We start from the raw sequence: 42,547 nt of genomic DNA on the forward strand, positions 1-42,547 counted from the left end.
AGACAGTTCGGTCTCTATCTATTGCGGGCGTTGAATTTTGCGTGGAGTTGAATCTAGTACGAGAGGACCGAGTTGAACAAACCTCTGGTGTATCAGTTGTGCCGCCAGGTTCACCGCTGAGTAGCTAAGTTTGGAAGAGATAAGCACTGAAAGCATATAAGTGCGAAACTCGCCACAAGATAAGAATTCGTTAAAGGGTCGTGGGAGAACACCACGTTGATAGGCTACAGGTGTAAAGACAGTGATGTCATAGCCGAGTAGTACTAATTACCCGGAGATTTCGTCCAAAATAATAATAAAATAGGTAAATATTGGCCGTAAGAGTTTAATAAAATTTTATATAAAATCCCATTAAGATATTTAGGGTGGTTATAGCGGTAGGGCTCACCTGTTCCCATTTCGAACACAGAAGTTAAGCCTACTTGCGCTGATGGTACTGCAAACGCGGGAGAGTAGGTAGCCGCCGGTTTTTTAAAAAGAGAGCCTTGTATAATTATATACAAGGCTTTTTTTATGAATAAAAAATACAAAATCTACCCAAAATCATTCCATCATAATCCCCCCTCTTACTCCTATTTATTTAACATATATTAAAATCTTAAGCCTATTGTTTTTTTTAATTTTTACTATTTTTTACACTTATTTAGTTATTGAATGCTTATAAATATAGTACATTTCAATCTGAATTAGATAATATTAATAAAAATCAACATATTTATGTTAATTAATTATATTTAATAATATAATTAATTAGTTTTATACAAATTTCAAATATTTGCTAATAATAATTATTTTATTAGTAAGCTTGAAATTTTCAATTATGGAATAAATTTGATAAACTTTTTAATAATAAATTATTTTATTTTTAAGATTATTGTATAGATTTCTATTTGATTTTAGGATTTTTTAGTATTTTTGATTTTATTAAATCAATTACCATCTTGTTATTAATTGATTTTCAACTAATTATACTTTAAAATAAATAATACTACGATTTTTAGTAAAGAATATGAATAACAATATCCAAAAAAATATAGAACTCACTCTTGATGAAATTCATAATTTTCGCGGTAAATATCCAAAACAATTAATATATCTATTTTTAATAGAGATGTGGGAACGTTTCTGTTTTTATGGAATGAGAGGAGTTCTAACTATTTTTATGGTAGGGCAATTAGGAGTTACCGATAAAGAATCTAATTTAAAATATGGCGCAATTCAAGCATTTATTTATGCATTTACTTTTATAGGAGGAATACTTGCCGACAAAATATTAGGATTTAGAAAGTCACTTTTTATAGGAGGCATTACTATGGTTTTGGGTAATTTAATTATAGCCTATTCTCCTCACGATTTTTTTTATTTTGGAATAACGCTTTCAATAATAGGTACAGGATTTTTTAAACCTAATATATCCACTATGGTTGGAGAATTATATAGTGAAAAAGATCCGCGAAGAGATGCCGGCTTCGGACTCTTCTATTCAGGAATAAATTTAGGTGCTTTATTTGGAGGCATATTATGTGTATATTTAGGAAAATATCATTCTTGGAATTTATGCTTTTTAGCTGCGGCTATAGTCATGTTAATAGGAATTATAATCTTTTTAATCACAAAAAAATATTTAGGGCCAATAGGAGATTCTCCACTACGTAATATGAAAGCTTCATCAAGAAGACTACGTGAAATAGTTGTATATGTGGGAGTACTATTATGTTTACCAATTATTTATGCCATGATACATAATACAAGATACACAGATTACTTTATGTATACAATCGGTCCATTGGCAATATTATTATTCGTAATTGAATTAATAAAAATTAAAAGTATCCAAATTCGAAAAAAACTGATGGCTGCAATGATTTTAATTGTATTTTCAGTGTTGTTTTTTGCATTTTTTGAACAGAGTGGAGGAGCATTAGCAATTTTTGCTGAAAGTAATCTAAGTCATAAGTTACTATTTTTTACTATTGATCCGAATATAGTTAACAATAGTTCAAATGCATTATTCGTAATAGTTCTTAGTCCTTTATTTGGTTTATTATGGTTATGGTTAGCTAAGTTTAAACTGGAACCAAATACAGTAATAAAATTCGGACTTGGATTTTTATTTCTTTCAGCATCATTTTATGTTTTATATAGTACAAGATATTTTGCTGATAATAATGGAATAGCCTCTTTAAACATTTTTACAATAGCATATTTAGTGATGACATTTGCAGAACTTTGCTTATCACCAGTAGGATTGTCCATTGTAACGAAATTATCACCTAAAAATTTATCAGGGATGATGATGGGATTATGGTTTTTAGCTAGTTCGTATGCTCAATATGTGGCAGGATTATTAGGAGCGGGAATGTCATCATCCTATGAAAACGCTTCTTTAACTGATAAACTATATTCGTATACATCAGGATTTGAACAATTAGCAAATTACGCATTAATCGCAGGATTAATTATAATCTTATTCTCACCTCTTATTCGAAAATTAATGCAAGGAATTAAATAATAAAGAAAGTAAAAACTAAGAATAATTATTATGACAGAAACTCAAGTCAAGAAAGGACATCCTAAAGGATTATACTTACTGTTTTTAACAGAAATGTGGGAACGTTTTTCCTATTATGGGATGCGGGGAATATTAATGCTTTATCTTACCAAATCTTATTTAGAAGGAGGGCTAGGTATTGATGCTGAAACAGCTAGTTTAATCTATGGTTACTTTACGGGGTTTGTATACTTTACGCCGTTGATAGGCGGATGGTTGGCAGATAGATATTTAGGTCAACGACATTCCATAACAATTGGAGGAATTATAATGATGTTCGGACAACTTGCCTTGTTTTCATTGAATACCCATATCGGTCTATGTGTAGGACTATTTCTATTGATAATAGGAAATGGCTTTTTTAAGCCTAATATTTCAACATTAGTGGGAGGATTATATTCAGATGGAGATCCAAAAAGAGATTCGGCATTCTCCATTTTTTATATGGGAATCAATCTCGGCGCTTTGATTGCACCCATAATTATAGGAATATTAACCGATGATATTTTTTCGACTAAAGATGCTGCTGGAAAAATTATTTCCTATGGATATAAATATGGATTCCTGGCAGCAGCAGCAGGGATGTTCTTAGGGCAGATCAGTTATAATATGTTAGCAAAAAAATATTTAGGAGATTTAGGTTTGAAACCGCAAGGTAAAATAGATAAAAACGATATGAAAAATGAAACAAATACTAATGCTCCATTAACAAAAAATGAGAAACAAAGAGTTACGGTAATATTTATCTATTTCTTTTTTGCCATTTTCTTTTTCGCAGGCTTTGAACAGGCAGGTTCATCATTAACATTGTACACAGATAAATTTATCGATAGGAATGTAAATTTACCTTCAATTGGAGGATATGTCATTCCCACCTCATTATTTCAATCGATAAATCCATTTTTTATAGTATTGTTGGCACCGATTTTTGCGTATTTCTGGAATACAAAGCTAGGACAAAAACTAACAACTCCTTTGAAAATGGGATTAGGTATGGTAATTTTAGGAGTTGGTTTTTTCTTTATGTTGGGAGCTGTAGCTGAAAGAGGTGGCGATATATCAGATGTTACTATTAAAGCCAGTATTTGGTGGGTAATTTTAACCTATTTAGTTCACACGATAGGAGAATTATGCTTATCGCCTGTAGGATTATCTGTAGTAACCAAGTTAGCTCCACCTAAATTAGCATCTCTTCTTATGGGGGTATGGCTTATGGCATCTTTTTTTGCAAATATTTTAGGTGGATATTTAGCTTTTATAATTCAAACACTCGGAGCAGGAAAAATATTTTTATACATTTCTATATTTGTAATTATTTGTGGAATACTAATGATTGCACTTAATAAAGTATTAGTTAGAATGATGCAAGGTGTAAGATAAATACTGAATAATTATATACAAGATATTTTAAAGCATATTCTTTTTGTGAAAAAATTAAAGAATATGCTTTAATTATTTATCATTAAGGAACTTTACATGAAATTAAGTATAAATAAAAACAAAGTCTAAAAATAGGCTTTCTCTTTTTTAAAAATTTATTTTTTTAATGTAATCTTAATGAACTATGGCTACTATATTTAAATACAATCAAATCATTCTATAAAATTCATATAATTAGCTAACCCAAAAGAGAGTGTAATAATTACAAGAATTTATGAATAATTAATACTAATATATAAATCATAAGTTAAGAAAAATGAGCACACCCATACAAACCTTCCAATTTCCCGGATTACAGACTGAGCAAATTCTCCATATAAAAAGAGAAGATATGATACATCCTGTTATTTCGGGTAATAAATTCTGGAAATTAAAATATAATCTTATAAAGGCTAAAGATTTAGGGAAACAAATATTGGTAACCTTTGGAGGGGCTATGTCTAATCATATCGTAGCCTGTGCTGCTGCCGCTCAAGCTAACGGTTTTCAATCAATAGGAATAATTAGAGGTGAGGAAATCGTTGAAAAATGGAAGGAAAATATAACTTTAACCGAAGCATCGGAATATGGAATGAAATTTTTTTTTGTACCCAGGCAAGAATATAGATTAAAAGAAAAGTCAAAGTATATACAAAATATACTTGATAAAATACCTAATTATTATTTAGTACCCGAAGGAGGAACCAATACCTTAGCAGTGAAAGGAGCCTCCGAAATATTATCGGAAGAAACTTACAACTATGATATCATTACTTCAGCAATGGGCACTGGCGGAACCTTAGCAGGATTATCGGTAGGTGCAAAAGCATACCAGTTAGTGATAGGTTTCCCAGTTTTGAAAAATGCTCATTTTTTAGTTAAAGAATTATTAAAATATACTCATAAAAAAAATTTTATAGTAAATTTGGAGTATCACTTCGGAGGATACGCTAAAATTACGACAGAATTAATTGATTTTATTAACGAATTTTATTATCTCAATAATATACCTCTTGATCCAGTTTACACAGGAAAAATGATGTTTGGACTCAGAGATATGATAAAAAAAGGACAAATAGATAAAGATAAAAAAATTTTAGCGGTACATACAGGAGGTTTACAGGGCATTAAAGAAATGAATAAGTACTTAAGTAAGAAAAGCAAACCTATTATTGTAACATGAAAAAATTAGGCATATTTCTATTATCGATAGTTTTAGGAAGTTTCATACAAGCACAAAATACTCTCAAAAAAGATGATTTATATATACAAGACTATGCTAAAATAGCTGTGGAAGAAATGGAAATGTATCAAATTCCTGCTAGTATTACCTTGGCGCAAGGTATCTTAGAGACAGGAAATGGACAAAGTATATTAGCGAAAGAAGGCAATAATCATTTTGGGATAAAGTGTAAAAATGATTGGACGGGGGGAAGAATGTATCATGATGACGATGCCAAAGGAGAATGTTTTAGAAAATATAACTCAGCAAAAGAATCCTATAGAGATCATTCTTTATTTTTAGCTGAAAGGCCTTACTATAAAAAATTATTTCAATTAGATAGGAAGGATTACAAAGCGTGGGCGCATGGATTAAAAAAAGCAGGGTATGCTACAAACCCTAAATATGCCTATATGTTGATTGATCTAATAGAGAGATATAAATTGTATCTGTTCGATTCATTAACTTCTGATGAAGTGGATGTAAAACTTGCAGAGTTGTATCCCGGTTCGTATAAATCCAATATTTCAGATGAACAGCCTATCTTAGTAGCTGATATTAATACTAAGGATCGTGAAATCAAAGATAAAAAGAATCAAAGTTCTATAAAGAATCCAGCTAAGAAGAAAATTGAAAATGTAAAGAAAATAGTTGTAACAAAGGTTAATAATTTTCAATTTCCCAGTTCGAGAATCAAAATTCATCCTAATGGACATGTAAAATATATTGTATTTAAAGATGGAGATACCTTGGAAGACATATCAAAAGCGTATCATATTTCTCTAAATCAATTAAAAGCATACAATGATTTGGTTTTTCAGGATAATATTGAGGTCAATCAAAAAATATTTTTAGAACCAAAAAAGAAAAAAGGACTAAGCAAGGAACATGTGGTAAAAGAAGGAGAAAGGATGTATCATATAGCCCAGGAAAATGGAATTTCTTTAATCCAATTATATAAAATAAATTTAATGTTTCCAGGCGATGAACCCAAAAAAGGAGATAGAATTTTGTTAAAAGGAAGAAAAAGTTAAATAATAAAATTTTAGATGATATTTAAAAGAAGCAGAGCTTTATTTGAAGAGGCCCGTAAATATATACCTGGAGGAGTAAATTCACCTGTTAGAGCATTTAAATCAGTAGGAGGAACTCCGATTTTTATAAAATCAGCGAAGGGAGCTTATCTTACCGATGAAGATGGAAATAAATATATAGATTATATCAATTCATGGGGGCCTATGATTCTTGGGCATAATCATACAGAAGTGGTAGAGGCAGTCAGAAAACAAATGCAAAATGGATTTTCTTTTGGAACTCCTACAGAATTGGAAACTGAAATTGCAAAATTAATTACCTCCTTTGTTCCAAATATTGACAAAATTAGAATGGTGAATTCAGGTACAGAAGCCTGTATGTCGGCAATTCGGTTAGCAAGAGGGTATACCTCTAGAAATAAGATTATTAAGTTTGAAGGATGCTATCATGGACATTCAGATTCTTTTCTTATAAAGGCAGGAAGTGGTGCGGCAACATTTGGAAATCCTAATAGTCCCGGAGTAACAAATGGCACAGCAAAGGATACTTTATTGGCGAGATATAATGACATTGACTCGGTGCAATCACTTTTTGAAAATAATAAAAATGAAATAGCGGCAGTTATTTTAGAGCCAATAGCAGGAAATATGGGATGCGTTCCCCCGAAAAAAGATTTTCTTAAACAATTAAAACTTCTATGTAAAGACAATCAATCATTACTCATTTTTGACGAAGTTATGACCGGTTTTCGCGCAAAATTAGGCGGTGCGCAAGATTTTTTTAATGTACAAGCAGATATAGTAACCTATGGCAAAATAATAGGAGGAGGCATGCCTGTAGGGGCATTTGCTGCAAGAAAGGAAATTATGGATTTTTTATCTCCTGAAGGAAAAGTCTACCAAGCAGGTACATTATCCGGGAATCCGATTGCCATGTGTGCAGGGTATACGACTTTATCCATTCTTAAAAGCGATTTGGATATTTATGATCGAATTACCCAAACCACAAAAATATTATCTACGGAATTAAAGGCTATTTTTGAAAGTGCAGGAATTCAAATATGTATTAATCAATGTACTTCCATGTTGACCCTATTTTTTGGAATTTCTGAAGTTTCAAATTTTGATGATGCTTCCAAAGCCGATCATGATATGTTTAATAAATATTTTCATTTTTTACTTGAAAACGGCATTTATTTACCTCCTTCCGGTTATGAAACATGGTTTATATCCGATTGCATAAAAGAAGATGAGATTGATAAAACACTTACTATCAGTAAAAAGTTCATTTCATCAATTTAAAAATATTATAAAATTTAGAAGATACCGTGGCAGTTTTACTTATATTTTCTTCCAAATTTAGTTTGCTTTGAAAAAGAAGTATTGAATTAGAAATCAAAACTATCTATAAGTTCCAGTTCAGTTTTAAAAGATAATATTTTTGTTCCAAATGTATTAACAAGTAATTGAGAAAATTTATCGGAATAATTTCTGTAATAATCTTCTAAATCATTTTTACTTTTGGCATAATATTGTAGAGAATAGGTACATCCCGATTCATCGGAATGAGATGTTACTTTTGAAAATATGATTTTTGTAAATTTTTGTGTTTTTTTCATTTCCGGAATTAGGATATTTTTAACCCAAAGTAACCAATCTTTTTCCGAAGGATATTCCACGTGAAAGCTCTCTGAATATATAATCATTTTTTATAAGTAAGTGTTATTAATTATTTGCAAAATCCATAGTGTAGCCGAACATGCCCTTTTCTTTAATCATATCTGCAACTTCTTTAGGCATTTTATTTTCCCATCCCGATTTTCCTGAAGCTATTTGAGAAAGAATTTGTTTGCCATATATTTTAAGATAAGAGTCATTGTAATCGTTAATATCTACAATTCTTTTATTTTTCTTAAAATATTTGTATAAATCTTTTAAAGATTCATTTACTTTTAAATTATCAGAATTAAGAAGCTCTCCTGTTTCCTGATTAATATAAGGATAAAGATAAATTCTCATCTGTTGTTTAAATAACTTACCAAAGGCTTCCATAATTCCACCACTAAGTCCAGTATAGTAACTTTCCTCAAAAATATCTAATAAATTATTTACTCCCATCGTAATGCCAATTCGTTCAGAGGTAAATCTGCTAAAATAATCCACTAATCTATAATATTCGGAAAAATTAGAAATTAAAACGGTATATCCCAACTTTCCCAAGACATCGGCACGATCTAAAAAATCTTGCTCATTAATTTCCCCGGAAGAAAGTAAATTAGATAAGGTTATTTCAAACAAAACCTTAGTATTTTGATGGTCAACATTTTTTTCTTTCATAAACATTTTAAGTCCCTGATAACACATGTCTATGTTTACATGGGTAACTGGGCGAAAACTTCCTCTTAACGCAAGAATGTTTTTGTTATATAACTCATCCGCCGGGAGTACATTTTTACCATTAGGTCTAAAAACAGCGGCATCAGACATTCCGTTTTTAACTAATTGTAAACTCAATAAACGATTATCTACAGAATGATATCTCGGTCCGCTAAAATTAATCATATCGATCTCTATTTTATCGATACTTAATTCATCATATAGAGAATTAATAATTTTTTTTGGATTATCACTGTAGAAAAAAGCGCCGTAAATTAAATTTACTCCTAATATTCCTAAGGTTTCTTGTTGTAATTTCGCCTCATTTTCATGGAAACGTACATGCAAAATAATTTCATTATAAGCTTCCGATTCCTGTAACTGAAATCGAATGCCTACCCACCCGTGTCCTTTGAAAGTTTTATTAAAGTTGATAGTGGTTACCGTATTGGCATAAGTGAAAAATATTCTGCCAGAGTTATTATTTCTATCAATTCGATCTTCAATAAGCTTAATTTCATGGTCTAGCATTTTTAGTAACCTAGCCTGAGAAACATATCTATTATCAGGTTCTTTTCCATAAATAGAGTCGCTGACTTCCTTATCGTAAGCGGATATTGCTTTCGCTATGGTCTTAGAGGCAGCTCCGGCTCTAAAAAAGTAACGTACGGTTTCCTGACCCGCACCAATTTCTGAAAAAGTTCCATAAATATTCTTGTTTAAATTAATCTGAAGAGCTTTTTGTCTAGGCGTAAGTACTTGTTTATGAGAGAGCATTGTTTAAACTTTTGTTCGTAAATTTACAAAAATTATGGTACTACAAAAAAGTAATATAACATTCTTAGGAACTGGTACTTCTCAAGGAATTCCGGTTATTGGCTCAAACGATCCAGTCTGTAAATCTATGGACACTAAAGATAAAAGATTACGAACCTCTGCATTAATTCATTATAAAGGGGTGGATATTTTAATAGATTGCGGTCCTGATTTTCGACAGCAAATGTTAAGAGAAAACAAATCTAATGTAGATGTAGTATTAATTACTCATGAACATACGGATCATACTGGCGGATTAGATGATTTACGACCTATAAATTTTCTAAAAGGGCAAGATATTCCTATATATGGAAAAGAAAGAGTATTGGAAGATATAAAAAGAAGATATGCCTATGCCTTTGCAGAAGAAAAATATCCGGGAGCTCCGGGGTTTGAATTACATTCTGTACAGGGTATTATAACCTTACCTAATGTTTCCATACTTCCTATAAATGTATTGCACGGTAAATTACCTATTTTAGGTTTTAAGATTGGCGGATTGTCTTATATTACTGATGCATCCTATGTTTCTGAAGAGGAAATCGAAAAAATAAAACATACGGATATTTTGGTCATTAATGCCTTGAGAAAAGATGCTCACGCTTCACATTTTAACTTGACTCAAGCCTTAGAGTTTATTGATAAGGTTAAGCCCCAAAAGGCGTATTTAACACATATCAGTTATCAATTGGGATTTCATGAAGAAATAGAAAAAATGCTGCCTCCTAATGTTTTTCCGGCTTACGATGGATTAAAAGTTGAGTTCTGAGGATAGACCAATCTTATTTTGGTTATAAACAAAAATATCTAAAGATTATTTAGCATTATTTAGATATAGTTTAATTTGAGAATTAAATTATAAGTATATCTTCCAATTTTGTACTTTTGTAAAACTTTCAATTATATTATTACTAAATAAATGAACAACAGATCAGTATATGTGGCGGCTACTTGTCCTTACAGTGGGAAATCTTTGATTAGCCTGGGGATATTGCAAATGGTCATGAGGAGAACACCTAATATAGGTTATTTTCGTCCTATTATCGATGATTTGGATGATGGGATAAAAGATAACCATATTGAAACTATGATTTCTTTTTTTAATTTGAATCAAAGTTATGAAGATGCCTACGCTTTTACTAAAAGCGAAATTATTGACCTTCAAAATAGTGGGAGATTAAATGATGCTTATGATAGTATAATACAAAAGTATAAGGCTTTAGAAGATAAATTTGATTTCGTTTTGATTGATGGAACTGATTTATCAGCCGGAAGTACTTCTTTAGAGTATGATTTAAATGTAATTATAGCTAAATCTTTAAATATACCAGTAGTCTTGGTTGTTAAGGATTCCTTTAAAAACTCTCATGATTTAGCTAAAAATATTAGTCTTGAATTAAATAATTTTTTAAAGAAAGATAATAAGGTTATTGCAGTAATTGTTAATAAATGTGATAAGAATATAGAGGAGGTAATTACCAAAAGCAAGAAAAGAATTGGGGATTCTGTATTGTTATCAATAATTCCTAACGACAAACCTTTGAGCTTCCCGACTCTTAAAGAAGTAGCAGATGTTTTAGGAGCTAAAGTGCTACATGGAAGTGAAAATCTTAATAGATCAATTAATAAATTTATGATAGGAGGTATGCTCTTATCACAATTTATAAACTATGTAGATGATGATTGTGTAGTAATCCTTCCAGGTGACAGATCTGATTTAATCATAGGAACATTACTTTCCAACTTATCTAATTTCAAAAGGATATCTGGGATAATATTAACGGCAGGGATCAGTCCTGACGCATCAATAATGAAAATGGTTGATGGTTCCAGTGTAAATATGCCTATCTTACTTGTAGATATTGGCACATTCGAGGCAGCTACCGCTATAGATAATATTAAATCAACCATATATCCGGAGAATAGCGCTAAAATAAAACGTAATATTGATCTTTTCGAACAATATGTAGATGTACCGGAGCTTGATAAACGAATATCTTCCTTTAAAATTGAAGGAATTACTCCAAGAATGTTCCAGTATAATTTATTGAAAGAAGCTAAAGCAGCTCATAAACATATAGTATTACCGGAAGGTGGAGATGAAAGAATTATACGAGCAGCCTCTATGTTGGCGGATGATGAAATAGTAAAAATTACTATTTTAGGAAAGCAGGAAGAAATTATACAAAAGGTAAATCAGCTTGGACTGAATTGGAATACAGATCTTATTTCCGTATTAGATAATACGGATAATGATAAACTCAATGATTATGTAGAAACCTTGTATGAGATAAGGAAAGATAAAGGTATGGAGCTTGCTCAGGCAAGAGACTTAATGCTCGATGCTTCTTATTTTGGAACGATGATGGTTTACAAAGGAGATGCAGATGGAATGGTTTCCGGAGCTCAGAATACAACTGCTCATACTATACTTCCAGCTCTACAATTTGTTAAAACAAAGCCGGGTATTAAAACTGTTTCTTCTGTATTTTTTATGCTCTTACAGGACAGGGTATTAGTATATGGAGATTGTGCGATTGTTCCTAATCCGACCTATGAACAATTGGCTGATATAGCTATATCTGCTGCAGGTACGGCTAAAAATTTTGGAATTGAACCGAAAATTGCCATGCTTTCTTATTCTTCAGGATATTCAGGAGCTGGAGTAGATGTTGATAAGGTTAGAAAGGCAACTGAGCTGGTAAAATCTTTACGTCCGGATTTGTTAATAGAAGGTCCTATACAATACGATGCAGCTGTGGTTCCAAGCGTCGGAAGCAGTAAAATGCCAGGTTCTTTAGTAGCAGGTAAAGCAAATGTTCTGATATTTCCGGATTTAAATACAGGAAATAATACTTACAAAGCTGTACAGAGAGAATCAGGCGGCTTGGCTTTAGGTCCTGTATTACAAGGCTTGAAAAAACCGATAAATGACCTAAGTAGAGGAGCAACCATTGAAGATATATATAATACTGTGGTAATTACTGCTATTCAAGCTGCAAATAATAACTAAAATTATAATATAAATAACATAGACAAACTCTATTAACAGTTACTGTTGATAGAGTTTTTTATTGCTAAACATTAGATTGTATTGTTGAAATTTTTCTAGATTGTAAGATCAAATGAATAAAAAGTTAATCGATAAATTTTAAATAAATATTGCTTATCCATTGTTACTGAAATAGGTATAGGTAAGATGAATAATAAAGATGGTCATAATTATACCGCATACAATAATATTAACACCCATACTTAAAAAATAACCTAATAAAGCACCTACAGAAGCTTTTAAAGCACCTTTTTTATCCATAAAATCATGCATCAATTCTCCAAATAAGGCTCCTAAAAAAGGACCGTATAAAAAACCGGAAGGAAGAAAAAAACCTGCAAATATTCCTAGGGAAGCACCAATTATACCATATTTAGATCCTCCAAATTTTTTGGCTGTAAGAATAGGTATAAAATAGTTTACGACAAATGCTAATAGAGTTAAAGTTGCACAAAAAGCTACCCACCACCAACTTAACGAGTCTCCAAGTGGAGATAGTTTATAAATTAATAAACCTATAAATGCAATGGGAGTTCCCGGCAATGCAGGTAAGACGGAACCTATCATACCAATAATTATAAGTATAAATATTAAAACTATCCAAATTAAATCAGGCATAAAATGTGATATATTAAATATAACCATAAAGATAGTTAATAAATAACAAACATTATACTTTATCCATAATAAAATGATATAATAGTAATGAATTAATGACTGAGATAAATATATTAAGACTTAAAAATGAAAATTCAATAATTGATAAATTAGATAGTTATATATCAAAAAATTTACCTGATGATATAGTATTAATATCACAAATTACAAGTAAAATTTTGATCGTATTAATTATATTTCTGATTTTAGATTTTTTCCAGCGAAAAGTCTTATTGAAAATCGCTTTAAAAATAGTTCCTAAAACAAAAAATATCTTGATGAATACATTTATAAAAAAAAATGTATTTACAAGCTTTTTTCGATTATTTCCTTTAGGAATATGCTATCTTTTAGTCCCCTTAATATTTTATTCTCATCCACAAAGTTTTCATATTCTTAATTTAATATTCAGTATATTTTTAATCGTATTTATTGCAAAATTTTTTATTAGTATTATTGATTCTTATAATGATGTGGAAAACAGGGATAAAAGCTATAGGACCATTGCTTTAAATACTTTTTTGGAGTTTCTTAAAATTATAATTGTATTATTATCAAGTTTTATTGTTATATCCATCGTATTTGATCTATCAAGCTCAAATTTTTTTACTTTTTTAGGGGCTATAATGGCTGTAATAATTTTGGTATTTAGAGATCCTGTATTAGGATTTGTGGCCGGAATAAATATTGCAAACTCCAAACAATTAAAATCAGGAGATGAAATTTATATATCTAAATATAATTTAGAAGGAATAATATTAGAAATAAATTTGGTAACAACTAAGATTCAAAATAAAGATAAGACTATATCTACCATACCAACTTATGACTTAATATCGACAGAAGTTATAAATTACGAACCTATGAAATTTTCTCATTCTAGAAGGATAAAAAGGTCGATAATTATTGATAGTCAATCTGTCCTATTTTTAGAAAAAAAAGAGCTTGATGAGATGAAAATTAATGAAGAATTGCATCAGTACTTTACTTCTCAAAAAACTGAAAATGATTTGATACAAACAAATTTGGGGTTATTTAGGAATTATATTAGATGGAATCTTCAAAATCATTTACTAATATCTAAGAAAGATACCCTAATGGTTAGATTGTTAGATCCTACCATTTATGGAATACCTATAGAAGTATATTGTTTTACCAATACTTCGGATTTACTTGAATTTGAAGATATACAAGCAGAAATTTTTGAGCATATAATCTCAATATCAACTTTATTCGGACTTAAAACCGTAGCGGGCGTAACCTCTTAACTTTTGGAGATGTATTTTTCAAGTTCCTTAATGCCTTTTTTAGTAGCAATAGACCGTATTAATAATTCAATGAAATATTTCTTTACAGGAATCTCACTTAAATTTACTTCTGTAAAGCTATTCTCCATTATGATCATTTTTTCAATTAGATAAAAATATTCAATGGTTAATTTTTTATTCATTTTAGCGCGGTATATACCTTCCTCAATTCCTAAAATTATATTATTTTTGATGAAAGCTTTTATGGAGTTATTATACAAAGAAAACATTTCCGAATAGATGTCAGGATAAAAGTTTTTAAGTTGAAATAAAGTTTGGTTTTCTCTGAAAAAAATAGAAGAAGTACTATTTTCAAGAATAAGAAATTTCTGGTGGATAATATTAGGATAATCCTTTATTTTATTTTCCATTTCCTGAATATAAGAAGTCAAACATTTGTTAAAGGTGTTTTTTATTAAATCTTCTTTACTGGAAAAATGCTCGTATAAAGTTTTTTTTGACATGCATAAACCTTTACTGATCATATCCATGGTAACCATTTTGACGCCGATTTGTGTAAATAATTCTATCGATTTGCTAATAATTTGATCTTTGATTATATCCATAATGAATTGCTACATAAACAAATATAATAAAAATAGAGTAAAATATTTATTATTTTACTCTATTAATTCATGCCAATTCAATAATTATAAATCATTTATTGTTTATCATCTTAAAATGTAGATAAAAAAGGATAATTCAACATTTGACCATACAATTTGTTAGATTATTTAATTATTTATGCTTTAGAAATTATAGGTAACGCCAAAATTCCAAGTTCTACCATTTCCGAAATAAACCTGATTGGCCGTATCAATTCCTTTAAACTTGACATTATCAGCGCCCTTATCTCCTGATTTCAAATTGGTCTTAGAATAGGTCATAAAAACATCATTTAATACATTGTTGACATTAGCCCTAAAACGTAGTGAGGAATTATCTAAATAAATAGTATAAGAAGCACCTACATCTAAAGTGAAATAGTCAGGAAGCTCTATTAAATCGATTTTAGTGTTACCAGCAACTCTAGTAATGTCAAAATCGGAGTATAATTTTTCATACCTATTTAAATCTGCATCAAAGGAAAAATTTTTAAAAGCTTTACATACTAATCCTACTCCATAACTAAATTGAGGAGCATTTGAAGTTTTTACTCCATCCAATAAAATATCTTGTTCGCTTATAATATTTGATAAATTATTGGAATCATAGGTGGTTGAATGTGCATTACCGTTATACTTCCAGCTTCCTAAAGATAAATGTCCTTTGATATTTAATTTTTTTAATGGTTTGGCAAGCAATTCAACTTCAATTCCCTGATGGAGTTCATCAATTCCGGATCTGTTTTCAATTTGATTAATACTTTCATTGGAAATTGTTTCTACTCTATTATTCCAACTGGTTCGATATATATTGATACTTACATCCAAGAATCTATAATGAAGTTCATAGCCAATCTCTAGCCCTATAATTTCCTCATTGTCTGCCAACGGATTTACATCATTTTTCCAATTGAGAAATAAATTGTTTTGGAACGGTTGTCTGGAATAATATCCGGCATTTGCAAAAATATTATGATTCTTGTTAATTTTAAAATTAGCTCCTCCTTTGATGTTATACCCCGTATTATTTAACGTTTTAGATTTCTGATTGGTTGGAGTATAGTTAAACCGGTCTTTTCTTGAATTATATTGTTCGGAAATAACCCCCTGTATAAATGCACTCATAAATTTATTTACATACTCAAATTGACCGAAAGCTCCAATATATTGTATGGTTTCATCATAATCAAAACCTAGTTTTTGCCCCTTACTAACATTTCTGAATAATGAGCTCCAAGGATTTATGTTATAATTTTTAGTAACTGTGTTCATTCCGTTTACGTTAGTTGAAATATTATCGGAAACCCCAGATAGTCCCATAAAATTCATGGCTTGTTGAAAGTGAGTTCCGGTATAAGCTCTCCCGTCAATTCCAACATTAAACTCGAAATGTTTTTTGAATTTGTGATTGAAATTGGAAACTAATCCGTACCATTGATGGTCATTAACAGATGATCTCATAATATAATTATCTTTACCTGTTCCTATTCCGTCTGTATTATGAGTTAAATTGTAATCAAAGATAGCATCCCAATTAATTGTTCCATTTTGTTGATTTCTACTTCCGGGTATGGCATTCGCACTCTGAGGAGTTGAAATATTTTGTGTTTCAATATATTTAGATCCGAATCCTCCAGTACCGCCTCCTCTACCCAAGGAGCCATAAATTACAGTAGATAAGGTACTACGTTCATTGATTTTCCAATCCCAGTTTAAATTGGCAACCGATTTGTGATAATAGTTGGATCTTAATAAAAGTTCTTTACCATGAAACCAACCTTGGTTTACATTGTATTTATAGCCATATCTTTTATAATCGGATATTTTTGTATAGTATTTATGATCATGGTTTTGAGGCGCTCCGAAAATTATAAAATTAAAATTATGTTTTTGGTTAGGTTGAAAACCAATGGACAAAAAATAATTTTGTCCGGATCCTTTTGTTCCTCTACTATATCCATCACCTCTCCAGGTAGAGGTTGCAAACGATACTCCCCATTTTCCTTGTAAGCCACTATTATATTCATAGGTAGTTCTCCAAAATCCATCATTTCCTGTTACAAATCTAGCAGTAGAACTTGCTTTTTTTTCTGTGGCTTTTGTAATAATATTTATCGTTCCGCCTACGGAAGATACAGCAAGTTTAGAAGAACCAAGCCCTCTTTGTACCTGAACAGTATTCGCAATATCTATCAATCCTGTCCAATTGGTCCAATACACTGTACCATCTTCCATTCCATTGACGGGTTGCCCGTTGACTAATACGGCAGTATTGGATTGATCAAAACCTCTAGTTACCATCTTAGCATCTCCATAACCGGTAGCATCATTTACATAAATAGAGGGGGTATTTTTCATAATCGCAGGAAATTCCTGGTTTCCTCCCTTATCCCTGATTTCTTGTTTTTTAATTATAGATACGGCAATAGGGGTTTCCCTTTCTTTAGCAACGTCGATAACTCCTTTCCCTATAATCAGAACGTCATCAATTACCTTTTCAGAAATTGTGGAAGAATCAGGAGGAATGTTTTGGGAAAAAAACATAGATGTAGGTGCCATAATGCTTAGAAAACAAAATAGCTCTGATGCTTTGTACTTTAGCTTCATAAAATAAATAATAATTTAATTAGTTTGTTTTGTATTCTTTTACAGTATAAATATAATAGTATTAAATAAAATAGTAAAATATATAATGATAAAATAAATGGTTATTTTATAAATTTTATAAAATTTTTTCAACTAATTTAGTATTTTAGCTAAATAATTTTTTATGGATCTTTCAAGAAATCCTTATGTATTCTATTTTTTTTCATTAGTAATAGGGGTTTTTATTTGCGAAAAAATTTCTATTTCAATCTTATACTTATGTTTTTTACAAGGAGCATTATTGTTCTTTTTAGCATATATGACCAGTAAAATTAATTATAGAAAAATATTTTCACTTCTTATTTTGGGTTCTTGGTGTTTGATTGGTATAGTAGTAGGAAAATTAAATAACGATATTGCAAATGATCATTATATAAAATATAAAGAAAAAGGACATGTCCAATACATAACAGTAATTATAAAAGAACAAAATAATTCTAATAAACAATATCGAAAATATACTGCTGAAGTAAAAACTATTTCATATAAAAATCAACGAAATCATACTTCAGGAGCTATTATGCTTTTAGTTGATAAAGAAAAATTTAATTCGGTTTTTACTCTTGGAAATGAATACGTGTTAAAGGTTACATTAAGTGATCCTATAACACTTATGAATCCACACCAGTTTAATTATGCTCAATATTTAAAAAGAAACTATATTTTACAAATAGCTAAAGTAGATAAAATAATTTCAGAATCAGCCCATTATTCTCTTGTATACATGATTAAAAATTTCAATCAAAATTTAATCACTAAGATTGAAAGCTCATCGTTGAGTGAAGACTCAAAAGAATTTTTGAAGGCATATTTATTAGGAGATCGATCGGAAATGAAAAAAGAATCTATAGATGCTTATTCAAAATCAGGAATCATGCATTTAATTGCAATATCAGGGATGCATATAGCCTTTATATTTGGGATCATTTTTTCTCTATTAAGCTGGGTGCTAAAAAGCGGGAATAGAAAAATTATAATTTTAACTTCGTTAAGCTTTGTATGGTTTTTCGGATGCTTAGTGGGATTATCTTCTTCTGTATTTCGTTCCTGCTTGATGATCACTATCTATTACCTTTTCGAGCTGTTAAAACGTACTAGTAATATTTATCATAGTATGGCCTTATCTGCGATCATTATACTTTTATGTGATCCTAATGAAATATATTCGGTCGGATTTCAATTAAGCTATATTGCAGTATTTTTCATATCATGGTTATCACCATCTATATATAAATATATGAAGGTAAAGAATAAAAGAGTTAACGAATGGATTTTAAATCCTTTAGCAGTAACTATAGCTGCGCAAATAGGGACTTTGCCATTTGTTCTTTTTTATTTCCATCAATTTTCATTGTTATCAATTCCAATTAATATACTCATTATTCCTTATACATTTGTTATAACATATTCTTCATTAGGTGAAATTTTTTTGGTTTTTTTACCTCTAGAATATCAGACCTATCCAACATTTATCTATGATTTTTTAGTTAAAATTCTCGTAGATGCAACCTATTATATTTCTTCAATGGAGAAGTTAATGTTTAAAAATATTTCATTAAACTTAATGGAATTACTATTTTTAACATCAGCTTTAATTTTTTTAAAAAATTACCTTTACCAGCTAAAAATAAAAACTATATTTCCTTTTTTTATCTGTGTTATATGTTTTCAATTGAGTATCTTGTATAATGATTTTAAATTATCATCTAAAAAAAGTTTTATTGTCTTCAATCATTCAAATACTTTACTAGGATTTAGAAATGGAAAAAAGCTATTAATAATAGGAAGCTCATCTGAAAATTGGGAAAAGGTAAAGCGGAATATCATAGATCCATATACTATCGGGGAAAGAATAAGTTCTGTTCAATATAAAACTTTACAAATGAATACAGTTTATAAATGGGAAAGAAAAAAAATTCTTGTTCTAAATAAACCGGGTAAAAATAATATGGATTCCGCTAATTACATAATTACCGACAAACTGTCGATCGTTAAAGAACTGAAGAATCCATGTACTATTATATTTACGGGTAATAAAATCCAATACGCAGATGGTCAAAACTATAAAAGCCCTTCAAATCATTGGATTACCTCAAGAAATGGAGCGTTTATATGTTCTCTTTAGTTATATTTTTGATCTAATTCGGATTTTACATTTTTTACCATTTTCAAAAATTCATCCGGTTGAATAAATCCTTTAAAAACATAGACAGATTCACCTTCTTTATTAATTAAAACCATGGAAGGATATATTAAATGACCTCCTAATATGTAATAAGCCCATGATTGTATGCCTATTTGGCCATTGCTAACATATTCAAAAACATGACCTTTAAAAGTAATGGATCCTTTAGATTCTGCATTAAATTTCACCGGAATAAAATTTTCATTAATATAAGTAGCAACCTCCTGATTTTGGAAGGTATATTTGTCTAAAAGTTTACATGGACCGCACCAATCTGCATAAATATCAACGAATAATAACCTTTCGTCACCATACATTTGTAAGCTATCGGCCTCTTGTATATTTTTCCACTGAATTAATTTATTATCTTGGGCAGATATATTTAAAAATAGTAGGAAAAATAACAGTATTATCGAATATTTCATAATAAAACTTTGCTACAAAAATATATATTAAATCAGAATTGATCAACTAAAATAAATTTTTTTTATCTAAGATTATTACTTAAAACTTTAGACTTATACCGGTTAAAAAATTAAAACCAGCTTGAGGATAATAATAAGGGGTATTATCGTTATAATATCCGTTATTTTCATATTTACAATTAAAAATATTATTTAAGGCAAGTTTAAAATTAAGGTATTTCATGGATAATAATGAGGGCGAAAATTCGAATGTCATATCTGAAACAAAGTATCCCTCTAATTTACCGTTTTTAGGCTTTTCATTTGTTAAATATTGACTGCTTACATATTGATTTATCCATTTACAATTCAGTTTTTTTATAGGTTTCCATTCTGCAATAAGATTACCGATATAGCTGGGAGAAAAAGCAATAGGCGTATTTCCAAGCTTTTCGATATATGAAGAAGTTTCTTTTTTAAAGTTTATATTTTTATTGATACTTATTGTTGAATTTGCAGATAATGATACCTTTTTAGTTAATTGATAAGAAGATGAAAGCTCGATGCCGGTTCGGTAACTTTTACCACTATTTTCTCGAATAAAACTTCCCACGTCATTAATTTTTCCGCTTAATACTAATTGATTAATATAATACATTCCATACCAATTTACCGAATATGAAAATTTATGCAAATTTTGTTGAACACCCAACTCAACATTGTGCATTAATTCTGCTTTGACATTTGATTTTTCTAATATATCATTTCTGCTAGGTTCTCTTTGAGTTAATCCATATGTGACATATATCGTCCCCTTTTCAATTTTGTAAGAAGTACCAATTTTCGGATTTATAAAATTGTAATTTTTATTAAATTTGATTGTGCCACCATTTTTAAATATACTTTCCCCCCCCGGCACATCATGACCTTTATAATAAATGGAACGGCACTGTATATCGGCAAATAATTCTAAATTTTGAGTAAGGTCATATATAGCTTTAAAAAAGCCCGAAACTTCATTTTTAATAGCTTTATTTCTATAATACTCATGATCAATATGTTCATTTGAGAAATATTTACCCCAAATAACATTTCCATAATGATATCCTTCATAACTATTTGCGCTTATACCAACTTCTAAATTCCATTTGTTGATATTCCCCGACAAACGATTTACTATACCGTAAAAATTATTATCTAACCATTGCCTTCTAATTAAATCTGATTTCGATATGGTTTCATTCCCTATAATTATATCTTTAAGTTTATAATTGGATAATTTGGAATTTTGTTTATATTCTTCGTAATATCCTTTACCATGAGTATAAAAAAATGTTGAATTAATAGTCCAAATAGGGGTTAATTTTTGTTTTATATAAAAATGATAATGATTTTGATTATAATTGTCCGTTTCATTGTTATAATAACGAACTATATTTTCGTCACTATCATAAATAGCTCCACAAGAATTAAACGTTCTTCTTTTTTTCATCATTTGGGCATCAATACCATTCCAAGATTGATACGTTTTCTCTTTACCCCCGAAGGTCATAAATCCGACAGTAGTATTGTTTTTCTCATATAAACCATGGACATAATAAGAAAATAGATCGGAAAAAGCTCTGTCAATATATCCATCCGATTTAATAAAAGAAATTTTAGCATCAATTTTTAGCGCTTCATTAAAAAGATTTCCTGTTCCTAGTCCAAAAGTATGTTTATGTGTTTTAAAAGAACCAAGAGATTGATCAGTTTGAAAATAGGGTTTGCTGGAAGGTGCTTGAGTTCTTGCGTTTATACTTGCACCGAAAGAACCCGCACCCTCAGTTGAGGTTCCAACTCCACGTTGTATGGTAAGATTGGATAAACTAGAGGCAATATCCGGCATATTAATCCAAAAAGGACCTTGAGACTCAGCGTTATTTATAGGTACACCATTTAGAGTTACATTAATTCGAGTTTGATCACTACCTCGAATTCTTAAACTAGTATAACCAACACCGGCTCCAGCATCTGAAGTTGAAACTATTGAAAGATTATTTTTTAATAAATAGGGGATGTCTTGTCCCAGATTTTTTTCTTGCAATTGTTTTGCAGTAACTCGTTCTTTACTTATAGGGGCTTTTCCGGAAACAATAATTTCTTGTATCTGAATAATTGAATCTTTTTTTTTCTGCGCATGAAGATTAACACTTAAAAGAACAATAATAAAATAAAACCAATCCCTTTTTTTCATAATTATTTAATACCAGGGATAGTTTAAATTGAACTAAAATAAATAAGATTTCAAAATACTTGAAATCTTCATCTAAGATTTCCCTTGACAACATTACTTGTCCAGGTTCTTAGGGTATAATCTCAGCCGTTTTAAACAGCACCCCTTTAATGTTTATAAATTTATTTTATACGGAAGCTTTAGCTATTTTGTCATTATTTTGAGCTTCCTCATCTGAATCTGAATTTAAAATTCTTTTACCGGTTCTGAATTTTGAGTTCCAATAAGCTTTATCAAGAGAAGAAATAGTAACGCCTTTTGATGAAGAGGCATGAATAAAAAATATTTCTCCAGAAGGGCTTACACTTTCTACAATTCCAACATGAGAAATCCTGCTTTTAGGAGTGTGTGCAAAGAAAATTAAATCTCCTTTTTTCAAATTATGTTTGGAAACATATGTTCCCTTATGTGATTGCTCGATTGATGTCCGAGGTAAAGAAATATTTAATGCGGCAAATACATGCTGAACAAAAGAGGAACAATCTATTCCACGTCTTGTTGTGCCTCCATATTTATAGGGAGTTCCTAAATAAGTTCTAGCTTCGCTCAATAAATTATATGCAGTTTTAGAAAAATTTTTTTCGGCATAAATATTGCTGTCTTCATCAAAAACTACATCTTTTTTTGTGTTGGTAGTAGTAGAATGATATTCATTACTAACTAAAACTGGATCTGAAATTTTAACATTTTTTGGATGATACGACACCAACATTTCGTTGGTAGTTGGATATTTATAAGTATCATTGCTGGCTACATAGTTAGACACACAAGAAGTAGTAGTTATTGAAAGGACATTAATAACAAAAAGTATTTTTATTATAGACTTCATAAATTCAAAATAGACTTCATAAATTCAAAGATGATACAAAAATTTTTTTGGTTATCAAAAATAATAATCATATGTATATATATATGATCACTTTAACTTTTTTTACAAATATTTAACATTTTATTTTAAAATGTTAAATAAAAGTTAAATTTATAATTAGAATAAAAAACAGATAGTTGAACATCAACTATCTGTTTTATTTATGTAGAATACGTTTATATTTTAATAAGTTACGAACTAAATATCATCAAATTCAACATTTGTATAATTTGAGATATTTGTAGGATTTGCTCCGTCTTTATTTTCTTCAGATTGCAAATGGAAATCGTCTCTATGTCTTTCAGATATAACTTTTTCTCCGGTTTCTTTAATGATGAAAGCGGTAGTTTCTTCAAAGATGTCTTTAAAATTTTTAAAATCTTCTTTATATAAGTAAATTTTAAATTTTTTGAAACCTAAAGCACCCTCTTCAGAAATGTTCTTTTTACTCTCAGTAATTGTTAAATAATAATCACCTGCTTTAGTCTCTCTTACATCGAAAAAATAAGTTCTTTTTCCTGCTCTTAATACTTTAGAGAAAATTTCGTTTTCTTTCTTCTCTACATTTTCAAAATCATTCATCATATATGTGTTTTGTTTTTTATTGCCTTAAATTATATCTTTTAAGGGATAATAAAATATTACTTTTTTTGTTTAAACAGAGCAAAAATATAAAAAATACTCTTAAAATAGCAATTGTTTTTACGATAGTTTTTGCGTAATTTGTTTTTTATACAATTCAGAATAAAAACCTTGTTTTGAAATAAGATCGGAATGAGTTCCTATCTCAATAATTTTACCTTGATCTAATACGATAACCCTGCTCGAATTTTTAGCTGAAGAAACTCTATGCGTAATTATCAGAGTAGTTTTAATGTCTATATCGTTTTCTATGTTGGATAATATTTTTTCTTCAGTTTCTGTATCAACCGCAGATAAACTGTCGTCAAACAAAAAAATAACAGGTTCTTTTATAAGAGCTCTGGAAATGGAAATGCGTTGTTTTTGACCTCCAGATAGAGTTACACCTCTTTCTCCTACTTCAGTTTGATATTTATCTTTAAATTCTATAATATTAGAATGAATTTCAGCTTTTTTAGCAAATTTTATAACATCTTCCATCTTGGCATTTTCCACTCCATAAGAAATGTTACTGAAAATTGTATCTGAAAATAAAAAACTTTCTTGAGGTACATATCCGATTTTATCTCTAATTAAACTTAAATTATGATCCGAAAGTGGTTTATCGTCAACAAAAATTTTACCAGAATCAGGCTCAATGAGTCGTTCTAATAATAAGGCAATAGTAGATTTTCCAGAACCGGTTTTCCCCATGAATACAATTGTTTCTCCGGGCAGTATTTCAAAAGAAATATTATTTAGTGCTTTAATTCCAGTATTGGGATATGTATAAGAAACATTTTCAAATCTAATTTTTCCTTTTATAGGATAAATGTTTGAATTTGTATTTTTTATTTCCTCTTTAACATTGAGAAAATCGTTTATTCTTTCCATAGAAGCTTCTGCTCTACGTGTCATTGATATTACCCATCCGAGTGCGGTAAACGGCCATATTAATACATTAAGGTAAAGGAAAAAATCAGTAATCGTTCCCACACTAATTTTACCGTTTATATATCGTTCGCCTCCAATATAAAGTATAAATAAATTGCTCAATCCTATCAGAAGAATCATTAATGGAGAAAAAAAAGCTTCTGTTGAAGAAAGAGACAATGATTCTTCTCTATATTGATTAGACTTAGTTACATATTTAGAAATAATATAGTCTTCTTTGGTAAAGGATTTTATAACTCTTATACCTGAAAAAGAATCTTGTACAAAAGATGATAGTTCAGACTGTTTAGTCTGTACAATTTTAGTTTTCTTATTGATAATCGTACTTTGGTTGTAAATAATGTAAGATAAGAAAGGTAAAGGAATAATAGCATAAAAGGTCATTACGGGATCAGACTCCAACATACATGCGATAATAATTATAAGCATTATTGATAAGTTAGCGCTATACATAATTCCGGGTCCTAAATATTGTCGAACATTTACAACATCTTCACTAATACGATTCATAAGATCACCTATTTTAGATTTCTTATAAAAGGTAAAAGAAAGGGTTTGATAATGTTTATATATATTATTTTTAAGCTCGAATTCAATCCTCCTGGAAGCAACAATAATGGTTTGCCTCATATAAAACTTCATGATACCGGAAATAATAGGAGCTAGAACAATAATTCCACCATACAAAAGAAGTTTTTTAAATAATTGGTTTTTATCCTGAACTTCTGTGCTCGTTAGAGATTGGGCTATAATGTTGACAGCCTTTCCAATAAATTTTATAGGAAAGATCGTTAAGATGTTAGATAAAATTATGAAAATAACTCCATATAAGAGTAATTTTTTATGTTTATAAAAATAAGGATTTAAAGTTTTTAAGGCACTCATGAAAGCAAAGTTACAAAACTTGTTGTTTGTATATCTTATAAACTAAAAAAGTGTATACTAATTTACTTAAATTAGCATACACTTTTTAATTTAATGACTTTATCTACTGTAAATTTGTTATTTTTTGTGTTTAATCAAATATTCAGCGATTTGAACTGCATTAAGAGCCGCTCCTTTTCGTATTTGGTCGCTTACACTCCAGAAAGCTATACCTTTTGGATTGGTAAGGTCTTTACGTATTCTACCTACAAAAACCTCATCTTTTCCCGAAAGAAATAAAGGCATAGGATATTTTTTTTCTGAAGGATTATCTTCCACTACTATCCCATTAAAGTTTTCGAAGGCATTTCTAACTTGTTCTACAGTTAATTCGTCTTCAGTTTCCACCCATATGCTTTCAGAATGTGCTCTCATAACAGGTACACGAACACAGGTCGCAGATACTGCTATATCCGAATGCATAATTTTACGGGTTTCATTAAACATTTTCATCTCTTCTTTCGTATATCCATTATCCGTGAAAACATCAATATGAGGAATTAAATTTAGAGCTAATTGATAAGCAAATTTTTCAACTTTTACCTCTTCTCCTAAAGAAGATTGTTTTAATTGTTCAATTAATTCATTCATGGCTTCTCCGCCCGCGCCCGAAGCAGATTGGTAGGAAGAAATATGAACTCTTTTTATATGTGAGAGTTGTTCAATGGGTTTTAGTGATACAACCATTTGTATGGTAGTACAGTTAGGATTGGCAATAATATTTTTTGGTGTATGTAAAGCATCTTCAGCATTGACTTCAGGTACGACCAAGGGAACCTCATCATCCATTCTGAATGCTGATGAATTATCTATCATAATAGCTCCGTGCTTGGTAATTGTTTCAGCAAAATTCAAAGAGGTACTTCCTCCGGCAGATACCAAAGCATAATCTACATCTTTAAAATCATCATTATGTTGGAGTTCCTTGACCTTATATTCTTTTCCTTTGAATGTATAAGTTTGTCCGGCACTTCTCTTGGATCCGAAAAGCACTAAATCGGTTAAAGGAAAATTTCTTTGATCTAAAACTTTGAGAAGCTCTTGCCCTACAGCACCGCTAACTCCAACAATTGCGATTTTCATAAATGATATACTTAAATGATTTATAATACTTTAATTTTTTAAGAAATTAAACTGTTCCAAAATGCCTTAGGAATCATTCCAATTACTAAAGCAAGAGATATTGCTGACATAAGGAGTGTCCATACTGAAATTTTCGGTACTTTTTTAATCCGTGCATTAATTATAGTTATCAATATTCCCGCAATAATCATTGAAAATGGATGTTCAACATAGTTTCTTCTAATAGAACCGATTCCCATAATATCTTTAATACTGGAAGATTGAAAAATAGGAGAACTGAAAAATAATACTAATCCAATAATTATTTGTGTATGTGTAAATATTAAAGTTATTAATGATATTTTTTTAACTTGTCCGGTTATTGTTCTTTCTTGTAAGTAATAAATAAACGATACAACAGTAAGTAATAATATAAAAACAAGTGTTATCATACCTACATAATGGTGTATGTTCTTAAAAAGTATATACATGGATTTATTTTTATTTCATTTATTTTAATTAACAAAAATAGTAAACCTACGGTAATATAAGGTGATTTTATTAGTTTTTATTAAAAGAATAATAAATAAGACTATAGAAGCAGCGTTTACATTATAGTCTATTAGCTCTAATTTCACCATATCCGATAAGTGCATCATATGTTCCGCCAAAAGGTGTGTAATATAACAGACTCTGGTAGAGATTTTCAGTTTGCCAGAAAGATCCTGGAATTTCCGAAAGGCTAAGCTGACCGTTTTTTTTGTCGACGGTTGCTATAGTATAATTATAATAGCCTTGCTTTAATAATATGGTCTTCACGTATCTACCTTGAATTTCATCAAAAATCATTTTATTGGAATCGGAAAGTTCGTAATTATTAAATAATCCCACAATATATAAATCTTTATCATCTAAGGGTTTACTAAAAGCTACTGAAAAATTAACAGGAGTATAATCTCCTTCGCGTCTAGCATCCCTTTCTTGATTAAGATCAAAGCGTCTAAAATAATAAGCACCATTTACATCAGGATTATATGCGTAATCTAAAGGATAAGGAGCAATCGGATATAAATACGTAAGATATAAAGGGTTGCTTTCTTGAGATTCTGAGACTCCATAACCGGGTACAGAAATATTTTTAGTATCGAAAGTATAAAATTCATTACCCCCTTCGAAAGCATTAGATAATTGTCCAAATGTGAAAGAATTTCCGTTAACAAATTGAGGTTCTATATTACAAATGCTATTTTTCCAATTATTATTTTGCAATATGCATAAAGAAAGTTGCCTGGTCGAAATTGAATTGATTCCCGAAACAGAAGCCTGCGCTATTACTCGCTGTGTTATATTTGAATTTTTAGCTGTTGAGTATCTTTCATATCCCACATTGATATGTGCAAAATCTTCATAAAATGAAATTCTTTTGCTAAATAAGGGTTTGTGATTTTCATTATAAACAGTCAAAAGGTAATTTCCGGAAACTTTAGGTTGCATGTCTTTGTTAGGAAATTCCAAAGTATAATGTGTATAATTTTGTCGTGTATTAAAAGAGGGTTGATAATCATATATTTGAGGTAAGGTATATCCGTCAATATATTCGGATTCAAAAAGCTGATCTTCATTCCAATTCCTGTCAAAATGCTTTATAGTATAATATATTTTTTCATAACCTTTATCTAAAATATCAAAAGTTAATACAAACATACCCTTTCCCATTTGTATGAACGGGGTTTCATCATTCGTATCGGGATTGAATAATTGAATTCCATTCACCGACGAGCTGTAAATTTTTTCTAACGCTTTTTGAGAAAAGCAAAATTGAGAAAGTAAGCATAATAGAAAAACTTTTTTTAACATTTCAATTTTTTATAGGTTATAGTTTATTATTGAGAAAATTTTACCAAATCCTTTATGTTTGACATTTGACGCAAAATCCAAACTTTTCTTTTTTGGATAAAATTCCCATTAATATCTTTTCCATATACTCTAGGATTAGGTAATAGAGCAGCTAAAGTTGCAGCTTCACTATTAGTAAGTTTATAGGCTGATTTATGAAAGTAATGTTTAGAAGCAGCCTCTATTCCGTAAATACCATCACCAAATTCTATTACATTTAAATAAACTTCCATAATTCTTTTTTTTCCCCAGATCCATTCTATCAAGCAAGTAAAATAAGCTTCAAGACTTTTTCGTATAAAATTTCTGCCATTCCATAAAAATACATTTTTTGCGGTTTGTTGTGAAATGGTACTACCTCCTCTTTTAGTAATTTCTAGTTTTACAATAATTCTTTGTATCTCCTTAAAATCAAACCCCTTATGTTTAAGATAATTTTGGTCTTCACTTGCAATAACTGCTAATTTTATTGAGTTTGGTATACTGTCCAAAGGAATCCATTTTTTTTCTATTTTCGCACCATTTACAAGATATCTTTTTAACATTAATTGCGTATAAGGAACCGGTAACCATTTATATACAAAGACCATAATAATGGATAGTAAAACTAATGCAAAAAATAATCTTTTAAGCCATTTAAAAATAGTCATTAAAAATTAATTGTTGTATTGATATATAATTATTTACTTACCATCCTTTGACAGCTCCTCCTTTAAATTCACGATTGGTAGTTTCTGCAACTTCATCTGATTGATAAGCCTTAACAAACTTTTTTACATTTTCTGCGTCTTTATTATCTTCTCTCGAAACAATTACATTCATATAAGGAGAATCTTTGTCTTCAACAAACAGACCGTCTTTTAAGGTAAAACCATCTTTTGCAGCAAAGGTATTATTGATAATTGCAACCGCTACTTTATTATCATTAAGAATTTCTGTTAGGATGGCAGGATCTAAATCAACTATTTTTAAATTTTTAGGATTTTCAATTATATCAGAAGCGCTGGAAGTAAGACTTTTCGGATCTTTTAATTTTATTAACCCTTCTTTTTGTAATAGTAATAAGGCTCTTCCTCGATTGGTAGCATCATTAGGTATTCCAATTGTACTACCGGGTTGTAACTCCTCAATTGATTTAATTTTTTTAGAATATCCTGCCAAGGGATAAATAAAAGTATTTCCGACAATGGCTAACTTATATCCCCTCTGTTTGATGATATTATCTAAAAAAGGTTTATGTTGAATAATGTTAATGTCTATATCGCCATCATTTAATGCAGTGTTAGGTAAAATATAATCATTAAATTCCACTAATTCTACATCTAAGTCATATTTTTCCTTAGCAATTTTTTGTGCGGTTTGTGCGACTACAAACTCTGGTCCTGATTCTACACCTACCTTAATATAATTCGGATTTTTTGCTTGATCTTTTTTACAAGAACTAAATAATATAGCAGAAATAATAAAGGTAAAGATTATTAATTTTTTCATTATAATTATATATTAAACTCTCGATTTTGTAATTTATGTAATTAAGTTTTATCGGTGATCAACTTTTTTTGAAAGATAATCTCCGGTAAATTGTATAGCAAAAACAAGTAAAACTAATAATAATAATACAAAATTCATAATTTCCATGTTTTTGTTTACATATCCTTCTTGGTATCCAATCTTACCTAGCCCACCCGCACCGACTGTTCCTCCCATTGCCGAATATCCAACCAATGTGATTAAAGAAATCGTAGCACAATTAATAAGCGAAGGTAAAGCTTCCGGAAGTAATACTTTTTTAATAATTTGAAGGGGAGTGGCCCCCATAGCTTTCGATGCTTCCACTAAACCATTGGGAACTTCTATAAGGCTGTTTTCAACCATTCTTGCAATAAAAGGAGCGATCCCTAAGCTTAAAGGTACTAATGCAGCAGGTACCCCAATAGAAGTTCCTACGATCATACGGGTAAAAGGAATCATCCATACAATTAAAATAATAAACGGTATCGCGCGGAAAATATTAACTATGGTAGAAACCGTATGATTGATAACAAGATTTTCTTTAAGCTGTCCTTTACGTGTGATAAATAAAAGGATTCCAACGGGTAACCCTAGTAAATATCCAAAAAAACCGGAGACGAAAGTCATAACAATAGTTTCCCAGGTTCCTTTTGCTAAGAGATCAATAATTGAATTAGACATATCCTAATAAAGTTACTTTAATGTTTTTACTTTGTAAATATTCTATGGCAGCCTGTTCATTGGAAACATTGCCGATAATTTCTGTTAACATAACGCCGAATTTAATTCCGCCTGCATAGTCCATTTGTGCACTTATGATATTATTATTAGTATCAAAGAGTCTTGATATTTCCGATAATACCGGCTCATCAACCGTATTTCCGGATATTTGTAATTTCAATAACGGGTGTTTTCCTTCTTGGGATATAGGAGTTATACGTTCTTGATAATCTATAGGTATTTCTAAATGTAGTGAAGAAGATATAAAACGTTGAGCCAATTCTGTTTTAGGATTCGAAAAAATTTCTGAAACACTTCCCTGCTCAATAATTTTTCCCCCATTCATTACAGCTATATCATCACAAATTTGCTTGACTACATCCATTTCATGGGTAATAAGTAAAATTGTTATTCCTAATTCTTTATTTAAATCTTTAAGCAAAGATAGAATAGAGCGAGTCGTTGCTGGATCAAGTGCGCTGGTAGCTTCATCGGATAGCAACACTTTAGGGTTGTTGGCAAGTGTCCTGGCGATAGCTACTCTTTGCTTTTGTCCACCTGATAGATTTGCTGGATACTGATCTAATTTATCGGTAAGTCCTACTAATTCTATAAGCTCATATACTCTTTTTTTTATTTCAGACTTAGGGGTACGATTTAATTCCAGAGGAAAAGCTATATTTTCAAATACTGTACGAGAAGAAAGTAGATTGAAATGTTGAAATATCATACCTATATTGGTACGAGCGGCGGCTAATTTAGAAGAAGTAAGAGTCATAAGGTTTTGGCCATCAATCCATACTTCTCCTGAATTAGGTCTTTCCAATAAATTAACACATCTGATCAGTGTGCTTTTTCCGGCACCCGATTCCCCGATTACCCCCACAATTTTTCCAGCAGGAACAGATAAAGAAATATCGGAAAGGGCTATATTTTTCTTGCCTTTAAATTCGAATGTTTTGGTAATATTTTTTAACTCAATCATTGAATTGATTAAATTTTTTTAGGTCTTTGTACATTTATAACGTATGTGCAAAGGTACAAATAGTATATAGAAACTCCCATTAAAATGAAATTATTAAGAATAAGAAACTTTGGTGTAAGTAATGGATGAGTGTTGCAATAAATCAATTTAATATTTATACTTTAAAATAATCTTTCTATAAAATAAATTTGCTTATTAATTGTGCGCAATTTAATTTTGTTCAATCTAAAATGATATGGATAGTTTAAAACTTACAGACCAATTGTGCTTCCCGATATATGCCTTGTCTAGGCAAATTACAACTTTGTACAGGCCATATTTGGACAAATTGGGAATCACCTATCCACAATATTTAGTCATGCTGGTTTTATGGGAATATGAAGAAATTTGTGTAAAAAACATTGGCAAATTATTATGGCTGGATAGCGGGACATTAACTCCTCTTTTAAAAAGAATGGAAGAGAACGGTCTCATTATGAGATGTCGTTCTAAGCAAGATGAAAGACATATGTTCATTTATCTTTCTGAAGAAGGGAGAAAAATGAAAGAAAATGCTTATATAATTCATCGAATTCTGAAAAAGGAATTATGCATGAAAGAAAAAGAATTTTTAGAGTATCAAAAACAATTTTATAAGCTATTAACCATCGTTACGAACAAGTGCAAGTGTAAAAATAAAGAAGTATTAAAAGATAAATATTTAAAAGAAAGTAAAATTGATATGGAATTAATAAAATCATTGCAGTGGAGGTATGCGACTAAAAAATTTGATCCTTCTAAAAAAGTAGAGCAATCCTTAGTTGATCAAATTATTGAGGCTGCATGGCTTGCCCCTACTTCTTCAGGCCTACAGCCCTTTAAAGTTATAGAAATTACAAACCAAGAATTGAAAAAAAAGATGGTTTCCATATCCAAGGACCAAAAACAAGTAGAAGACTGTTCTCATATTTTAGTATTTGCTGCCTGGGATAATTATACAGAAAAAAGGATAGATACCATTTACGGTCATATTACCGGAGAACGAAATCAGCCAGCAGATGCTTACAAAAGTTATACTGATCGTATCAAAGGAGTATACCTGAACAGAGCTGCAGAACTTAATTTTGAGCATGCTGCTAAACAGACTTATATAGCTTTTGGATTATCAATTGCCGCCGCTGCCGAGTTGAAAGTAGACACAACACCAATGGAAGGATTTGAAAATGAGGCCATAGATGAGCTATTAAATTTAAAAGAGTTAGGGTTGAAAAGTGTGGTTATGCTTCCTTTAGGATATAGAGACGAAGAAAACGATTGGAACGTAAATTATCCGAAGGTAAGACACCCCAAGAAAGATTTTTTAATTAAAATTAAATAGAAATAAAATAAGTTTATACATTTCTAAAAATTTAAATGGTAAGAGGCTTTATCTTTAAAGGTCTCTTATTTTTTATTTATGTAGGTATACAATATTTGAAAGGAATTAAAATCTGGATGTGAAATAAAATAAGATAGAGGGTGATGATGGATATAATAAATAGGAAGTAAACAGAGTATGTTTATGTACCCAGGGCGGGAATCGAACCCGCACGATATTGCTACCACTGGATTTTGAGTCCAGCGCGTCTACCAATTCCGCCACCTGGGCATTAATTTCAGGTGTGCAAATATACTTAAATATTTTTTTTTATCAAAATTTATGTTTATTTCATTCATTCTTTACTATATTCGTAAAAAAGATTATGAAAATATTAATTATAAATGGTCCCAATTTAAATCTGCTAGGTCAAAGAGAGACAGATATTTACGGTCATTATTCGTTTGAAGATTATTTTAAGCATTTACAGAAGAAATTTTTAGATTTGATATTGGAATACTATCAAACTAACCATGAAGGCTCGATTATTGATAAAATTCATCAAAGAGGATTTAAATATGATGGCATTGTAATTAATCCGGGAGCTTACACTCACTATTCTTATGCAATATATGATGCTTTGAAGTCGGTAACGGCACCTGCTATAGAAGTTCATATTTCGGATATCGAAAAAAGAGAAGAATTTCGAAAGATTTCTGTAATCAAGGATGCGTGTGTACATCAGATCAAAGGAAAAGGGCTGCCCGGATATGAAGAAGCCATTGAATATTTAGTAAAAATGAAAGAATAGTCTCATTTACTATATTTTACAGGAAACAATGAAGGAAAAAATAAGTGCAAAAGTAATACATCAGATTTTATTTCTTATACTAATAATAGCTCTTTTTATTCTTATTATTAGTCAGTTGGCTGTATTTCTTCCGAGTTTATTAGGAGCTATAACTTTATATGCTCTTTCAAAAGATTTTTTTTTATATTTAACAGAGAAAAAGGGATTAAAAAAGTGGCTATCAATAATTATTGTTTTTTTATTAGCCTCCATAATTATTTCGATTCCGATTTTCTTTATCATTGAGCTTACCTATTCTCAGGTACAAACAGCAATAACATATTTCAATAAGATAAATGATTCCCTTGTAGAAGTTGTAAATGATTTACAGGTTAGATACGGGCTTAATATATTAAGTAAGGATAATATCATTAAAGCTACTGCTTGGGTAGGTAAAATTGTACCAAGGATATTAAATTCAACAGTGAATACCGTTGTGGTTTTCTTTTTTTCATTTGTTCTATTTTATTTTATGATTATGAATATTAGGAAAATGGAAAGCACATTTTTAAAATGGTCTCCATTAAAAGAAGAAAATACCATAAGATTGAGTCATCGATTGAAAAAAATGATACAATCAAATGCGGTAGGAATACCTTTGGTTGCTATAATTCAGGGGATTGTTGGAGTCATTGGTTATAGTATTATTGGGTTGGATAATTTATGGTTTTGGTTTGCTGTTACTACTTTTGCTTCTATGTTGCCTATTGTCGGCTCTGCATTAGCATACGTACCGATTGCGATTTTATTATTTGCTTCAGGAGATACATGGCAATCTGTGTTTGTATTATTATATGGAATTATAATTATAGGAACTTCCGACAATATTGCACGTTTTACAATTTTAAAAAAATTGGATGATGTACATCCCTTGATTACTATTTTCGGAGTAATTTTAGGAATGAATATTTTCGGATTTATAGGATTAATATTCGGTCCAATATTACTTTCTAGTTTCTTTTTACTCTTAGATGTGTATAATAATGAATTTAGTGATGGTCCTTAAAAATGGCTAATTTATTGGAATGAATTTTGATTTTTGTAAGGATGGCGCTAATAACCAAACGATTATACTTTGTAATTGTAACGATTGTCATATTGATATCTTGCTTATCTAAGGACAAGTTGTTTGGAAGTAAAAAAGAAATACAAATGAAGATAGTAAAATCTGAAGAAGAGTGGAAGAAAGAACTTTCCTCCCAAGAATATTATGTATTAAGAGAAAAAGGAACAGAAGCTCCATATAGCGGTAAATTTAATATGCATTTTGAAAAGGGTGTGTATATCTGTAAAGCTTGTGGAGCAGTATTGTTTGATAGTAATTCCAAATTTAAATCTCACTGCGGTTGGCCTAGTTTTGACCAGGAAATCGTGAAAGGACGAATTATTGAAAAGTTAGATACTTCTCATGGAATGATACGTATGGAGATTCTATGTGCTAATTGCGGTTCACATTTGGGACATGTTTTTAATGATGGTCCAACAAAAACCGGATTAAGATATTGCGTGAATTCAACCTCATTGGATTTTGTTAAAGAATAATATAACTTTGTAAATGAATTAAGGTTAATAAATTTCGCGCGATGGCAAAAATTATTAAAATCTACCCGGACAATCCCTCAGAAAAATATATAATCGAGATAGTAGAGGTATTAAAAAAAGATGGGATAATTGTATATCCAACCGATACAGTTTACGGATTAGGGTGTGATATTTTTAATCATAAAGCTATGGAAAAGCTTTCGAGAATTAAAAACGTAAAATTAGAAAAAACCAATTTTTCCTTTGTATGCAATGATTTAAGCAACCTTTCACAATATTCAAAACCTATCAATAATAATTTATTTAAACTACTAAAAAGGGCATTACCAGGTCCTTTTACTTTTATTCTAAATGCTTCTAATACATTACCGTCTTACTATAAAAATAAAAAGACAGTAGGTATAAGAATTCCAGATCATCAAATCCCCAGAATAATAGTTGAAAAATTAGGGAATCCTATAGCCTCCACTTCTACCCATGATGATGATGAAATTATGGAATATTCTACTGATCCCGAATTAATTGCTGAAAAATATGATAAAGTAGTAGATATAGTAATTGACAGTGGAGCGGGAGGATATATACCCTCTACGGTTGTTGATTTAACATCAGGTGAGGCAGAAATCTTACGTCAGGGGAAAGGAGATTTAGATTTATATCTTTAAATTATTAAAAATTAAATTAAAATTGACGTTTAAAACTTAAACATACCCTGTACAAAGCCGTTTCATTAAATAAAATTAAATACTCAATAAAATCAAATCTATGATTTAAATATAAAAAATACCGAATATTATATTCGGTATTTTGGTGTAATTCATATAGTTTTTTGAAGAAATGAAATTTTTAACTCATATCTTATAAATTTCTTAATAATTAAATAACTCATCAATGCTAAGTTCTTTCACTTTTCCAAGTTTTTTAACAGAGTTCCAATCTAAGCTTTCTTTTTTGCCAATTAGAGATACATTGTAAATTTTTCCTTTAATTTCTTGATTAAAGAAATCTCTAAGATCGGAAAGTTGTAGCGTTTGGATGCGAGAATACATATCTTTTCTTACATCGTAATCGATGCCTCTTTTTTTAGCTGAAAGATATGACCAATAAATGTTTGATTTAGTAATTCTGTCAGATGCAATTTGTTTTAAAGCACTTTTCTTAGCATTGGTAAATTGTTTGTCAATTTCCGGCATATTATTCATAAGCTCTTTCATGGCATCCACAGCTTGCGGCAATTTATTTGCTTGCGTGCCTATATATGATGAAATAAAATCATATTTATCTTTGTCTGAAGCAACAGAGTAACTTGCATAGGCTGAATAGGCTAAAGACTTGCTTTCGCGTATTTCTTGAAAGACGATAGAAGAAAGTCCTCTTCCAAAGTATTCTCCAAATACTTTTGCGTAAGGCATCTTGGTAATATCAAATTTTTTACCTCTTGATTGGAAAAGTATCTCCGTTTGTACCATATCATAAGGAGAATAAAATAAACTGCCGTCAGATTCAATTTCTTTGTAAATAATAGGAGTTGAATATTCCTTTGATGTTCCGAAATTATGATATTTCTGAATTGCTTTTTTTATTAAAGATTCATTCGGGCCGAAATAAAAAATTTCATGTTTGTAATCGAAAAGACCTTTACTTAGATTAACCAAGTTCGAAGGATTTTTATTTAGAAGATCATTTTCAGAAATATTATTTCTAATTCTATTATTTTCTCCAAATCTAGCGTATTGAGCAAGGGCATTTAAAATCGATTGCTTATTTAACTTAGAGTTTTTTCTCGCCTTAAGAATTGTTTGTACATATTTTTGATAAGTCTCGGAATCAGGTTTAGCATACTTCCATAAATGCTCAAATAATTCAATTCCTTTTGGAATATTTTTTTCCAATCCTTGTAGGCTTAAAAATATGAGTTCATTTTGAACCTGTATAGAATAGGTAATGCCTATTTTGTAAAATTCTTTTTCAAGTTCAGATTTTGTGTATTTTTCTGTACCTAAAAGAGAGAGATAATTTAAAGCAAGAGCTAACTCTTCATTATTGTCTGAGCCGAAATTGAAGATATAGTACAGTTCTCCTAATTCATTATTTTTATTTTTAATGTAAGCAAGAGAAGTATTTTTTACATTATCAAACTTAATTAAGCTTTGATAATTTATAAATTGAGGTTGAATTTCTTTTTCAGGAATTTGGGCAAATTTTTTATAAAAGTCGGACTGTTTCGTACGGTTTAAGGTTATAGGAGTAATTCCCGGATTTTCTACTCTAACGAGTTTATTGTTCGTACCCTTTTCTTTATAAACGACAACATAATTATCCTTATAGAAATTGTTTGCAAATTTGACAATATCTTCTTTACTTATCTTATCTAATTCGTTGAGTTCATCAAGTATGTTTTGCCAAGAAAGGTTTTGGATAAAAGCATTATACATTTCTGTTGCTACTCCATTGGAAGTATCCCAGCTACTTATACGTTGTGTTTTTAAATCGTTTACTATAGCCTTAATTAACCAGTCTTCAAAATTTCCTTTTTTAATTATCTCAAGCTGATCTAATAAGAGTTTTTGCAATTCTTCCAGTGTCTGACCTTCTCTGGGGGCTCCATATAAAGAATGAAGGCCGTATTCTTTGAAAAATGAGGTATAAGAACCCGCGCCTAAAGCTAACTGTTTTTGATTGATATTAATATCAATTAAGCCAGCTCCCGAATTATTTAAAATCATGTTGACCATTTTCGTGTAAAGCGCTTCTTTACTTCCTGCTCCTTCACATCTAAAGGCTATTTGAATCCTTTCGGAAGAAGGACTTTTTACAACTCTTTTTACGACAGATGTTAAAGGCTTTTCGATCGGTCTATTTAGCACCGGCAATTCTTTATATTGGAAACTTCCAAAATACTTATCTACCAATTGGATGGTCGTATCAAAATCTAAGTCACCTGCAAGAACTACTGCCATATTATTTGGAACATAATACGTCTCATAATACTGATGGATAGCTTTCATAGAAGGATTTTTCAAATGCTCGGATGTTCCTATAGTAGTTTGTTGCCCGTAAGGATGAGTTGGAAATAAAGCGTCCATCATCTCATAATTTACCAAACGCATATCGTTATCCTGTGCACGATTAAATTCTTCATATACGGCTTCAAGTTCAGTATGAAAAAGTCTTAAAACCAATTCGGAAAACCTTTCTTTTTCAACAAATAACCATCTTTCTAATTCATTGGAAGGGATATTGTTTTTATAAACTGTTTCATCGAGCCAAGTATGAGCATTGGTCCCAGTAGCTCCAAGTTCTGAAATCATTTTATCGTATTCATTAGCTATAGCATATTTGGATGCTTCTTGGGAAACCTCATCTATTTTTTTATAAATTTCCTTTTTCTTGTTAGGATTTTTTTCAACCTTATGTTGTTCATATAAATCTGAAATACGAGCTAACAATACAGATTCTTTATCCCAGTTTGACGTTCCCAGTTTACTGGTCCCCTTAAACATCATATGCTCCAAATAGTGAGCAAGACCTGTATTTTCGGATGGGTCATTAGCAGATCCTGTCCGCACCGGAATATAGGTTTGAATCCTTGGTTCGTCATCGTTCCTTGATAAATATACTTTTAAGCCATTTTTTAGTGTATATATTCTTGAGTTTGATGGGTCATTTGATACTGTTTCATAGATATAACCATTTGGATCTGTTGCTATTTTTGCTTTATAAATTTGTGCATTTGTTGTCATTATAAAAAACGTTAGTAAAAGTGATAAAAATATTTTTTTCATATTGATCTTTGGTTTATGGGTGTGAAAATACAAAAGATTTTCGTTAAATTTTCTTTTTTTGATATATTATATATAAATATGTGTATCCAATTAAGGCTGAACATAGTGAGGAAAATAAAATCATAATTTTTGCATGGTTAATATATTCGGATTGTGTTAGCGGATTAAAAGCAAGTAAAGTAATAAAAATAGACATAGTAAATCCAATTCCTCCTAGAAAACCAATGCCTAGCATTTGTTTCCAGCTTGTTTCTAAAGGAAGCTTACATAGTTTTAAAATATTAGCCAAGTAAGTAAAAAGTAGAATTCCTAGAGGTTTTCCAACAACTAACCCCAAAAAGATTCCAAGACAATAAGGTTGAGAAAAAAACTCTTGAAAATTTAATTGAATGGGAAGAGCAGTGTTGGCTAAAGCAAAAAGAGGTATAATTATAAAGTTTACAGGATATTTTAGCAAGGATAATAATTGGGTAGCTTTGCCATTATTGAAAGGTATAGTCAGTGCTACTAATATACCTGCAAGAGTGGCATGTACGCCGGAATGTAACAAACAATACCAAATTCCGATACCTCCCAAAATATAAAGGAATAACCATTTTACATTCAAACGATTAAATAATAACAATAACATCCATATAGCCAAGGCTAAAAATAGAAAATACAGAGAAAGATTTTTAGTGTAAAAAACAGCAATAACTAAAATTGCTCCCAAATCGTCAATCACAGCTAAAGCAGTAAGAAAAATGCGTAGGGATAGGGGGACCTTTTTTCCTAATAAGCTTAAGATGCCTAATGCAAATGCTATATCGGTAGCCATAGGGATACCGGCTCCTGAAATTGTCTCATTACCGAAATTTAAGTAAGCATAGAGGCCTGCCGGAACAATCATACCCCCAAATGCACCTAAAATTGGTAAAAGAGCCTGGGAGAATTTAGAAAGCTTTCCTATATATACTTCATGAATTAGTTCTAACCCAACCATAAGAAAAAATATACTCATTAATCCGTCATTTATAAATTCAGATATGGTTAAAGAATTTCCTTGTAAACTGAAGAAATTTAAATTGCCGAATTTTAAAGAAATGGGCATTTCCCATAATTTGTAATATATAGTATGAAAGGAAGAATTTGCTAACAATATTGAAATAATTGTACATATAATTAGCAAAACACCTACGGACTTCTCATTTCTCATAAAATTATATAACAATTTTTGAAAAGTCTTTATGTATTGTGTTTTTTTATTCGGCATTTATAAAAATTTAGTGATGGGTTAAGAGATTAAATACAGCTAAAATATGATTTTAATTTTATATTTTAAAATTAGCCTACATATATACTATTGTTTTTATTAAGATTAGAGAATTCAAAAAAAGAGAAAATAAAATTCATATTCCCGATAATTTTTATATATCCAATTTTTTTTGAGACACAATAATGTAAATGTTTAAATTACATTTTCGTCATATAGTAGCTTTAATACAATAAAAGCAATGAATTAATAGTTTTTGTATAATAAAAACATTGAATTAATGCATTTAGTTTTAAAGACTTTGTTCGGTTATTTAGCTAGGCCTCAATTGTATCCGGAATTAATAAGAAAAATCAATAAAAATATTTTTGATAGAGATAGTGCGATTCAAGGAAAAAAAGAATCCGAAATTTGGTGTATGCAAAGAGCCATTAGTCAGGAAGAAGCAATTTATCAATTAACAAACAAAGAATATTCCTTATATAAGGACTTTCCTAAAAGAATGGCAAAAGCAAAAAAAAATGAAACGGAGTGTCCAGTTAAAATGGGAGGAGCAGGAGCATTGGATTTAATATACGCCTTATGCGAGCACACACAGGCAAAAAATGTTATTGAAACTGGAGTAGCTTATGGATGGAGTTCCTTAGCCATTTTATTATCTTTACAAAAAAGAGATGGCAAATTGTATAGCTCAGATATGCCATATTTGGATAGGAATAACGATCGTTGGGTTGGATGTGTAATACCTGAAAAACTAAAAGAATATTGGAAATTATTTACACAAGCAGATAAAGAGTCGCTGCCTAAAATTTTTAAAAAGCAAAAAACTTTTGATATAGCTCATTACGACAGTGATAAAAGTTATAAGGGAAGATTGTGGGCCTATCCTTTATTATGGAAGAGGATTGAAAAAAATGGATTTTTTATCAGTGATGATATTGGCGATAATTCCGCATTCATGGATTGGGTAAACCAAAATAAATTGGAAAGTGTTATTGTAGGCTTTGAAGGAAAATATGTAGGTGTTGTAAAGAAAAAGTAAAAAAATTAGAATATAATTATCGGAATTAAATAAAAGTTCAATCATCACATTACTATGATGGTAAGGTAATAAAATATTTCCTTCATTAGATATTTTTGAGATACAAAGCGAAGATAAAGATCCCATAATAAAAAAATCATTGTAATTTTAATATTATAAAAATTGATTAGATAATGTTATGGAGACATACGAGGAAATTTTAGAGTGGTTATATACTCAGGTATCAAATTATCAAAATGTAGGGAATTCGGCATATAAACCTGGGTTTGAAAATATTTTAAAATTATGCGAAATTTTAGATAATCCTCACAAAAAAATTAAATCTATACATATTGCCGGGACCAACGGGAAAGGAAGCGTTTCCAATATGACCGCTTCTATAATAAAAGAAGCAGGATATAAGGTAGGATTATTTACCTCACCGCATCTTAAAAATTTTACAGAGCGAATCAGAGTAAACGGAGAAGAATGTTCCGCTGATTTTATATACGATTTTTTAATTAAAATAAGAAATTATTTTACTAAAGATTTTAATCCATCATTCTTTGAATTAACCACTGCTATGGCTTTCAGCTATTTTGCCAAACAAAAAGTTGATATAGCAGTTATTGAAGTAGGAATAGGAGGTAGATTGGATTCAACCAATATC

The 42,547-nt window shown here is 30.1% G+C and carries 35 protein-coding genes, 1 tRNA gene and 2 rRNA genes; 18 read left to right on the forward strand and 20 right to left on the reverse strand.

Annotated features, from left to right (window positions below; genetic code table 11):
• The 7 genes from M3Z80_RS01525 to hemL all read left to right on the forward strand — a co-directional run.
• Nucleotides 1-287: ribosomal RNA gene (locus tag M3Z80_RS01525) — 23S ribosomal RNA — on the forward strand; the annotation flags it as partial.
• A gap of 74 nt (nucleotides 288-361) precedes the next feature.
• A 5S ribosomal RNA gene (gene rrf / locus M3Z80_RS01530) occupies nucleotides 362-469 on the forward strand.
• Nucleotides 470-1,009: 540 nt separating this feature from the next.
• A complete protein-coding gene (locus tag M3Z80_RS01535) occupies nucleotides 1,010-2,512 on the forward strand; it encodes a peptide MFS transporter (protein ID WP_293916875.1) in 1,503 nt (500 codons plus the stop codon).
• Between the two features lie 30 nt (nucleotides 2,513-2,542).
• Nucleotides 2,543-3,931 (forward strand): peptide MFS transporter, encoded by a 1,389-nt coding sequence (locus M3Z80_RS01540; RefSeq protein WP_293916877.1) that lies wholly within the window; start codon nucleotides 2,543-2,545, stop codon nucleotides 3,929-3,931.
• A gap of 316 nt (nucleotides 3,932-4,247) precedes the next feature.
• Nucleotides 4,248-5,153 carry a 1-aminocyclopropane-1-carboxylate deaminase/D-cysteine desulfhydrase gene (locus M3Z80_RS01545; RefSeq protein WP_293916879.1) on the forward strand — a complete coding sequence of 302 codons (906 nt, stop codon included), beginning with the start codon at nucleotides 4,248-4,250 and terminating at the stop codon, nucleotides 5,151-5,153.
• The gene (locus tag M3Z80_RS01550; protein WP_293916881.1) at nucleotides 5,150-6,226 is read left to right on the forward strand and encodes a glucosaminidase domain-containing protein; all 1,077 of its coding nucleotides are present in this window, start codon (nucleotides 5,150-5,152) and stop codon (nucleotides 6,224-6,226) included. The genes M3Z80_RS01545 and M3Z80_RS01550 overlap by 4 nt, the downstream gene beginning before the upstream one ends.
• 15 nt (nucleotides 6,227-6,241) lie before the next feature.
• A complete protein-coding gene (gene hemL, locus M3Z80_RS01555) occupies nucleotides 6,242-7,528 on the forward strand; it encodes a glutamate-1-semialdehyde 2,1-aminomutase (protein WP_293916882.1) in 1,287 nt (428 codons plus the stop codon).
• Between the two features lie 86 nt (nucleotides 7,529-7,614).
• Here hemL and M3Z80_RS01560 read toward each other — a convergent pair whose 3' ends face one another.
• Nucleotides 7,615-7,932 (reverse strand): DUF4286 family protein, encoded by a 318-nt coding sequence (locus M3Z80_RS01560; RefSeq protein ID WP_293916884.1) that lies wholly within the window; start codon nucleotides 7,930-7,932, stop codon nucleotides 7,615-7,617.
• 19 nt (nucleotides 7,933-7,951) lie between these two features.
• Nucleotides 7,952-9,379: a TonB-dependent receptor gene (locus M3Z80_RS01565; RefSeq protein ID WP_293916887.1), complete on the reverse strand. Its 1,428-nt coding sequence runs from the start codon at nucleotides 9,377-9,379 to the stop codon at nucleotides 7,952-7,954.
• A 34-nt stretch (nucleotides 9,380-9,413) separates the two neighbouring features.
• On the opposite strand from M3Z80_RS01565, the gene M3Z80_RS01570 reads away from it, so the two are divergent.
• Complete coding sequence (locus M3Z80_RS01570) at nucleotides 9,414-10,187, forward strand: MBL fold metallo-hydrolase (protein ID WP_293916889.1); 774 nt, start codon at nucleotides 9,414-9,416, stop codon at nucleotides 10,185-10,187.
• A 150-nt stretch (nucleotides 10,188-10,337) separates the two neighbouring features.
• Nucleotides 10,338-12,431: a phosphate acetyltransferase gene (gene pta / locus M3Z80_RS01575; protein ID WP_293916891.1), complete on the forward strand. Its 2,094-nt coding sequence runs from the start codon at nucleotides 10,338-10,340 to the stop codon at nucleotides 12,429-12,431.
• Between the two features lie 153 nt (nucleotides 12,432-12,584).
• Here pta and M3Z80_RS01580 read toward each other — a convergent pair whose 3' ends face one another.
• Nucleotides 12,585-13,088 (reverse strand): DUF456 domain-containing protein, encoded by a 504-nt coding sequence (locus tag M3Z80_RS01580; RefSeq protein WP_293916893.1) that lies wholly within the window; start codon nucleotides 13,086-13,088, stop codon nucleotides 12,585-12,587.
• Nucleotides 13,089-13,183: 95 nt separating this feature from the next.
• Between M3Z80_RS01580 and M3Z80_RS01585 the strand changes: the two genes are divergently transcribed.
• A complete protein-coding gene (locus M3Z80_RS01585) occupies nucleotides 13,184-14,395 on the forward strand; it encodes a mechanosensitive ion channel family protein (protein WP_293916896.1) in 1,212 nt (403 codons plus the stop codon).
• Here M3Z80_RS01585 and M3Z80_RS01590 read toward each other — a convergent pair.
• Nucleotides 14,392-15,000, reverse strand: a complete 609-nt coding sequence (locus tag M3Z80_RS01590; RefSeq protein ID WP_293916898.1) for a TetR/AcrR family transcriptional regulator — start codon at nucleotides 14,998-15,000, stop codon at nucleotides 14,392-14,394. The two genes, M3Z80_RS01585 and M3Z80_RS01590, sit on opposite strands and share 4 nt — an antisense overlap.
• 183 nt (nucleotides 15,001-15,183) lie before the next feature.
• Nucleotides 15,184-17,598 carry a TonB-dependent receptor gene (locus M3Z80_RS01595; protein WP_293916901.1) on the reverse strand — a complete coding sequence of 805 codons (2,415 nt, stop codon included), beginning with the start codon at nucleotides 17,596-17,598 and terminating at the stop codon, nucleotides 15,184-15,186.
• A gap of 211 nt (nucleotides 17,599-17,809) precedes the next feature.
• Between M3Z80_RS01595 and M3Z80_RS01600 the strand changes: the two genes are divergently transcribed.
• Nucleotides 17,810-19,810: a ComEC/Rec2 family competence protein gene (locus tag M3Z80_RS01600; RefSeq protein ID WP_293916904.1), complete on the forward strand. Its 2,001-nt coding sequence runs from the start codon at nucleotides 17,810-17,812 to the stop codon at nucleotides 19,808-19,810.
• Here M3Z80_RS01600 and M3Z80_RS01605 read toward each other — a convergent pair.
• The 12 genes from M3Z80_RS01605 to metN all read right to left on the reverse strand — a co-directional run bounded on the left by M3Z80_RS01605 (nucleotide 19,807) and on the right by metN (nucleotide 32,091).
• Nucleotides 19,807-20,295: a thioredoxin family protein gene (locus M3Z80_RS01605; protein ID WP_293916906.1), complete on the reverse strand. Its 489-nt coding sequence runs from the start codon at nucleotides 20,293-20,295 to the stop codon at nucleotides 19,807-19,809. The genes M3Z80_RS01600 and M3Z80_RS01605 overlap by 4 nt on opposite strands.
• 79 nt (nucleotides 20,296-20,374) lie before the next feature.
• Nucleotides 20,375-22,510 (reverse strand): TonB-dependent receptor, encoded by a 2,136-nt coding sequence (locus M3Z80_RS01610; RefSeq protein ID WP_293916908.1) that lies wholly within the window; start codon nucleotides 22,508-22,510, stop codon nucleotides 20,375-20,377.
• Between the two features lie 166 nt (nucleotides 22,511-22,676).
• The gene (locus tag M3Z80_RS01615; RefSeq protein WP_293916910.1) at nucleotides 22,677-23,378 is read right to left on the reverse strand and encodes a C40 family peptidase; all 702 of its coding nucleotides are present in this window, start codon (nucleotides 23,376-23,378) and stop codon (nucleotides 22,677-22,679) included.
• A 237-nt stretch (nucleotides 23,379-23,615) separates the two neighbouring features.
• Nucleotides 23,616-23,999: a DUF3276 family protein gene (locus M3Z80_RS01620; protein WP_293916912.1), complete on the reverse strand. Its 384-nt coding sequence runs from the start codon at nucleotides 23,997-23,999 to the stop codon at nucleotides 23,616-23,618.
• Between the two features lie 120 nt (nucleotides 24,000-24,119).
• Nucleotides 24,120-25,877 carry an ABC transporter ATP-binding protein gene (locus tag M3Z80_RS01625; protein ID WP_293916914.1) on the reverse strand — a complete coding sequence of 586 codons (1,758 nt, stop codon included), beginning with the start codon at nucleotides 25,875-25,877 and terminating at the stop codon, nucleotides 24,120-24,122.
• Between the two features lie 117 nt (nucleotides 25,878-25,994).
• Nucleotides 25,995-26,999 carry an aspartate-semialdehyde dehydrogenase gene (locus M3Z80_RS01630; RefSeq protein WP_293916916.1) on the reverse strand — a complete coding sequence of 335 codons (1,005 nt, stop codon included), beginning with the start codon at nucleotides 26,997-26,999 and terminating at the stop codon, nucleotides 25,995-25,997.
• A 38-nt stretch (nucleotides 27,000-27,037) separates the two neighbouring features.
• On the reverse strand, nucleotides 27,038-27,469 hold the full coding sequence (locus M3Z80_RS01635) for a hypothetical protein (protein WP_293916918.1): 432 nt from the start codon (nucleotides 27,467-27,469) through the stop codon (nucleotides 27,038-27,040).
• Nucleotides 27,470-27,590: 121 nt separating this feature from the next.
• Nucleotides 27,591-28,835, reverse strand: a complete 1,245-nt coding sequence (locus M3Z80_RS01640) for a type IX secretion system plug protein (protein WP_293916921.1) — start codon at nucleotides 28,833-28,835, stop codon at nucleotides 27,591-27,593.
• A gap of 26 nt (nucleotides 28,836-28,861) precedes the next feature.
• Nucleotides 28,862-29,524 (reverse strand): monofunctional biosynthetic peptidoglycan transglycosylase, encoded by a 663-nt coding sequence (gene mtgA, locus M3Z80_RS01645; protein ID WP_293916923.1) that lies wholly within the window; start codon nucleotides 29,522-29,524, stop codon nucleotides 28,862-28,864.
• A 37-nt stretch (nucleotides 29,525-29,561) separates the two neighbouring features.
• Nucleotides 29,562-30,365, reverse strand: a complete 804-nt coding sequence (metQ, locus tag M3Z80_RS01650; protein ID WP_293916926.1) for a methionine ABC transporter substrate-binding lipoprotein MetQ — start codon at nucleotides 30,363-30,365, stop codon at nucleotides 29,562-29,564.
• Between the two features lie 48 nt (nucleotides 30,366-30,413).
• Nucleotides 30,414-31,067, reverse strand: coding sequence for a methionine ABC transporter permease MetI (metI, locus tag M3Z80_RS01655; RefSeq protein WP_293916929.1), 654 nt, complete (start codon nucleotides 31,065-31,067; stop codon nucleotides 30,414-30,416).
• Nucleotides 31,060-32,091: a methionine ABC transporter ATP-binding protein MetN gene (metN, locus tag M3Z80_RS01660; protein ID WP_293916932.1), complete on the reverse strand. Its 1,032-nt coding sequence runs from the start codon at nucleotides 32,089-32,091 to the stop codon at nucleotides 31,060-31,062. The genes metI and metN overlap by 8 nt, the downstream gene beginning before the upstream one ends.
• Nucleotides 32,092-32,326: 235 nt before the next feature.
• Here metN and M3Z80_RS09790 point away from each other — a divergent pair, with 235 nt between their 5' ends.
• Nucleotides 32,327-33,448 (forward strand): nitroreductase family protein, encoded by a 1,122-nt coding sequence (locus tag M3Z80_RS09790; protein WP_366519845.1) that lies wholly within the window; start codon nucleotides 32,327-32,329, stop codon nucleotides 33,446-33,448.
• Nucleotides 33,449-33,634: 186 nt separating this feature from the next.
• On the opposite strand, the gene M3Z80_RS01675 is transcribed toward M3Z80_RS09790, so the two are convergent.
• A tRNA-Leu gene (locus M3Z80_RS01675) sits at nucleotides 33,635-33,718 on the reverse strand.
• A 94-nt stretch (nucleotides 33,719-33,812) separates the two neighbouring features.
• Between M3Z80_RS01675 and M3Z80_RS01680 the strand changes: the two genes are divergently transcribed.
• The 4 genes from M3Z80_RS01680 (at nucleotide 33,813) to M3Z80_RS01695 (ending at nucleotide 36,484) form a co-directional block, all read left to right on the forward strand.
• On the forward strand, nucleotides 33,813-34,238 hold the full coding sequence (locus M3Z80_RS01680) for a type II 3-dehydroquinate dehydratase (RefSeq protein WP_293916934.1): 426 nt from the start codon (nucleotides 33,813-33,815) through the stop codon (nucleotides 34,236-34,238).
• Between the two features lie 28 nt (nucleotides 34,239-34,266).
• Nucleotides 34,267-35,283: an AI-2E family transporter gene (locus M3Z80_RS01685; protein WP_293916936.1), complete on the forward strand. Its 1,017-nt coding sequence runs from the start codon at nucleotides 34,267-34,269 to the stop codon at nucleotides 35,281-35,283.
• A 146-nt stretch (nucleotides 35,284-35,429) separates the two neighbouring features.
• Nucleotides 35,430-35,819 (forward strand): peptide-methionine (R)-S-oxide reductase MsrB, encoded by a 390-nt coding sequence (gene msrB, locus M3Z80_RS01690; protein WP_293916937.1) that lies wholly within the window; start codon nucleotides 35,430-35,432, stop codon nucleotides 35,817-35,819.
• Between the two features lie 41 nt (nucleotides 35,820-35,860).
• Nucleotides 35,861-36,484 carry an L-threonylcarbamoyladenylate synthase gene (locus tag M3Z80_RS01695; RefSeq protein ID WP_293916938.1) on the forward strand — a complete coding sequence of 208 codons (624 nt, stop codon included), beginning with the start codon at nucleotides 35,861-35,863 and terminating at the stop codon, nucleotides 36,482-36,484.
• A 204-nt stretch (nucleotides 36,485-36,688) separates the two neighbouring features.
• On the opposite strand, the gene M3Z80_RS01700 is transcribed toward M3Z80_RS01695, so the two are convergent.
• Entirely contained in the window at nucleotides 36,689-39,604 is a 2,916-nt protein-coding gene (locus M3Z80_RS01700) for a M16 family metallopeptidase (protein WP_293916940.1), read from the reverse strand.
• A gap of 43 nt (nucleotides 39,605-39,647) precedes the next feature.
• Nucleotides 39,648-40,799, reverse strand: coding sequence for a Na+/H+ antiporter NhaA (nhaA, locus tag M3Z80_RS01705; protein ID WP_293916941.1), 1,152 nt, complete (start codon nucleotides 40,797-40,799; stop codon nucleotides 39,648-39,650).
• 337 nt (nucleotides 40,800-41,136) lie between these two features.
• Between nhaA and M3Z80_RS01710 the strand changes: the two genes are divergently transcribed.
• Nucleotides 41,137-41,898: a class I SAM-dependent methyltransferase gene (locus M3Z80_RS01710; RefSeq protein WP_293916942.1), complete on the forward strand. Its 762-nt coding sequence runs from the start codon at nucleotides 41,137-41,139 to the stop codon at nucleotides 41,896-41,898.
• 178 nt (nucleotides 41,899-42,076) lie between these two features.
• Nucleotides 42,077-42,547, forward strand: a 471-nt coding sequence (locus M3Z80_RS01715) for a bifunctional folylpolyglutamate synthase/dihydrofolate synthase (protein ID WP_459251433.1), incomplete at its 3' end; no start/stop codon positions are given.

Origin of the sequence: Apibacter sp., assembly GCF_025291155.1 — a bacterium.
Taxonomy (GTDB): Bacteria; Bacteroidota; Bacteroidia; order Flavobacteriales; family Weeksellaceae; genus Apibacter.

Bases quoted from the DNA above. Each gene is read 5' to 3' on its own strand.
- M3Z80_RS01535 (WP_293916875.1), top strand. From the start codon at position 1,010: ATGAATAACAATATCCAAAAAAATATAGAACTCACTCTTGATGAAATT.
- M3Z80_RS01540 (WP_293916877.1), top strand. From the start codon at position 2,543: ATGACAGAAACTCAAGTCAAGAAAGGACATCCTAAAGGATTATACTTA.
- M3Z80_RS01545 (WP_293916879.1), top strand. From the start codon at position 4,248: ATGAGCACACCCATACAAACCTTCCAATTTCCCGGATTACAGACTGAG.
- M3Z80_RS01550 (WP_293916881.1), top strand. From the start codon at position 5,150: ATGAAAAAATTAGGCATATTTCTATTATCGATAGTTTTAGGAAGTTTC.
- hemL (WP_293916882.1), top strand. From the start codon at position 6,242: ATGATATTTAAAAGAAGCAGAGCTTTATTTGAAGAGGCCCGTAAATAT.
- M3Z80_RS01560 (WP_293916884.1), bottom strand. From the start codon at position 7,932: ATGATTATATATTCAGAGAGCTTTCACGTGGAATATCCTTCGGAAAAA.
- M3Z80_RS01565 (WP_293916887.1), bottom strand. From the start codon at position 9,379: ATGCTCTCTCATAAACAAGTACTTACGCCTAGACAAAAAGCTCTTCAG.
- M3Z80_RS01570 (WP_293916889.1), top strand. From the start codon at position 9,414: ATGGTACTACAAAAAAGTAATATAACATTCTTAGGAACTGGTACTTCT.
- pta (WP_293916891.1), top strand. From the start codon at position 10,338: ATGAACAACAGATCAGTATATGTGGCGGCTACTTGTCCTTACAGTGGG.
- M3Z80_RS01580 (WP_293916893.1), bottom strand. From the start codon at position 13,088: ATGCCTGATTTAATTTGGATAGTTTTAATATTTATACTTATAATTATT.
- M3Z80_RS01585 (WP_293916896.1), top strand. From the start codon at position 13,184: ATGACTGAGATAAATATATTAAGACTTAAAAATGAAAATTCAATAATT.
- M3Z80_RS01590 (WP_293916898.1), bottom strand. From the start codon at position 15,000: ATGGATATAATCAAAGATCAAATTATTAGCAAATCGATAGAATTATTT.
- M3Z80_RS01595 (WP_293916901.1), bottom strand. From the start codon at position 17,598: ATGGCACCTACATCTATGTTTTTTTCCCAAAACATTCCTCCTGATTCT.
- M3Z80_RS01600 (WP_293916904.1), top strand. From the start codon at position 17,810: ATGGATCTTTCAAGAAATCCTTATGTATTCTATTTTTTTTCATTAGTA.
- M3Z80_RS01605 (WP_293916906.1), bottom strand. From the start codon at position 20,295: ATGAAATATTCGATAATACTGTTATTTTTCCTACTATTTTTAAATATA.
- M3Z80_RS01610 (WP_293916908.1), bottom strand. From the start codon at position 22,510: ATGAAAAAAAGGGATTGGTTTTATTTTATTATTGTTCTTTTAAGTGTT.
- M3Z80_RS01615 (WP_293916910.1), bottom strand. From the start codon at position 23,378: ATGAAGTCTATAATAAAAATACTTTTTGTTATTAATGTCCTTTCAATA.
- M3Z80_RS01620 (WP_293916912.1), bottom strand. From the start codon at position 23,999: ATGAATGATTTTGAAAATGTAGAGAAGAAAGAAAACGAAATTTTCTCT.
- M3Z80_RS01625 (WP_293916914.1), bottom strand. From the start codon at position 25,877: ATGAGTGCCTTAAAAACTTTAAATCCTTATTTTTATAAACATAAAAAA.
- M3Z80_RS01630 (WP_293916916.1), bottom strand. From the start codon at position 26,999: ATGAAAATCGCAATTGTTGGAGTTAGCGGTGCTGTAGGGCAAGAGCTT.
- M3Z80_RS01635 (WP_293916918.1), bottom strand. From the start codon at position 27,469: ATGTATATACTTTTTAAGAACATACACCATTATGTAGGTATGATAACA.
- M3Z80_RS01640 (WP_293916921.1), bottom strand. From the start codon at position 28,835: ATGTTAAAAAAAGTTTTTCTATTATGCTTACTTTCTCAATTTTGCTTT.
- mtgA (WP_293916923.1), bottom strand. From the start codon at position 29,524: ATGACTATTTTTAAATGGCTTAAAAGATTATTTTTTGCATTAGTTTTA.
- metQ (WP_293916926.1), bottom strand. From the start codon at position 30,365: ATGAAAAAATTAATAATCTTTACCTTTATTATTTCTGCTATATTATTT.
- metI (WP_293916929.1), bottom strand. From the start codon at position 31,067: ATGTCTAATTCAATTATTGATCTCTTAGCAAAAGGAACCTGGGAAACT.
- metN (WP_293916932.1), bottom strand. From the start codon at position 32,091: ATGATTGAGTTAAAAAATATTACCAAAACATTCGAATTTAAAGGCAAG.
- M3Z80_RS09790 (WP_366519845.1), top strand. From the start codon at position 32,327: ATGGATAGTTTAAAACTTACAGACCAATTGTGCTTCCCGATATATGCC.
- M3Z80_RS01680 (WP_293916934.1), top strand. From the start codon at position 33,813: ATGAAAATATTAATTATAAATGGTCCCAATTTAAATCTGCTAGGTCAA.
- M3Z80_RS01685 (WP_293916936.1), top strand. From the start codon at position 34,267: ATGAAGGAAAAAATAAGTGCAAAAGTAATACATCAGATTTTATTTCTT.
- msrB (WP_293916937.1), top strand. From the start codon at position 35,430: ATGAAGATAGTAAAATCTGAAGAAGAGTGGAAGAAAGAACTTTCCTCC.
- M3Z80_RS01695 (WP_293916938.1), top strand. From the start codon at position 35,861: ATGGCAAAAATTATTAAAATCTACCCGGACAATCCCTCAGAAAAATAT.
- M3Z80_RS01700 (WP_293916940.1), bottom strand. From the start codon at position 39,604: ATGAAAAAAATATTTTTATCACTTTTACTAACGTTTTTTATAATGACA.
- nhaA (WP_293916941.1), bottom strand. From the start codon at position 40,799: ATGAGAAATGAGAAGTCCGTAGGTGTTTTGCTAATTATATGTACAATT.
- M3Z80_RS01710 (WP_293916942.1), top strand. From the start codon at position 41,137: ATGCATTTAGTTTTAAAGACTTTGTTCGGTTATTTAGCTAGGCCTCAA.